Source organism: Pseudomonas sp. UF-293 (assembly GCF_058245595.1).
Genome location: NZ_JBSICA010000013.1, coordinates 1 through 57,671, shown reverse-complemented (window position 1 = coordinate 57,671; position 57,671 = coordinate 1). Strand labels below are relative to the sequence as shown.

At 60.2% G+C, this 57,671-nt stretch carries 43 protein-coding genes, 1 other RNA gene and 1 pseudogene (1 of these 45 running past the window's edge); 22 read left to right on the top strand and 23 right to left on the bottom strand.

Annotated features, from left to right (window positions below; all coding sequences use genetic code 11):
- The 14 genes from AC4IHP_RS15855 to rimJ all read left to right on the top strand — a co-directional run.
- Positions 1 to 1,377, top strand: the 3' portion of a protein-coding gene (locus AC4IHP_RS15855) for a lactate permease LctP family transporter (RefSeq protein ID WP_016771776.1). Its footprint begins 318 nt before the window's first position; only the last 1,377 of its 1,695 coding nucleotides appear in the window; its start codon lies beyond the left edge, outside the window; its stop codon occupies positions 1,375 to 1,377.
- A gap of 149 nt (positions 1,378 to 1,526) precedes the next feature.
- Entirely contained in the window at positions 1,527 to 2,351 is an 825-nt protein-coding gene (locus AC4IHP_RS15850) for a (Fe-S)-binding protein (protein WP_490832136.1), read from the top strand.
- A complete protein-coding gene (locus AC4IHP_RS15845; RefSeq protein WP_490832135.1) occupies positions 2,348 to 3,805 on the top strand; it encodes a LutB/LldF family L-lactate oxidation iron-sulfur protein in 1,458 nt (485 codons plus the stop codon). Before AC4IHP_RS15850 ends, AC4IHP_RS15845 begins: the two co-directional genes overlap by 4 nt.
- Positions 3,802 to 4,473 (top strand): LutC/YkgG family protein, encoded by a 672-nt coding sequence (locus tag AC4IHP_RS15840; RefSeq protein ID WP_490832134.1) that lies wholly within the window; start codon positions 3,802 to 3,804, stop codon positions 4,471 to 4,473. The genes AC4IHP_RS15845 and AC4IHP_RS15840 overlap by 4 nt, the downstream gene beginning before the upstream one ends.
- Positions 4,470 to 7,280 (top strand): FAD-binding and (Fe-S)-binding domain-containing protein, encoded by a 2,811-nt coding sequence (locus AC4IHP_RS15835; protein WP_490832133.1) that lies wholly within the window; start codon positions 4,470 to 4,472, stop codon positions 7,278 to 7,280. Before AC4IHP_RS15840 ends, AC4IHP_RS15835 begins: the two co-directional genes overlap by 4 nt.
- A gap of 129 nt (positions 7,281 to 7,409) precedes the next feature.
- Positions 7,410 to 7,688: a PA2433 domain-containing protein gene (locus AC4IHP_RS15830; protein WP_076565773.1), complete on the top strand. Its 279-nt coding sequence runs from the start codon at positions 7,410 to 7,412 to the stop codon at positions 7,686 to 7,688.
- A gap of 98 nt (positions 7,689 to 7,786) precedes the next feature.
- Positions 7,787 to 8,175: a transfer-messenger RNA gene (gene ssrA / locus AC4IHP_RS15825) on the top strand.
- A gap of 336 nt (positions 8,176 to 8,511) precedes the next feature.
- A complete protein-coding gene (hsdR, locus tag AC4IHP_RS15820; protein WP_490832132.1) occupies positions 8,512 to 11,976 on the top strand; it encodes a type I restriction-modification system endonuclease in 3,465 nt (1,154 codons plus the stop codon).
- A 95-nt stretch (positions 11,977 to 12,071) separates the two neighbouring features.
- Positions 12,072 to 13,574 carry an RNA/DNA-binding domain-containing protein gene (locus tag AC4IHP_RS15815; RefSeq protein WP_490832131.1) on the top strand — a complete coding sequence of 501 codons (1,503 nt, stop codon included), beginning with the start codon at positions 12,072 to 12,074 and terminating at the stop codon, positions 13,572 to 13,574.
- A 75-nt stretch (positions 13,575 to 13,649) separates the two neighbouring features.
- Positions 13,650 to 15,200 carry a class I SAM-dependent DNA methyltransferase gene (locus AC4IHP_RS15810; protein WP_490832130.1) on the top strand — a complete coding sequence of 517 codons (1,551 nt, stop codon included), beginning with the start codon at positions 13,650 to 13,652 and terminating at the stop codon, positions 15,198 to 15,200.
- The gene (locus AC4IHP_RS15805) at positions 15,193 to 16,578 is read left to right on the top strand and encodes a restriction endonuclease subunit S (protein WP_107321836.1); all 1,386 of its coding nucleotides are present in this window, start codon (positions 15,193 to 15,195) and stop codon (positions 16,576 to 16,578) included. The genes AC4IHP_RS15810 and AC4IHP_RS15805 overlap by 8 nt, the downstream gene beginning before the upstream one ends.
- A 26-nt stretch (positions 16,579 to 16,604) precedes the next feature.
- A complete protein-coding gene (locus tag AC4IHP_RS15800; protein WP_107321835.1) occupies positions 16,605 to 17,540 on the top strand; it encodes a restriction endonuclease in 936 nt (311 codons plus the stop codon).
- 574 nt (positions 17,541 to 18,114) lie between these two features.
- Complete coding sequence (locus AC4IHP_RS15795; RefSeq protein WP_490832129.1) at positions 18,115 to 18,963, top strand: hypothetical protein; 849 nt, start codon at positions 18,115 to 18,117, stop codon at positions 18,961 to 18,963.
- A gap of 238 nt (positions 18,964 to 19,201) precedes the next feature.
- On the top strand, positions 19,202 to 19,789 hold the full coding sequence (gene rimJ, locus AC4IHP_RS15790; protein ID WP_137215548.1) for a ribosomal protein S5-alanine N-acetyltransferase: 588 nt from the start codon (positions 19,202 to 19,204) through the stop codon (positions 19,787 to 19,789).
- A gap of 28 nt (positions 19,790 to 19,817) precedes the next feature.
- Here the strand turns inward: rimJ and AC4IHP_RS15785 are convergent, their stop codons facing one another.
- Positions 19,818 to 20,639 (bottom strand): phosphatase PAP2 family protein, encoded by an 822-nt coding sequence (locus AC4IHP_RS15785; protein ID WP_490832128.1) that lies wholly within the window; start codon positions 20,637 to 20,639, stop codon positions 19,818 to 19,820.
- Positions 20,636 to 21,307, bottom strand: a complete 672-nt coding sequence (gene pmrG, locus AC4IHP_RS15780) for a lipopolysaccharide core heptose(II)-phosphate phosphatase PmrG (RefSeq protein ID WP_460123824.1) — start codon at positions 21,305 to 21,307, stop codon at positions 20,636 to 20,638. Before pmrG ends, AC4IHP_RS15785 begins: the two co-directional genes overlap by 4 nt.
- Positions 21,308 to 21,560: 253 nt before the next feature.
- Here pmrG and AC4IHP_RS15775 point away from each other — a divergent pair.
- Both AC4IHP_RS15775 and AC4IHP_RS15770 read left to right on the top strand, forming a co-directional pair.
- A pseudogene (locus tag AC4IHP_RS15775) lies at positions 21,561 to 22,574 on the top strand (methyl-accepting chemotaxis protein); the annotation flags it as partial.
- A gap of 42 nt (positions 22,575 to 22,616) precedes the next feature.
- Positions 22,617 to 23,480, top strand: a complete 864-nt coding sequence (locus AC4IHP_RS15770) for a methyl-accepting chemotaxis protein (RefSeq protein ID WP_370593494.1) — start codon at positions 22,617 to 22,619, stop codon at positions 23,478 to 23,480.
- 686 nt (positions 23,481 to 24,166) lie between these two features.
- Here the strand turns inward: AC4IHP_RS15770 and AC4IHP_RS15765 are convergent.
- The 5 genes from AC4IHP_RS15765 to AC4IHP_RS15745 all read right to left on the bottom strand — a co-directional run bounded on the left by AC4IHP_RS15765 (position 24,167) and on the right by AC4IHP_RS15745 (position 29,792).
- On the bottom strand, positions 24,167 to 24,586 hold the full coding sequence (locus tag AC4IHP_RS15765) for a type II toxin-antitoxin system VapC family toxin (protein WP_329515770.1): 420 nt from the start codon (positions 24,584 to 24,586) through the stop codon (positions 24,167 to 24,169).
- Positions 24,583 to 24,828: a FitA-like ribbon-helix-helix domain-containing protein gene (locus AC4IHP_RS15760; RefSeq protein ID WP_490832127.1), complete on the bottom strand. Its 246-nt coding sequence runs from the start codon at positions 24,826 to 24,828 to the stop codon at positions 24,583 to 24,585. The genes AC4IHP_RS15765 and AC4IHP_RS15760 overlap by 4 nt, the downstream gene beginning before the upstream one ends.
- A 220-nt stretch (positions 24,829 to 25,048) precedes the next feature.
- Positions 25,049 to 26,599, bottom strand: coding sequence for an FGGY-family carbohydrate kinase (locus tag AC4IHP_RS15755; protein WP_490832126.1), 1,551 nt, complete (start codon positions 26,597 to 26,599; stop codon positions 25,049 to 25,051).
- Positions 26,596 to 28,191, bottom strand: coding sequence for a glycerol-3-phosphate dehydrogenase/oxidase (locus tag AC4IHP_RS15750; RefSeq protein WP_490832125.1), 1,596 nt, complete (start codon positions 28,189 to 28,191; stop codon positions 26,596 to 26,598). The genes AC4IHP_RS15755 and AC4IHP_RS15750 overlap by 4 nt, the downstream gene beginning before the upstream one ends.
- Complete coding sequence (locus AC4IHP_RS15745; protein ID WP_490832124.1) at positions 28,188 to 29,792, bottom strand: FAD-binding oxidoreductase; 1,605 nt, start codon at positions 29,790 to 29,792, stop codon at positions 28,188 to 28,190. Before AC4IHP_RS15745 ends, AC4IHP_RS15750 begins: the two co-directional genes overlap by 4 nt.
- A 188-nt stretch (positions 29,793 to 29,980) precedes the next feature.
- On the opposite strand from AC4IHP_RS15745, the gene gliR reads away from it, so the two are divergent.
- Together gliR and AC4IHP_RS15735 are read left to right on the top strand one after the other, a co-directional pair.
- On the top strand, positions 29,981 to 30,997 hold the full coding sequence (gene gliR / locus AC4IHP_RS15740; RefSeq protein WP_490832123.1) for an AraC family transcriptional regulator GliR: 1,017 nt from the start codon (positions 29,981 to 29,983) through the stop codon (positions 30,995 to 30,997).
- 479 nt (positions 30,998 to 31,476) lie between these two features.
- The gene (locus AC4IHP_RS15735; RefSeq protein WP_490832122.1) at positions 31,477 to 31,839 is read left to right on the top strand and encodes a DUF6124 family protein; all 363 of its coding nucleotides are present in this window, start codon (positions 31,477 to 31,479) and stop codon (positions 31,837 to 31,839) included.
- A gap of 69 nt (positions 31,840 to 31,908) precedes the next feature.
- Here AC4IHP_RS15735 and AC4IHP_RS15730 read toward each other — a convergent pair whose 3' ends face one another.
- The 7 genes from AC4IHP_RS15730 to mdaB form a co-directional block, all read right to left on the bottom strand.
- Complete coding sequence (locus AC4IHP_RS15730; protein WP_042608820.1) at positions 31,909 to 32,277, bottom strand: glyoxalase superfamily protein; 369 nt, start codon at positions 32,275 to 32,277, stop codon at positions 31,909 to 31,911.
- Positions 32,278 to 32,474: 197 nt separating this feature from the next.
- Positions 32,475 to 33,932 (bottom strand): N-acyl-D-amino-acid deacylase family protein, encoded by a 1,458-nt coding sequence (locus tag AC4IHP_RS15725; RefSeq protein WP_490832121.1) that lies wholly within the window; start codon positions 33,930 to 33,932, stop codon positions 32,475 to 32,477.
- 1 nt (position 33,933) lies between these two features.
- Positions 33,934 to 34,794: a MurR/RpiR family transcriptional regulator gene (locus AC4IHP_RS15720; protein WP_042608818.1), complete on the bottom strand. Its 861-nt coding sequence runs from the start codon at positions 34,792 to 34,794 to the stop codon at positions 33,934 to 33,936.
- A gap of 16 nt (positions 34,795 to 34,810) precedes the next feature.
- On the bottom strand, positions 34,811 to 36,160 hold the full coding sequence (locus AC4IHP_RS15715; protein WP_490832120.1) for a GntP family permease: 1,350 nt from the start codon (positions 36,158 to 36,160) through the stop codon (positions 34,811 to 34,813).
- Positions 36,161 to 36,657: 497 nt separating this feature from the next.
- Positions 36,658 to 37,551 (bottom strand): NAD-dependent epimerase/dehydratase family protein, encoded by an 894-nt coding sequence (locus AC4IHP_RS15710; protein WP_490832119.1) that lies wholly within the window; start codon positions 37,549 to 37,551, stop codon positions 36,658 to 36,660.
- A gap of 103 nt (positions 37,552 to 37,654) precedes the next feature.
- Positions 37,655 to 38,566 (bottom strand): LysR substrate-binding domain-containing protein, encoded by a 912-nt coding sequence (locus AC4IHP_RS15705; RefSeq protein WP_490832118.1) that lies wholly within the window; start codon positions 38,564 to 38,566, stop codon positions 37,655 to 37,657.
- A gap of 126 nt (positions 38,567 to 38,692) precedes the next feature.
- Positions 38,693 to 39,283 (bottom strand): NADPH:quinone oxidoreductase MdaB, encoded by a 591-nt coding sequence (mdaB, locus tag AC4IHP_RS15700; RefSeq protein WP_490832117.1) that lies wholly within the window; start codon positions 39,281 to 39,283, stop codon positions 38,693 to 38,695.
- A gap of 181 nt (positions 39,284 to 39,464) precedes the next feature.
- Here mdaB and AC4IHP_RS15695 point away from each other — a divergent pair, with 181 nt between their 5' ends.
- Positions 39,465 to 39,779, top strand: coding sequence for a putative quinol monooxygenase (locus tag AC4IHP_RS15695; protein ID WP_490832116.1), 315 nt, complete (start codon positions 39,465 to 39,467; stop codon positions 39,777 to 39,779).
- Here AC4IHP_RS15695 and AC4IHP_RS15690 read toward each other — a convergent pair.
- Positions 39,769 to 40,533 carry a sulfite exporter TauE/SafE family protein gene (locus AC4IHP_RS15690; protein WP_490832115.1) on the bottom strand — a complete coding sequence of 255 codons (765 nt, stop codon included), beginning with the start codon at positions 40,531 to 40,533 and terminating at the stop codon, positions 39,769 to 39,771. The two genes, AC4IHP_RS15695 and AC4IHP_RS15690, sit on opposite strands and share 11 nt — an antisense overlap.
- 216 nt (positions 40,534 to 40,749) lie before the next feature.
- On the opposite strand from AC4IHP_RS15690, the gene AC4IHP_RS15685 reads away from it, so the two are divergent.
- Both AC4IHP_RS15685 and AC4IHP_RS15680 read left to right on the top strand, forming a co-directional pair.
- Positions 40,750 to 41,640 (top strand): LysR family transcriptional regulator, encoded by an 891-nt coding sequence (locus AC4IHP_RS15685; RefSeq protein WP_490832114.1) that lies wholly within the window; start codon positions 40,750 to 40,752, stop codon positions 41,638 to 41,640.
- A gap of 90 nt (positions 41,641 to 41,730) precedes the next feature.
- A complete protein-coding gene (locus tag AC4IHP_RS15680; RefSeq protein WP_490832113.1) occupies positions 41,731 to 42,081 on the top strand; it encodes a cupin domain-containing protein in 351 nt (116 codons plus the stop codon).
- A gap of 178 nt (positions 42,082 to 42,259) precedes the next feature.
- On the opposite strand, the gene mmsB is transcribed toward AC4IHP_RS15680, so the two are convergent.
- A complete protein-coding gene (gene mmsB / locus AC4IHP_RS15675) occupies positions 42,260 to 43,147 on the bottom strand; it encodes a 3-hydroxyisobutyrate dehydrogenase (RefSeq protein WP_490832112.1) in 888 nt (295 codons plus the stop codon).
- Positions 43,148 to 43,157: 10 nt separating this feature from the next.
- On the bottom strand, positions 43,158 to 44,684 hold the full coding sequence (locus AC4IHP_RS15670) for a CoA-acylating methylmalonate-semialdehyde dehydrogenase (protein WP_460123775.1): 1,527 nt from the start codon (positions 44,682 to 44,684) through the stop codon (positions 43,158 to 43,160).
- A 148-nt stretch (positions 44,685 to 44,832) separates the two neighbouring features.
- Between AC4IHP_RS15670 and AC4IHP_RS15665 the strand changes: the two genes are divergently transcribed.
- Positions 44,833 to 45,780, top strand: a complete 948-nt coding sequence (locus AC4IHP_RS15665) for a LysR family transcriptional regulator (protein WP_490832111.1) — start codon at positions 44,833 to 44,835, stop codon at positions 45,778 to 45,780.
- Here AC4IHP_RS15665 and yfiB read toward each other — a convergent pair.
- From yfiB to recC, 6 genes are all read right to left on the bottom strand, one after another.
- Complete coding sequence (gene yfiB, locus AC4IHP_RS15660) at positions 45,777 to 46,277, bottom strand: outer membrane lipoprotein YfiB (RefSeq protein WP_490832110.1); 501 nt, start codon at positions 46,275 to 46,277, stop codon at positions 45,777 to 45,779. The genes AC4IHP_RS15665 and yfiB overlap by 4 nt on opposite strands.
- Positions 46,277 to 47,545: a diguanylate cyclase DgcN/YfiN gene (gene dgcN / locus AC4IHP_RS15655; RefSeq protein WP_460123766.1), complete on the bottom strand. Its 1,269-nt coding sequence runs from the start codon at positions 47,543 to 47,545 to the stop codon at positions 46,277 to 46,279. Before dgcN ends, yfiB begins: the two co-directional genes overlap by 1 nt.
- On the bottom strand, positions 47,542 to 48,111 hold the full coding sequence (yfiR, locus tag AC4IHP_RS15650) for a regulatory sequestration protein YfiR (RefSeq protein ID WP_490832109.1): 570 nt from the start codon (positions 48,109 to 48,111) through the stop codon (positions 47,542 to 47,544). Before yfiR ends, dgcN begins: the two co-directional genes overlap by 4 nt.
- A 119-nt stretch (positions 48,112 to 48,230) precedes the next feature.
- Entirely contained in the window at positions 48,231 to 50,339 is a 2,109-nt protein-coding gene (gene recD / locus AC4IHP_RS15645) for an exodeoxyribonuclease V subunit alpha (RefSeq protein WP_490832108.1), read from the bottom strand.
- Positions 50,336 to 54,022, bottom strand: a complete 3,687-nt coding sequence (gene recB, locus AC4IHP_RS15640; protein ID WP_490832107.1) for an exodeoxyribonuclease V subunit beta — start codon at positions 54,020 to 54,022, stop codon at positions 50,336 to 50,338. The genes recD and recB overlap by 4 nt, the downstream gene beginning before the upstream one ends.
- The gene (gene recC, locus AC4IHP_RS15635) at positions 54,019 to 57,471 is read right to left on the bottom strand and encodes an exodeoxyribonuclease V subunit gamma (protein ID WP_460123753.1); all 3,453 of its coding nucleotides are present in this window, start codon (positions 57,469 to 57,471) and stop codon (positions 54,019 to 54,021) included. The genes recB and recC overlap by 4 nt, the downstream gene beginning before the upstream one ends.
- Positions 57,472 to 57,671: the final 200 nt, after the last annotated feature.

The window sequence follows — 57,671 nt, the reverse complement described above, 5'->3', positions numbered from 1 at the left end:
GTCCTGTCGATCACCGATGACCAACGCTTGCAGGTGTTGCTGATCGGTTTCTGCTTCGGCGCATTTCTGGAAGGTGCCGCCGGTTTCGGCGCGCCGGTAGCGATTACTGCCGCACTCCTTGTAGGACTGGGCTTCAACCCGCTGTACGCCGCCGGCCTGTGCCTGATTGCCAACACTGCGCCGGTAGCGTTCGGCGCGCTGGGGATTCCGATCATCGTGGCGGGCCAGGTCACTGGCATCGACGCCTTCAAGATCGGCGCCATGACCGGTCGCCAGCTGCCACTGCTGTCGCTGTTCGTGCCGTTCTGGCTGGTGTTCATGATGGACGGCCTGCGCGGTGTGCGCGAAACCTGGCCGGCCGCGCTGGTGGCAGGTTTGAGTTTCGCCATCACCCAATACTTCACCTCCAACTTCATCGGCCCGGAACTGCCGGACATCACCTCGGCACTGGCCAGCCTGATTTCCCTGACCCTGTTCCTCAAGGTCTGGCAACCACGTCGCGCCGCCGGCCAGCACATCGTTGGCGCCGTGTCCGCTTCGGTGGTGAGCGCCAGCGTGGGAGGTTTCGGCCAGAAGCGCACCACCGTCGCTTCGCCCTACAGCCTCGGGGAAATTTTCAAGGCGTGGTCGCCGTTCCTTATCCTCACTGTGCTGGTGACGATCTGGACGCTGAAGCCTTTCAAAGCGATGTTCGCTGCCGGCGGTTCGATGTACAGCTGGGTGTTCAACTTCGCGATTCCGCACCTTGATCAACTGGTGATCAAGACTGCGCCAATCGTGGCCAACCCGACCGCCATTCCAGCGGTGTTCAAGCTCGATCCGATTTCCGCCACCGGCACGGCGATTTTCTTCTCCGCGCTGATTTCGATGCTGGTGCTCAAGATCAATTTCAAAACTGGTCTGACCACTTTGAAAGAGACCTTCTACGAACTGCGCTGGCCAATCCTGTCGATCGGCATGGTGCTGGCGTTCGCCTTCGTTACCAACTACTCCGGCATGTCCTCGACCATGGCTCTGGTATTGGCAGGTACCGGCGCGGCGTTCCCGTTCTTCTCGCCGTTCCTCGGTTGGCTGGGCGTGTTCCTCACCGGTTCGGATACCTCGTCGAACGCGCTGTTCAGTTCGTTGCAAGCGACTACCGCACACCAGATCGGCGTCAACGACACCTTGCTGGTGGCGGCCAATACCAGCGGCGGCGTGACCGGTAAAATGATCTCGCCGCAATCGATCGCCGTGGCCTGCGCCGCGACCGGTCTGGTCGGCAAGGAATCGGATCTGTTCCGTTTCACCCTCAAGCACAGCCTATTCTTTGCAACGATCGTCGGTTTGATCACCTTGGCTCAGGCCTACTGGTTCACCGGCATGCTGGTGCACTAAACCTACAAGAAAGACGGAAATAACCGACGCCGGCCCGTGATCCGGCGTCAGCAATTCACCACCGGGTCTGTAAGGCTGCTGAAAGCAATGCGCTTTATATTCGGCAGCCGCAGCAGACGGATAACCGGGCCCACCCGGAGACACGCCTGATGAGCGAGCTTTTTTACAACGCCGTGCCGAACGCGACCCGCGTGGCACCGCCACTGCCCGAACCTCGGCAATACCCCAGCGAGAAACCGTCGCGGGTCTACCTGTTCGGCACGTGTGTGGTCGACCTGTTCTACCCCGAAGCCGGGATGGACGCGATCCATCTGCTGGAGCGTGAAGGGATCCGGGTCGAGTATCCGCAAGGGCAGAGTTGCTGCGGCCAACCGGCCTACACCTCGGGTTACACCGAGCAGGCGCGGACGGTAGCGCGCTCGCAACTGGCGCTGTTTGCCGGGGATTATCCGGTGGTGGTGCCATCGGGTTCCTGCGCCGGCATGCTGCGCGAGCATTACGCCGACTTGTTCAAGGACGAGCCGGAAACGTTGAAACAGGTGCAGGCTCTGGCAGCGCGCACTTATGAACTGGCCGAGTTTCTGCTGTTCGTCTGCAAGGTGCAGCTCAAGGACAGCGGAGAACCGGTGAAAGTCGCGCTGCACACCTCGTGTTCGGCACGCCGCGAAATGAACACCCACCTGCACGGCCGCGAGTTGTTGGCGCAGTTGAGCAACGTGGAGCGGGTCAATCACGACCACGAAAGCGAATGCTGTGGCTTCGGTGGGACATTCAGCGTCCGTATGCCAGATATTTCCGGCGCGATGGTGGCTGACAAGACCCGCGCGCTGAAGGAGTCCGGCGCGCACCAGGTACTGAGTGCCGACTGCGGCTGTTTGATGAACATCAACGGCGCGCTGGAGAAACAGCAGGAAGCGTTGCGCGGGCAACATCTGGCGAGCTTCCTCTGGCAGCGAACCGGAGGTGCGCAATGAGCACCTCGACGATTATTCCTACGGTCGCCGTAGAAGAAGATTTCCGCACCCGGGCACACAACGCCTTGGGTGATCAGCAGCTGCGGAACAACTTCCGCACTGCCATGGATTCACTGATGACCAAGCGGGCAGCGGCTTTCAGCGATGCCCACGAAAGAGAACACTTGCGCGCACTGGGCAATTCGATCAAGGCCCGCGCGCTGTCCAAGTTGCCCGACCTGCTCGAGCAACTGGAACAGAACCTGACCCGCAATGGTGTGACAGTGCACTGGGCGGAAACGGTGGACGAGGCCAATGGCATCGTCTTATCGATCATCCGCGCTCACGAGGCGCGGCAAGTGATCAAGGGCAAATCGATGGTCAGCGAAGAGATGGAGATGAACCATTTCCTCGAGGCTCGGGACATTGAATGTCTGGAGTCCGACATGGGGGAGTACATCGTCCAGCTCGACCACGAGAAGCCTTCACACATCATTATGCCGGCGATCCACAAGAATGCCGGTCAGGTCGCGTCCTTGTTCCACGACAAACTTGGCGTGGAATACACCAAGGACGTTGACCAACTCATTCAGATCGGTCGCAGGGTCCTGCGGCAGAAATTCTTCGAAGCCGACATCGGCGTCTCCGGCGTCAACTTCGCCGTCGCCGAAACCGGCACCCTGCTGCTGGTGGAAAACGAAGGCAACGGGCGCATGACCACCACCGTTCCCCCGGTGCACATCGCCGTCACCGGCATCGAAAAAGTCGTGGAAAACCTGCGCGACGTGGTGCCGCTGCTGTCACTGCTGACGCGCTCGGCACTGGGCATTCCGATCACCACTTACGTCAACATGATCTCCGGCCCGCGCAAGGAACACGAACTCGATGGCCCGCAGGAAGTGCATCTGGTCCTGCTCGACAACGGTCGTAGCCAAGCCTTCGCCGACAGTGAATTGCGCCAGACCCTGAACTGCATCCGCTGCGGCGCCTGCATGAATCATTGCCCGGTGTACACCCGCGTCGGCGGCCACACCTATGGCGAGGTCTACCCAGGCCCGATCGGCAAGATCATCACCCCACACATGGTCGGCCTGGCCAAGGTCCCGGATCACCCGAGCGCGTCCTCACTGTGCGGCGCCTGCGGTGAAGTCTGCCCGGTGAAGATTCCGATCCCGGCGATCCTGCGCCGTCTGCGCGAGGAAAACGTCAAAGCCCCGGACGCGCCGAATCAGGTGATGCGCGGTCAGGGCAGCAAATATTCGCGCAAGGAGCGTTTTATCTGGAACGCCTGGGCCAGACTCAACAGCTCGCCGACGCTGTACCGCTTGTTCGCTTTATTCGCCACGCGCCTGCGCGCCCTCACGCCGAGCAATGTCGGCCCGTGGACGCAAAATCACAGCGCACCAAAACCGGCCGCGCGTTCGTTGCATGACATGGCCCGCGAGCATCTGGGCAAACAGGGAGAGCGTCGATGAGCGCCAAGCAACATATCCTCGGCAAGCTGCGGAAAAGTCTGACCGGCACCACGCCAATTGCCGACAACTTCGATGTCGATCTGGTCACCCAGCCCTACACCTACAGCGCCGAGCAACGCATCCCGCAACTGCGCAAACTGATGGAGGCGGTGCACACCGAAATCCACCTGACCTCGGGCACCGAGTGGCCGGCTTTACTTGCGCAACTGCTGCGCGACCGCCAGTTGCCGAGCCTGCTGATCGCACCGACCACACCGCACGGGCAACGCGTCGCACAGCACTGGGCGAATAATCCCGAGCTGCCGGCACTGAAATCCTACGACCGGCCAATGGAAGAGTGGAAAGCCGAGCTGTTCAACGACACCCCGGCCAGCCTCACTGGCACCCTCGGTGCGATCGCCGCGACCGGCAGCCTGATCATCTGGCCCACCCGCGAGGAACCGCGCTTGATGAGCCTGGTGCCACCGGTGCATTTCGCCCTGCTCAAGGCCAGCGAAATCCGCGACAACTTCTATCAGGTGCAACAGGAATTCGAATGGGCACAAGGCATGCCGACCAATGCGCTGCTGGTCTCCGGTCCATCGAAGACTGCCGATATTGAACAGGTCCTGGCGTATGGCGCGCATGGCCCGAAAGATCTGGTCGTGCTGATTCTGGAGGATCAATGAGTCTTCCTGCCGCTTTCCTGCGTGATGCCGAGCAATTGATTCCAGCAGACCGGCGCTTCGACGACCCGCTGTCGACCTTGGCTTTCGGCACGGACGCCAGTTTCTATCGGCTGATCCCGAAACTGGTGATCCGCGTCGAGTCTGAAGATGAAGTGGTGGCGCTGCTGCAACTGGCCCAGCGCGACAAGGTGCCGGTGACCTTCCGCGCCGCCGGTACCAGCCTGTCCGGGCAGGCGATCAGCGACTCCGTGCTGATCGTGCTTGGGGACAACTGGAACGCCCGCGAGATTCGCGGCCAGGGCACGCAAATCCGCCTGCAACCGGGAGTGATCGGCGCGCAGGCCAATGCCTGGCTGGCACCGTTCGGGCGCAAGATCGGCCCGGATCCGGCGTCGATCAATGCCTGCAAGATCGGCGGCATCGTCGCCAACAACGCCAGCGGCATGTGCTGCGGCACCGCGCAAAACACCTATCACACGCTGGCCGGGATTCGCTTGGTGCTTGCCGATGGCACGCGCCTCGACAGCGAAGACCCTGCGAGCGTCGCGGCATTTCGTTCAAGCCACGGCGACCTGCTCGAAAGACTGGCGACATTAGGCCGCGAGACCCGCGCCAACGCCGAACTGGCCGCAAGAATCCGCCACAAGTACCGTCTGAAAAATACCACCGGCCTGTCGCTCAACGCCCTGGTGGATTTCGACGAACCTGTGGATATCCTGAGCCACCTGCTGGTCGGCTCCGAAGGCACGCTCGGCTTCATCAGCGCGGTGACTTACGACACCGTCATCGATCACCCGAACAAGGCCTCGGCGCTGATCGTGTTCCCCGATGTCGAAACCTGCTGCAACGCGGTCACCGTGCTGAAAAGCCAACCGGTGTCCGCGGTGGAGTTGCTCGACCGACGCAGTCTGCGCTCGGTGCAGAACAAAAAAGGCATGCCGGCTTTCGTACAGCGGCTGTCGGAAAATGCCTGCGCGCTGCTCATCGAATCCCGCGCGGCTTCGTCGACATTGCTGCAGGAACAACTGGGGCAAATCATGGCGTCCCTGCGCGATTTCCCCGTAGAGAAGCAGGTCGACTTCACCGAAGACCCGGTGGAAAACGCCCGCCTCTGGGCCATCCGCAAAGACACCTTCCCCGCCGTCGGCGCCGTGCGCAAAACCGGCACCACGGTGATCATCGAAGACGTGACCTTCCCTGTCGAACAACTGGCCATCGGCGTCAATCGCCTGATCGAGCTGTTCGACAAACATGCCTACGACGAAGCGATCCTTTTCGGACATGCACTGGAAGGCAATCTGCACTTCGTCTTCACCCAAGGCTTCAACAGCCCGGAAGAAATCGCACGCTACCAAGCGTTCATGGACGACGTCGCGCAACTGGTCGCGGTGGAATTCGGCGGTTCGCTGAAGGCCGAACACGGCACCGGACGCAACATGGCGCCGTTCGTGGAACTGGAATGGGGCAGCGACGCCTATCAACTGATGTGGCAGCTCAAACGCCTGCTCGACCCCAACGGCATTCTCAATCCGGACGTGGTGCTCAGCGAAGATCCACAGATCCACCTCAAGCACCTGAAACCGCTGCCGGCGGCAGACGAGATTGTGGATAAGTGCATAGAGTGCGGTTTCTGCGAACCGGTCTGCCCATCGAAAGGCCTGACCCTGAGCCCGCGCCAGCGCATCGTCATCTGGCGCGACATTCAGGCGAAAAAACGCGCCGGCGTCGACACCACCGAACTGGAAAAAGCCTACGACTACCAAGGCATCGACACCTGCGCCGCGACCGGCCTGTGTGCGCAACGCTGCCCTGTAGGCATCAACACTGGCGAATTGGTGAAAAAGCTCCGTGGCCGACACGCCAAGCATCAGAAAACCGCTGACTGGATCGAAGGAAATTTCGCCAAAACCCTGCAAGGCGCACGCTTCACCCTGCACGTCGCCAACGGCGCGCGGATGATGCTCGGCGCACCGCGTCTGGCGAAGTTGTCGGCGACGCTGACGCGCTTGTCCAAAGGCCAGGTGCCGTTGTGGACCAACGCCATGCCACAGCCGGAAAAAGCCATCCGCTTCAGCCCAAGCGTGGCAGACGAGCGCCCGCGCGTGGTCTATCTGGCGGCTTGCGTGTCGCGGGTCATGGGCCCGGCGGCGGGTGACAAAGAGCAGATGTCGCTGTACGACAAAACCCGTGGCCTGCTGGAAAAGGCCGGTTACCAGGTCGTCTTTCCCGACAACCAGGACAACCTCTGCTGCGGCCAGCCGTTCGCCTCCAAAGGCTACACCGAACAGGCCGAGCACAAGCGCCAGGAACTGATCAGCGCCCTGCTCCACGCCAGTCGCGGCGGCCTCGATCCGATCTATTGCGACACCAGCCCGTGTACGCTGAGGCTGGTTCAAGACATCGGCGAAACGCGACTGGATCTGTACGATCCGGTGCGCTTCATCCGTACGCATCTGCTGGATCGTCTGGACTTCACACCCCAGGAAGCACCGATTGCCGTGCACGTGACCTGCAGCACTCAGCACTTGGGCGAAAGCCAGGCGCTGATCGATCTGGCGCGCAAGTGCAGCACCACCGTGGTTATTCCCGAAGGCATACATTGCTGCGGATTTGCCGGCGACAAAGGCTTCACCACGCCGAAGCTGAACAGCCATTCGCTGCGTACGCTCAAGGACGCCGTGCAGCACTGCAGCGAGGGGATTTCCACCAGCCGCACGTGCGAAATCGGCCTGACCCAGCACGGTGGCATCGACTACCACGGGCTGGTTTATCTGGTGGATCGGGTGACACGCGCGAAGGCTGTCTGAAAAAAAATAGAACTCTTGAGCGAGACGGCAATCCACAGAACAGGCCCCGACAAATCGGGGCTTTTCCTCCATTCGGTGGCTCGCCCAGCGGTCAGCGAAGCCTGGATCCCTCAGTTCAAGGAGATACACATGAAGCGTTCTGTACTGTTAGGTCTGTTCGTTACTGCCTCGATGATGGCGTCCACTTCGTTCGCCGCAGACAAGCCTGCCGATCTGTGCGATGCCAACATCCAGACGATCAACAACGCCAAAGGGCAGTTGTCGGCGAATCCGGAATTGAGCCAGCGCGCCGAAACCAGCGTGAGCAAGGCCCAAGCGCTGAAAGCCGAAGGCAAAATCGACGACTGCGTTGCCGAAACTTCGCAAACCATCGTGGAACTGCGTAAATCGACCGGCACCAACAACTGACCCAGGCTGACGGGCCAACCTGCGGGTTGGCCTCGTCGGCAGATTGACGTACACTGTGCACGCTTGTTGCCCGATCAGATTCACCGGGCAATGAGTTCGGGGCCGTTTAGGATTCGACGCCGGTTGCGAAACTCTAGGTGCATGCCGACTTGGTAACAGAAGTCGTAAATCCACTGTTGCAACTACTTATAGTTGCCAATGACGACCAATACGGTGTTGCTCTCGCTGCTTAATTGCAGCTGACAATGCTCCTGGTACCTTCGGGTCCAGCAATCATCAGGGGATGTCTGTAAACCCGAAATGATTGTCATATAGAACAGAATCGCCGTGCAGTACGTTGTGGACGAAGCGGCTAAAACTTACACAACTCGCCCAAAGCACCCTGCCCGTCGGGTCGCTGAGGGTTAACTTAATAGACACGGCTACGCATGTAGTACCGACAGCGGAGTACTGGCGGACGGGGGTTCAAATCCCCCCGGCTCCACCAACTCGATGAAGAAGACGCCTTAGGGCGTCTTTTTTTATGGCTGGGATTTGGTTATTACTAAGCGAGGTCAGCGCTTTCGACGGTTTTGGCCTACATGGCATTTAAGGGCGATTCGCTAACGCCAACGCGCGACCTGGCGAATCAATGAGACGATGACTTCCGGCGTTCGCCTCCAATGGCTTTCGCTCTCCGACCGGCGTCCAATGGCAGCGCCTCTGATTTCAGCGCACTGGACCGACAGCACTCGGGTATACACGCCCCCCGGTTCGTCTGGCATTATGCTCTCATAGCGCCACCACTCTCGGGATGGCTGGTGACGAACTCTAGGGATAGAACATGGCAGAGCACAGCAACTTCGCCTTTTTCAAAGAACACGATCCGGTTTTTTTCCAACTCGCCAATGCGGCTGAGCGAGTATTTTCCAGCGATCCCAACACCACGCTGATCAAACTGCGTCAGTTGGGCGAAGCGCTCGCGCAAGATTTGGCAGTGAGAGCGGGCGTTGAGTTCGGCGCGACTACGTCCCAGGCTGACCTGCTGTTCCGCCTGAGCCGTGAAATTCAGCTCGACGCCAATATCCGCAACCTGTTCCATACGCTACGCGTCGAAGGCAACAAGGCCACCCACGAATTCCGCACTCATCACCGCGAGGCGTTGGACGGGCTAAGAGTCGCTCGCGCATTGGCGATCTGGTATCACCAATCATTCAGCAAGGTTGGCGGCACTTTCAAACCAGGTCCTTTTATGGTTCCTGCCGATCCGAGTGAGCCTTTGCGTGAGCTGCAGGGGCAGATCGAAAAGCTTCGCGCGGAGTTGGGCGACAGTCGCCAGCGATTGGAGAGCAACCAGCAATTAGCGGATCTGTTGGCGAAAGAAAAGCAGGCACATGCCAGCCTTGCAGGACAGATGAGTGAGGAGGCGCGCATCTACGAGCAGATCGCTCTGGAGCGTGAGACTGAGCTTTCCAAAGCGCGAGTCGATTTCGAGTCGCGGCTGAAATTAATCCAGCAGCAGCTTGAGAATAAACCGCAAGCCGCCCAGCAAGTCACTAGCAAAACTCAGCAGGCAAGCAGCCAATTTGACCTCAACGAGGATCTCACCCGTATTCTCATCGATCAGCAATTGAACGATGCCGGCTGGGAGGCTGACTCGCTTGAGCTTACTTACAGCAAGGGCGCTCGGCCCGAGAAGGGGAAGAACAAGGCCATCGCCGAATGGCCAACCAACAAGCCAAAGGAGGATGCTGACTACGTGCTGTTTGCCGGTCTTGTGCCTGTCGCCATCGTTGAAGCCAAGCGCAAGCGTGTCAACATAGCAAACCGCATCCCCCAGGCTGAGCGCTATTCGCGCCAGTTGATTATTACCAACGGCCTGCAACCTGCAGGGCAAGACGAAGGCTGGGTGGATGGCCAAGGTGGCCACTTCAATGTTCCGTTTGCCTATGCCTGCAATGGCCGCCCCTTCATCAAGCAACTCGCAGAGCTGTCCGGCATCTGGTTTCGCGACTTGCGTAGCCCGGCCAACCTGCGCCGGGCGCTGCAAGACTTCCACACACCGAGCGGACTACTCGACTTGCTCAAGCGCAGCCGTGAAGATGCTGAAGCGAATCTGCAAAAGGAAGGTTTCGCCTATCTCAAGCTGCGTAATTATCAGGAAAATGCCATCCGCGCAGTCGAGCTGGCGCTGGCCGACAATCGTCGCAACTGCCTGCTGGCCATGGCCACTGGTACAGGCAAAACGCGCACTATTATTGGTTTGATGTACCGCCTGCTTAAGGCTGAGCGCTTTCGCCGCATCCTTTTCCTGGTCGATCGCAGCGCATTGGGCGAACAGGCCATCGAAGCCTTCAATGAGGCAAAGCTGGAAAAGAACCACACGCTGGCGCAGATCTACAATGTCAAAGAACTGGGCGATATGGCTGCCGAAGCTGCAACGCGAGTCCAAGTCGCCACTGTGCAAGCCATGGTCAAACGTATCTTCCAGTCAGACACTCCACCGCCCATTGATGCCTTCGACTGCATCATTGTCGACGAGGCCCACCGCGGTTATACACTCGATCAGGAAATGACTGAAGGCGAGCTGGCAATGCGCGACTTTAACCAGTATCTGTCGCAGTATCGTCGCGTGCTCGACTACTTCGATGCGTGCCGCATCGGGCTCACCGCGACGCCAGCAAAGCACACCAGCGAAGTCTTCGGTGCTCCGATATTCACATACAGTTACCGTGAAGCCGTGGCTGACGACTGGCTGATTGATCACGAACCGCCAATCCGCTACCAGACTTTGCTGAGCCAGAACGGCATCCACTTTGCCAAGGGCGATAGCGTGAGCGTCATTGATACGAGCACAGGCGAAGTGGATGTCGCCGAGCTTGATGACGAGCTTGATTTCGAAATCGAGTCGTTCAATCGCCGCGTTATTACACCCGGCTTCGACAAGGTCATTTGTGAACAACTGGCGCAGGAACTCGATCCGTCCGGCGACGAAAAAACCATGATCTTCTGCGTTAACCAAGCCCATGCCGAGCGCGTTAAAAACCTCCTCGACGAAGCCTTCAAGGACGTACATGGAGAGGATTACAACCAAGCGGCCGTACAGATCATTACCGGGCAAAGTGACAAGGTCAAACAACTGATTCGCCAGTACAAAAACGAGCGTTACCCGAGCATTGCCATCACTGTTGACCTGTTGACCACCGGTATTGACGTGCCGCGCATCTGTCACTTGGTGTTTATGCGCCGAGTTCGCTCGCGCATCCTCTACGAACAAATGAAAGGCCGTGCGACTCGCCGCAGCGATGAAATCGGTAAGACCGTATTCAAGATCTACGACCCGGTTGACTTGTATGCAGCCCTGGAGCCGGTCGATACAATGAAGCCGTTGGTAAAAGACCCGAACATCAGCCTCGACCAACTGGTCAGCGAGCTAACCAACCCAGCCAGTCTCGACGCTCCAGGTAACCAGCCAGACAGCAGCCACGCGCACGACGTCCTCGACCAGTTGAGCCAGCGGGTCATGCGTATTCTGCGCAAGGCCAGCCATAAGGCCGAGCATAAGCCAGCCCTAAAAGCGAAGCTCGCCGAGCTGGAGAACGCTTGGGGCGTAGCCCCGGACAAACTGCATCAGCACCTGCATCAGCTCGGTCCACAGCAAGCCGCCCAGTTCATTCAGCAGCATGCCCAACTGCTCAATCAGCTCGCTACGGTTAATGCTTTGCTGGGATCGCTGAATTATCCAGTGATCTCTACCCATTCGGACGAATTGATGGTCCGCGAACAAAGCTACGGCGATTACCACAGGCCTGCCGACTATCTGGAAAGCTTCAACGACTTCATCAAGAACCAGTTGAATCAGTCGGTGGCCCTAGGCGTAGTGGTCAACCGTCCGCAAGACCTGACCCGTGAGCAATTGCGCGAGGTGCGCTTGCTGCTTGATGGTCATGGCTACAGCGAGGTAAACCTGCAAAGCGCCTGGCGCAATCAAACCAATCAGGAGATCGCTGCCAGCATCGTCGGATTCATCCGCCGCGCCGCCCTCGGCGAGGCCCTGCTACCATTCGAGCAACGCGTAACCAAGGCAATGGAAACGATTTACACCTTGCAGTCTTGGACCCAAGTCCAGCGCAAGTGGCTGGATCGCTTGGCCAAGCAGTTAGTACATGAGGTTGTAATCGACGAGAAGCAGATTGGCGAAGCGTTCCAGAATGATGGCGGCAGCACGCGGCTGGATAAAATGCTCGGCGGCAACTTGACCGTGGTGCTGGATGCCCTGAATGACAATCTGTGGGCACAGACCGGATAAGTCCGCTCACAAACGCTGGGGTTAGCCACCTACTCGTTCATGAGGGATAATGCCCGGCCACTCGACTTATCGACCGCAAACAGCTGAGAAGCTTAATGACCCTTGCCGAGCTTCACCAGATCCTTGCCTGTGGTGAGGACAGCCGCCACCAATTCAAACGTGACTTCAACAATATCGATGCCTTGGCAGCCGAGTTGGTGGCGTTCGCCAATACGTCCGGTGGCCATCTGCTGATCGGCGTAGACGATGGCGGTACTGTAAGCGGGTTGAATAGCGCCGACGTGGCACGGCTCAATCAGCTCCTATCCAATGCGGCGTCGCAGAGCGTCCGCCCGGCGATCAATCCGCTGTCCAGTAACATTCAGACCGAACATGGGCTGGTCATGGTGGTGACAGTCGAACAAGGGCTGAATAAACCGTATGTCGACAACCAGGGTCGCATCTGGGTAAAGAACGGCGCCGACAAGCGCAGGGTCACGGCGCGTGAAGAACTGCAGCGCATGTTCCAACAAAACGGGCTGGTCTGCGCCGATGCGGTACCGGTTGCCGGTAGCAGCGTGGCGGATATCGACGCCAAGGCGCTTGGCGACTACTTCCAAAGACGCTTTCGGCAAAGCCCTGAACAGACGGGTCTTGAAACCATCCGCGTACTTGAAAACCTGGGCCTCGCCAGCGGCAGTACACCCAACTTGGCTGGTCTGCTGCTCTTTTGCCAAACGCCACAACGCCTGTGCCCCGCGTTCGATATCAAGGCAGTGGCGTTCCCGGGCACGGTGTTGCATGACCGCCACTACCTCGACAGCGAAGACATCGACGGCAATCTGCAGGAACAGTACCGGCGCAGCATGGCCTTCATCAAACGCAACCTGCGACATGTGCAGCGCCAGCAGGGTTTCAATACCCTCGGCCAGTTGGAGGTGCCGGAGGAAGTATTCGAAGAACTGCTGGTCAATGCCCTGATCCACCGCGACTACTTCGTCAGCGCCTCGATCCGGATCATGATCTTCGCTGATCGCATCGAATTGATCAGCCCCGGGCACCTGCCTGACGTACTCGACACTGAGAAAATTCGATTCGGCCTGTCTAATCGTCGTAACCCGACGCTCACCTCCCATGCTGTGCACATCCTGCCCTATCGCGGTTTAGGCACAGGCATCCCGCGCGCAATCGACGCTTGGCCAATGATCACTCTTGACGATGATCGGCAAAGTAACCAATTCAGGGTGGTGATTAGCCGGACCGTTGAGGAAGGGCCTCTTTCGGGCCCAAGCGGGGACCAAGTCGGGACCAAGTCGGGGCCAAGTCGGGACCAAGTCGGGACTGAGTCCGTTGTCGACGGAGAACAAGTCGAAACTCGCCAGTCTTTGCAGCCAGAGCAGGTAGCGCTGCTAAGCAGGATGACAGGTGAGCACACTGTGCTCGAGCTGATGACCTTCGTCGGACGCAGCAACCGCAGCAAATTCCGCGAGCAGGTTTTGGCCCCACTACTGGCGCTTGGCGTGGTCGAGATGACCGTTCCAGACAAGCCCAACAGCAGCAAGCAACGCTATCGCCTGACGGCGGTGGGCCGAGCGCTAAACGCTGAAGATCGCCACTAAGACAACCGACCCCTTACAACAAAATTTATGCGCCAGCGCAATCTGGTGCTTTGCACTCTTCGCCACAGGTACCTCATGACCAACTCCGATATCGTCCAGAAACTCTGGAACCTCTGCGACGTCTTGCGCGACGATGGCATCAACTACAGCGACTACGTCACCGAGCTCGTCCTTCTGCTGTTCATCAAGATGGAATACGAACAGGTGCAGAACAACGAAAACTTCGGCCACAAGCTGCCTGAAGGCGCGCGCTGGCCAGACCTGGCTGGCAAGTCCGGCGTTAACCTGCTCGATCACTACCGGCAGATGCTGCTGGACCTTGGCAAAAACCCGGACCCGCTGATTGCTGCCATCTACGCCGACGCTCAGACTCGCCTCAAGGAACCGCGCCACCTCGAGCAGTTGATCAAGAGCCTCGACGGTATCGACTGGTTCAGCGCCCGCCAAGACGGCCTCGGCGATCTTTATGAAGGCCTGCTGGAAAAAAACGCCAGCGAGACCAAATCCGGGGCCGGTCAGTACTTCACCCCTCGGCCGCTGATCGACAGTATCATCCGCTGCATCAGGCCGCAGTCGGGCGAAACCATACAAGACCCGGCCGCCGGTACTGCGGGCTTTTTGATCGCTGCTGACGCCTATATCAAAAGTCAAACCGACGATTACTACGACCTCGACGCCAAAGCCCAGGCATTCCAGCGCAATCGCGCCTTTGTTGGCGTAGAACTGGTGCCCGGCACTCGCCGCCTGGCGCTAATGAACACACTGCTGCATGGCATGGAAGGCGACGAAGAAGGCGTGGTGCACCTGGGCAACGCCCTAGGTCAGACCGGGGCCAACTTACCCAAGGTCGACGTCATCCTCTCCAACCCACCGTTCGGCACTGCCAAGGGTGGCGGTGGCCCGACTCGTGATGATCTCACCTACCGCACCAGTAACAAGCAGTTGGCCTTTCTCCAACACATCTACCGTGGCCTCAAGCCGGGCGGCCGCGCCGCCGTGGTGCTGCCGGACAACGTGCTGTTCGAGGCCGGCGTCGGCACCGAGGTGCGTCGCGACCTGATGGAGAAGTGCAACCTGCACACCATCCTACGTCTGCCAACCGGTATCTTCTACGCTCAGGGCGTGAAGACCAACGTGCTGTTCTTCCAGAAGGGCACCGTAGAAAGCCCGCGCCAGGAGGAAGGTTGCACCAAGCGCGTTTGGATCTATGACCTGCGCAGTAATATGCCCAGCTTCGGCAAGCGCACCCCCTTTGGCCCTACTTACCTCAAGCCGTTTGAAGATGCCTATGGCGATGATCTCAACGGCGGAAGCCTTCGCGCAGAGAACGTCGAGGGTATTGGTGAAGCCAGCCGCTTCCGCAGTTTTACCCGAGATTACATCCGCAACGAACGTGGCGACTCGCTAGACATCAGTTGGCTGAAAAACGAAAGCACCCTAGATGCCGCCGATCTGCCCGCTCCGGAAGTATTAGCGGGTGAGGCCATGGCTGAACTGACCGAGGCGCTGCATGAGTTGGAAGAGCTGATGAAGGCGCTGGGGGCGGGGGATGAGGTGGTGGCACAGAAGCAGTTAATCGCGGAGGTGATGGGGTTGGCGGTGGCTCAGGAGAATGGGGATGAGTGAGTTGCCAAACGGGTGGACCAAAGCGTGCATTGGTGACTTGGCCGACCTGAACCCAAAGCAAGCATTCGATGATGAAACCGTCGCTGGTTTTGTACCTATGTCCCACGCACCCACCAGCTTTCGCGACAAACTGCGTTTCGATGAGCGTCCGTGGGGCGAGATTAAAAAGGCTTACACAAACTTTAAAGACGGAGACGTAATTTTCGCCAAGGTCACTCCCTGCTTTGAGAACGGCAAGGCGGCCTTTGTTGAAGGTTTGCCTAACGGCGTGGGTGCTGGAAGCAGCGAGTTTTTCGTGCTCCGCCCCAGCTGCGATGGGGTATCGGCTAAGTATCTGCTGGCCTTGGTCAAGAGCTACGACTTCCTACTCGGGGGGGCGGAAAACATGACAGGCGCTGTTGGTCTGCGTCGGGTGCCCAAGCAATTTGTAGAGCGTTATTTAGTGCCGGTACCGCCGGCGGCTGAACAAACCCGCATCGCCGCCAAGCTCGACGAACTGCTGGCTCAAGTCGATACCCTGAAAGCCCGTATCGACGGCATCCCCGAGCTGCTCAAACGCTTTCGTCAATCCGTGCTCGCTGCCGCAGTTTCCGGGCGGTTAACGGAGGAATGGCGCGCGAAGAACGGCGCCAAAATAGAAGTAGAAGGCTCGGCGGCGGAGACTTCAGAAGAGTTTGCATGGCCTATGGTTCGCCTCGGAGATGTAGCTTTAGACTTTTCATATGGCAGCTCTGCCAAATCTCAACGTGCCGGAGATATTCCTGTCCTTCGAATGGGGAATATCCAAGGCGGCCGTTTGGTTTGGGATGACTTGGTCTTTTCTTCCAACCCGGAGGAACTCAAGAAGTACTCTCTGCAGGTGGGGGACGTGCTATTCAACAGAACAAACAGCCCTGAGCTGGTCGGCAAAACTGCGACGTACAAGGGAGAACAACCTGCCATTTATGCGGGGTATCTGATTCGAGTCAGGTGCTCCGAGCACCTTATCTCTGACTTCCTAAACTACTGCCTGAACAGCCCTCAAGGGAAAGATTACTGTTGGCAAGTCAAAACCGATGGGGTCAGCCAGTCAAATATCAACGCAAAAAAACTGGCTGATTTCCGGTTTGGTCTGCCCTCCACTGAGGAGCAAACTGAAATAGTCCGTTGCGTCGACCAACTGTTCTCTTTCGCTGAACGGTTGGAAGCCAGAATCAGTGACGCCAGAATACGTATTGACCGCCTGACCCAAAGCATTCTCGCCAAAGCACTCAGAGGCGATCTCGTGCCGCAAGACCCGAACGACGAACCAGCCGACCTGCTGCTGGATCGCATCAAGGCCCAACGCGCCGCCGCCCCTAAAAACAAGCGCGGTCGCCGATCCACCACGGAAGACTAAGCCTGACATCAGGAAGAAAACAAACCATGTCCGTTCCGACCTACGATCAGTTCATCGAGCCCGTCCTGCGTTTTCTCGCCGCCCATCCGGAGGGTGCCACTGCGGGCGAGGCTCACGAAGCAGCTGCCCTGACGCTTGGCCTGAGCGAAGCGCAGCGGCAGGAGACCATCGCCAGCGGCCAGGCCACCTATAAAAACCGCTCAGGCTGGGCGCATGATCGGCTGAAGCGCGCCGGCTATTCCAGCAGCGCAAAGCGTGGCTACTGGCAGCTGACCGACACCGGGCGCGCATTCGCTCAGGCCAACCCTGCCCCATTGAGCGCAGAACTGGTCGAGCATCTAGCTGTGAACTTCATGAGCGTGAAGCTGAAGACAGCGCCGGACGCCGCCTCGCTGGATGAAAGCAACGACACGTCAACGCCGATTGCCCAGACCGACCTCGCCACTAGCAGCCCGCAGGAACGGCTGAACCAAGCCATACTCGAACTGCGTACTAGCGTTGCGGGCGACCTGCTGGACAGCCTGCTGCAAGCGAGCCCGACGCGCTTCGAGCACATCGTACTCGACGTGCTGCACAGCCTTGGCTACGGCGCGAACCGTCAGGCGCTGCAACAAGTCGGCGGCAGTGGCGACGGCGGCATTGACGGCGTGATCTCGCTGGACGCGCTGGGGCTGGAGAAGGTCTACGTGCAGGCCAAGCGCTGGCAGAGCACCGTCGGCCGCCCCGACCTGCAAGCGTTTTATGGCGCCCTGGCCGGGCAGAAAGCCACACGCGGTGTGTTCATCACCACTTCCGGCTACACCGTCCAGGCCGTTGACTTCGCTCGCTCGGTCGAGGGGCTGGTGCTGGTCGACGGCAAACGCCTGGTCAATTTGATGCTCGACCACGAGGTGGGCATCAGCTCGCAGCTTTACAAGGTGCCCAGGCTCGACAGCGATTACTTTGACGAATCACTCGGCTGAGCCGAAGTTGCAGCCCAAATACCTGAGCGCAACTGGGTGTCGCTCCTAAGCACCTTAAATTTAGGGATGAAAGTAGTTATCAAACGCCGTCGGCTACACTTCGACCTAGAATCCTTATAGAGGCTGAGCTCAACAAGCATCATCCACGGGAAGCCAGATTACGCAGCATTCCAAGTGGTATTCCAAGCAATTGGACTCATCAACTATTAGTCAATAAAATCAGCTTTCTACAGGCTTATTTCAGATTACCCCGGCCCACCAACTCTCAACGACAAAGCCCGCCCAGTGCGGGCTTTGTCGCATCAGGGGTTTGGCAATGTGCGCCATTCGCTCTCCATTGGCTCAAGCCTGCCGTCGCTGTTCGTATTCGACGCTACAGGTTTTTGGAGGTGAACGGCCCAGCTTCGGCTCCTTCTCCAATTTGATAAAACTCACTTGGCTGTGAAGCAAATACGCTTGCGGAAATAGCCAAACCACACCCATCCCCTTACCATTCCGCAGCTGGCTGGATGCCTCGCAGAGAAACCCGATCGGCACGTGAAACACTCAATCTGCACAAGGAAGGCAATAAAACATGAGCTTCATCGAAACAATCCAATCCAAGGAAGTCGATATCTACATATCGACGTTCTTCACCATCCTCGGCCTGATTCTGGGAGCCATTCTGGATCGGGTACTGAAAGGCGATTCTCCACAATCCGCCAATCAGCCGGGCCATTCGGTAAACCTGACCTTCAACACGGTGGTCAATCCACCGCCGGGCGTGAACGCCGCCAGCACAAGCCAGGATATGACTCCAGTCATCTGCATGATGATGGTGATTGCCGGGCTGATTTATGTGTTTTTCCGGGCTGAGATACTCAACCTGCTTTCCTGGATCACGCTATTCACCATTTCCCTGTGGGCTGGCGGAACCTTGCATAGCCTTTACCGGGGCTTCTTCGCGGGCATTAAGTGGGTCGTTGCGCTGTTGTTTTGCTTGGCATTTTGCGTGGCCGCGACGTATGTCACCGACGAAGCTTTTATGCCTACCCTGGCGCCGCAAAACTTTCAGTACATCCAGCAGATCATCAATGAGCAGGGCCTGACGGGAATAAAGAAATATTTCGTCCTGCTAGACATGCACTGGTTCCTGCTGCACCTGACAGGCGTAATGCTGTTTATCTATACCAGCATTCGGATGATGTTTTTTTCAACCTACTTCATCGTTGCGGGCGCACATGCCAATAACAACGGCACTCACGAACCATGGCTTTCCAGAAAAACCCGCAAGTACGCCAATCTGCGCAAAAACATCATCTTCATGCCTATCCTGCTGGTTCTCGCGTATCTGCTTACCTCGGGTCTTGCTTTCGACTGGTTCATCCACACGATGCCAAATCAGGTCAATGCGTTGATGAATACGGTGCTGTATGGGCGCTGATATTTTCATCGTGCGTTGAAGATCGACTGTCGGGACATAGACCCGGTCGGCGGAAGCGAGATGAACTTTTCTTCACTACGTCCACCCGACCGATCCCATAAAATCCCCCTGCTCATTCAAGAAACTACGGTTCGCCCGCGCTCCTAGCGGGCTTTTTTTCGCCTCGGCTTCTCCATATCTTGCCGCTCCCCACCATATGCGCGACTCTGCCAGCAGATCCCTCGCCAAGGAGCGCTCGATGCCACTGTTATCCCTGCCCTGCCCGCGCCTGACCCTGGCGATCCTCTCCCCCGATCAGGCCGAGCTCGAAAGCGCTTTTTACCAGCGCAACCTCCGCCACCTGGCGCCGTGGTCGCCCATCCGCACCACCGACTACTTCTCCACCGCCAACATCCGCCGTCGCCTCGAGATCCAGGCCAGTGCTTTCGAAGCCGGGTTAGCCATGCATTTCGCGCTGCTGTCGCCGGACGGTCAGCAGATGATCGGCGCGTGTAATTTCAGCGGGATTATTCGTGGGGCGTTTCAGGCGTGTTATCTGGGTTATCACATCGATGAGGCGCATCAGGGACGGGGTTTGATGCAGGAGGGGCTGCAAGCGGGGATTGGCTATATGTTCGATACGCAGAATCTGCATCGGATCATGGCCAATTACATTCCCGGCAATGAGCGCAGTGCGCGTTTGCTTGAGCGGTTGGGTTTTGAGCGTGAGGGGTATGCGAAGGCGTATCTGAACATTGCCGGGCGTTGGCAGGATCATGTGCTGACGGCGCTGGTCAATCCGGGGTTCGAGGCGCCGGATCAGCGCTGGTCGCGGCGCCTGGGTTGACGTTCAATCCAGGTTTTTCTGAACGCGTTCAGAGCGATACCTCAGGCTGTGCGTTGAAAGCTTTCTGCGTGCTTTTGGCCCGCACCGGTAAATCCAATCGTGCGCGTCCGTAGAAGGCCAATGCCGTCAGTAAACAGGTCAGCCAGACGAAGATGCCGGCCCAGAACGTGTGGGACATGTAGTGCCAGCCCTGCAGGACGCGGGTGGTGCCGTAGACCAAGCCCAGCAGCAGCGAGCCCCACAAGATCGCATTGGAAAAACGCCACTGATGCCGTCGCGCCACGAAATACAGCGCCAGCATGGTGAAGCCACCCGACGCATGGCCGCCCGGCCAGCAACGGCCACTCCCGGCTTCGTGGAACAGTTGGAAATTGCTGTACCACTCGATGTGCGGCATTTTCCCGCCGTACAACGTGGTCTCGATCGGGCAGTAGACGCTGGTGTGGGATTTGAGGAAGTGGATCACGCCCGTGCAGAGCGCAAACGCGATCACGACAAAGAAAAAATCCCTACGGTGATCTGCGGCAAATCGCAGCACTGGTGCGACTCTGCTGCGCTCCAGAAAGGCGCCGAGTCGTGGCCGTTCGTGCGGATTGATCCCTGGCCAGATCAGCGACAGCAGTGCGCCGATCAGCGCGATCTCCGCCGTCCAGTTCGGAATGATCCGCGCCCATTTGTGGGTAAGTTTCTCGAAGAAGTGGATTTTGTCGATCGGGAAGGTTTGGCTCAGTGGGTCGAATAGCAGATTGCTGAAGGCGATGTCGATGTTGTTCATGTCGAACATCAGGAACACCACTGCCGCACAAACCAGCGGAATGCCGAGGTTGTAAGCGTAGAAACGGGATTTCATCGGGTAGTCACCGTGCGCCAGTCGGAGGCTTCAATGAAGCCGAGCATCTTCGGTGCAGCCGGGCTGGCAACGGATATGAACAAGGACGCGCCGTACCCCATGTTCGAGGCTGGCACTTTCAGGTCTTTTTCGATCTGCGCCATGCACTCGCTGTGGGTCACCAGAACCAGGTTACGCCCGGGGACCTTGTGCGCCAGGGCATCCTGCAACATGCGGCCTCTGCAGTTGATCAACCAGTCATCGCCACTGGCGGCATGGTTGAACATATAGCCGGCCGTCTGCACGGTGCGCATTGACGGGCTGTTATAGATGTCGGCGTCGGTCAGGCCCAGTTGTTCGAACCGAGCACCGACTGCCACTGCGACACTGCGCGAGCGGTCGGTGATGCCGTCACTGCCGCTCAGGCACGCAGCTTTGGAATGATCGCAACGTTCGACGTGGCGCACCAGCACGATCATGTCGCCCTTGGCCCACCCCGCCGCCAAAGCTTGTGCACCCGCCTGATTACCGTGGGCCAGGTCCGGCACGGCATTTGGCGCCAGCAACCACAGGGTCAGCGGGATCACTAAAATCGATGCCGCCAGCACCACCCATGCATCGCGAAAACGCGCCAGACCGCTCAGATCGATCGAGCGTTTGACGCCGAACAGACTCAGTCTCAATTCCACAAAAACCGCCTCGCCACTCTGCATCACAGGTCATTCGATGCGGCGAAACTACAGAGGCGCGCGTGGGCAGTCAGTGAAACCCATGTGAAAAAGTCCTTGGGATTCGTTGCTTCGTGGACTGTCAGACAAAAATCCTTTCAGCTCTCGGGTTTGCGGCCGATACAGACCTGCTAACACCCCTGCTGGCTCAAAAGAACAACAATCTTCCAGCTTAACTGACGACCAAGAAACCCAACGTTTCTGGAGGATTTGCATGAATAGCTGGTTCGGTAACATCAGCGTGAACATGAAACTCGGCCTGGGCTTCGGCCTGGTGCTGGCCCTGACCTGCATTCTGGCGCTGACCGGCTGGACCAGCCTCGGTGGCCTGATCGACCGCAGCAACTGGATGAGCGACATCACCCAGCTCAACGCGGGCCTGACCAAACTGCGCGTGGTGCGCTTGCAATACATGCTGACCAATGGCGACGAAACCGCTGCGCAGAATGTGCAGACCACCCTGGAAAGCTTCGCCGCGCAGCAGCAGGCGCTGATCAGCAAATTCAAGAGTCCGGAGAACGTCAAACTGCTCAAGCAGCAGGCCGCGACCATCGCTGAATACCAGACCTCGCTGAACAAAATGCGCAACGCCTATCGCACCGGCAACAGCGCGCGCGACACCATGAGCGTCAATGCCCAGACTGCGTACAACCTGATCGAATCGATCAGCCAGCGCGTGCAGCAGATGGAGATGAGCGATCAGCGTTTCGAGCAGTTCCAGGCGGTTACTGCGGCCAAGGAAGCGTTCATCCTCGCGCGCTATGAAGTGCGTGGTTACACCGCGACCAGCAACGCCGAGACCGAGCAGAAAGCAGTCGGCCAGATCGACGCGGCCATCGCCAGTCTCAAGCCACTGAACACACAATTTGCCGCGACTCAGCAGGATGCCCTGCGCCAATTGGAAACTGCGCTGAGCAGCTATCGCAGCGCGTTGATGGCGTACAAGAACGCCAACACCGATGCGGTGCAGGCGCGTAAGGAAATGACTGATCAGGGCACCACTATCGTCGCCCTGAGCGAGCAGCTGTACCAGATCCAGCTTGATCGCCGTGATGCTGAAAGTGCCCAGGCGCGCACCTTCCAGTTGATCAGCACGTTGCTGGCGCTGCTGGTTGGCGTGATTGCTGCGGTAATCATCACCCGTCAGATTACCCGCCCGTTGCAGGAAACCCTGGCCGTGGTCGAGCGTATTGCCAGCGGCGACCTGACTCAGAACGTCACCGTTACCCGTCGCGACGAACTCGGCGTGTTGCAGCAAGGCATCGCGCGCATGGGCGTGACCCTGCGTGATTTGATCAGTGGCATCCGCGACGGCGTCACTCAGATCGCCAGCGCCGCCGAAGAGTTGTCAGCTGTAACCGAACAGACCAGCGCCGGCGTGAACAGCCAGAAAGTCGAGACCGATCAGGTCGCCACGGCCATGCACGAAATGACTGCCACGGTGCAGGAAGTTGCGCGCAATGCTGAGGAAGCGTCGCAAGCCGCTGCCGCTGCGGATGGTGAGGCCCGTGAAGGCGACAAGGTTGTGAATGAGGCCATCGCGCAGATCGAGCGTCTGGCCAGCGAAGTGGTGCGCTCGACCGAAGCGATGAGCGTGCTGCAACAGGAAAGCGACAAGATTGGTAGCGTCATGGACGTGATCAAGGCAGTTGCCGAACAGACCAACCTGCTCGCACTCAACGCCGCGATTGAAGCGGCACGTGCCGGTGAAGCCGGGCGTGGGTTTGCCGTGGTTGCGGATGAGGTGCGCGGTTTGGCTCAACGCACGCAGAAATCCACCGAGGAAATCGAAGGTCTGGTCGCCGGGCTGCAGAACGGCACCCAGCAGGTTTCGGCGGTGATGAACAACAGCCGCGCGCTGACCGACAGCAGCGTCGCCCTGACGCGCAAGGCCGGCGCCTCGCTGGAAAACATCACCCGCACGGTGTCGAACATCCAGTCGATGAACCAGCAGATCGCCGCCGCTGCTGAGCAGCAAAGCGCCGTGGCAGAAGAGATCAGTCGCAGCATCATCAACGTCCGCGACGTGTCCGAGCAGACCGCAGCGGCGAGTGATGAGACGGCAGCGTCGAGTGTTGAGCTTGCGCGGTTGGGTGGTCAGTTGCAGCAGATGGTCAGCCACTTCCGCGTTTGATTTTGGTTTTGCGCTGAGGCTGAAATCGAATCGCGGGCAAGCCCGCTCCCACAGGTTTTCGTGGTCGACCACTGTTGATGTGTTCACCCCGATAACTGTGGGAGCGGGCTTGCCCGCGATGGCGGTGGGTCAGTCAAATCAACAGTGTCTGACACTCCGTATTCGCGAGCAGGCTCGCTCCCACATTTGGATGTGTGTGGGTCACAGGATTTGAGCACACCGCGGATCCCTTGTGGGAGCGGGCTTGCCCGCGAAGGCGGTGGATCAGCCAAATCAACAGTGCCTGACACTCCGTCTTCGCGAGCAGGCTCGCTCCCACATTTGGATTTGTGTGGGTCACAGGATTTGAGCACACCGCAGATCCCTTGTGGGAGCGGGCTTGCCCGCGATGGCGGTGGGTCAATCAAATCAAAGTTGCCTGACACTGCGCCTTCGCGAGCAGGCTCGCTCCCACATTGGATTTGTGTGGCTCACTGGATTTTGAGCACACCGCAATACCCCTGTGGGAGCGGGCTTGCCCGCGATGGCGGTGGGTCAGTCAAATCAACATTGCCTGACGCTGCGCCTTCGCGAGCAGGCTCGCTCCCACATTGGATTTGTGTGCCACGCTGGATTTTGATCCCGTCGCATAATTCCTGTGGGAGCGAGCCTGCTCGCGAATGCGGTTTAAATGACAGAGCAGATTTTCAGACCTGCCACGGATTGATCACTTCAATCCCGGAAAACTCGAAATCCCGGACATTGCGCGTAGCAATCGCGGCTCCACGACCTCGGCAGATCGCTGCGATTTGCGCATCGGCCATTGCAATCCCCCGCCCCTTCGCCTCTGCATCGGCTACCAGCGTCGCGTACTCGACGGCTGCGTGGGCATCGAATGGCAAAATCCGCCCGGCAAAATCCTCTTCAAACATTGCCAAAGCGTGGGCCTGGAGTTTTTGTTTGCGCTTGCCGGAAGGTAATCGAGCGATGCCGTGCAGTATCTCCGCCACGGTGATTGCGCTGATGGCGAGGTCCATGGCCGGTTGCGCATCCACCCAAGCCAACACTTGAGCCTCGGGTTCGATACGCATGAATTCGGATAGAACGTTGGTATCGAGCACTATCATTCAGAAAAGTCCACCCCGGGCGGTTTTTCTGCACGCGCAGGCAGATCGAGCTCGGCTCCGCCCTCGGCGCTGAAACGCTGGTGGATCCGACTGCCGAGCCCTCCGGCACGATCAACCCTGGTGAGCGCTCGGCCCAGAATCAGCCGAGCCTCTTCTTCCATGGAATGTCCATTGTGTGCAGCGGTAATGCGCAACTGCTCCTTGAGCTTCTCGTCAAGGTTTCGAATGGTGATGCTGGCCATGTCGCCCTCCTGCAATCAATGAAATCATTGATTGCAGGCTAGCATATTCAGGTCTGAAAGGAGTGAGGCTTAGCCGAACGGCACCGTCGGCACCGGCACTCCGCAATACCCCCGTGGGAGCGGGCTTGCTCGCGAAAGCGGTGGACCATTCAAACGATCATTGACTGCCACTCCGCCTTCGCGAGCAGGCTCGCTCCCACGGGGGTCTTGGGTGTCAGTACTATTCGGGATACCCGGTGATTTTGCGGATGCTTTGATACAGCGGTTTGAGCTGCCGGTACATGCGCAAATACACCTCTCTGTACAACTGCTCATAAACCTTCTGCGCCTCAGGCTGCGGTGTAAAAACCGCTCCAACCCGAGTCATCGCCGCTATGGCCGATGGAAAATCCCTGTGCATTCCCAACCCCACCGCACAGCAAATCGCCGCCCCCAATCCCGACGCTTCATACACATGCGGGCGCTCTGCCGGTAGGCCGAAGATGTTGGCGGTCAGTTGCATGGCGGCGTCACTTTGTGAGCCGCCGCCGGCGACGCGCAGGCGTTTGATCGAGACTTTTGAGCGTCGCTCGATGCTCTCCATGCCCTGGCGCAGCGCGTAGGCCAGGCCTTCGAGAATCGCCCGGTAGATGTGCGCGCGGGTGTGTACGTCGCCGAAGCCGATCATCGCGCCCTTGGCTTCCACGCCCGGTTCGCGGATGCCCGGTGACCAGTAGGGTTGCAGCATCAAACCCATCGAGCCCGGCGGCACCGCGTCGACCAGTGCGTCGAACAGTTGCTCCGGTTCAATGCCCTGCTCTTTTGCCTGCTGCATTTCGCGCAGGCCGAATTCGTTCTTGAACCAGCTGACCATCCAGTAGCCGCGATAGATCATCACTTCGCAGTTGTACTGATCGGGCACGGCCGAGGGGTATGGCGGGATCAGCGGGACGATTTCCAGGTAGCGCGAGCGGGTGCTGGTGATGGTCGCGGTGGTGCCGTAGGACAGGCACACGGTGCGCGCATCGACCACGCCGGAACCGATCACTTCGCACGCCTTGTCGGCGCCAGCGGCAATCAGCGGCAGGCCTTCGGGAATGCCGGTGTGGCGCGCGGCTTCGGCCGTGATGCAGCCGAGGGTTTCGCCCGGTTTGTGCAGGGTCGGCAACTGCTGCGGACGTACCGCCAGTGCCTGCCATTTCCAGTCGCGCGGTGCCGCCCATTTCAGCCGTTTGAAGTCGAAGGGCAGATAGCCGACGCAACAGCCGATGGAGTCGACGAAGCGCCCGCACAAGCGATGGGTGAGGAAGCCTGAAAGCAGTAAATACTTGTCGGTCGCCGCCCACACTCCGGGCTGATGCCGAGCGATCCAGTTGGCCTCGGCCTGGGCGCGGAAATAATCCACCGTGGCTTGGGCACCGACCATTTTGAACAGCCAGCCCCACCGCCCTTTGATGCCGCCCTCGACCTCAGCCTGACGTTGATCGAGCCAGACAATCGCTGCGCGCAGCGGTTTGCCCTCGGCGTCCACGTTGATCACGGTGCCGCGCTGGGTGGTCAGGGACACGCCGGCAATCTGCGCACGGTCGATGCCAGTCTGCTGCCAGAGTTGCTGACACGCCTCGCCAAGCTTCGCCCAGTAATACTCCGGATCCTGCTCGGCCCAACCGGGTTGCGTCGAGTAGTACGCCTGCAGATCGACTTTGCCTTTGCCGAGCAGATTGCCCTGCAGATCGAAGAGCAATGCGCGCACGCTCTGGGTGCCGTTGTCGATCGCCAATAGGTATTTCATGGCGTGATCTCCGGCAAGCCGTGATCGCGCAGCCACAGCAAACGGTAGCGCTGGATTTCCGCTTGCCAGCGTTCATCGCCCCAGGCCAATCGTGGCTGGCAGAGCGTGCGAATCGCGGGCAGATAGTCCTCGCCACCGCGCGGCAGCAACAGGCCCAAACGGCTGCGGCGCAGCAGCAAATCATCCAGGTGCAGAATCATTTCCGCCTCGCAGGCGAACGCCAATTCTGCCCACAACGTATCGCTGGCGCCAACCGTTTCCAGACCGAGTTCGCCGAGCAATTGCGCCAGCCTCGGCAGGTCTCGACCGTGACGTCCGGCCAAGCGTTGCCACTGACTGCCGCTCAGTCCCGCGATTGTCAGCGGCGGCACAGCGGCGAACACCGGCGCGCCGTCATCGACAAAAGAACGCCCGAGCATCACCGCACACGCCTTGAGCACTTCGATCGCTTGCGGGCGAAATGTGGTCAGTTTGCCGCCGGCCAACGTCACACAACCGGGCTCCTGCCACAGCACATGTTCGCGGGTTTCGTTCGATGGTTTGCCCTGCTGCGCACCCGCCGCGCTGCCGACCACCGGACGCACGCCTGACCAGGTCGACAGCACGTCGTCGACGCCCACTTCGGCACGGGGAAATTGCTGCTGGCACGCGGCGAGCAGATAGTCGAGTTCGTCGCTGGAAATGCGCGCGCTGTGGTCGAGGTCTTCGCGGTGATCGAGGTCCGTGGTGCCGACCACCGTCGCGCCTTCCCACGGAAACACGAACACCGGGCGCCGGTCGCGCTGATGCAGAAAAGTGAACGCCTGCGCCACTGGCAAACGCCAGCCCGGCAGCAACAGATGACTACCGCGCAACGGGCGCAATTGCTTCGCAGCGTCAGCGGGACGGAGACGCTCAGCCCATGCGCCCGTGGCCACGGCCAACACAGCGGAGCGCAATTGCAGCGTCGCGCCCCCCTCGCCATCTTCGATCTGAACCCCGCACACGCGCCCGCCTTCACGCAGCAGTTGCGTGACCCGCACACCGCTGACAATCACCGCGCCGTCAGCCCGGGCCTCGCGCAGTACGCGCATCACCAGTCGCGCGTCATCGGTCAGCGCATCGACAAAACAGCTGCCGCCGAGCAGGCCGTTTTCCTTCACCCCCGGCGCGAGAAAACGCAGTTGCTGGGCGTCATGAAAACGATGGTTGCGCCGCCCCGCCAGCGCGTCGTAAACCGAGAGCAAGCCGCCCATCACGCGCGGCCCGGGAAAGCCGCCGCGATAGTGCGGCATCATGAAACTCATCGGCTCGACCAGCCCCGGCGCCTCGTCGAGCAGGCGCTGGCGCTCGCGCACCGAATCGCGGGTCAGGCGCCACTGGCCCTTGGCGATGTAACGCAAACCGCCGTGGACCATTTTCGATGATCGGCTGGAGGTACCCCAGGCAAAATCGCGCTGCTCCAGCAGCAGACAGCGCCAGCCCCGGCGCGCGGCTTCGCGGACGATCCCGGCGCCGCTGATGCCGCCGCCGATGACGATCAGGTCCCAGGTGTCATCCGCCAGCGTCGGCAGAATCTGCTCGCGCCACTGCGCGTTCCATTCCGCCGTCATGGCCGCGACTCTGGCAAAAGCGTGCCCGGGTTGAGGCGCCCTTCCGGGTCGAAATGTTCGCTCAGCGCCTGCAACGTCTGCATCGCCAGCGGGCCTTTTTCGCGCAGCAGATACGGTGCGTGATCCTTGCCGACGCCATGCTGATGGCTGATGGTGCCGTGGTTGTCGACGATGGTCTGGCTGGCCGCGTGTTTGAGCATCCGCCAGCGCGCCAGCGTCGCCGCATAGTCCGCTGCCGGGCGAAACACGTAAGTGGTGTAAATGCTCGAGCCTTCGCCGTAAACGTGCGAGAGATGAGTGAAGACATGCACGCGTTCGCCCTCGGCGGCCAACGCGTCGCGCAGGCTGTTTTCGATCAGGCTGAGCAAGTGGTCGACGTTGCTCCAGTCGGTGGCCGTTTCGAGGGTGTCGACCACGTAACCAGCGTTCCACAGGTTCTCGCGCAGGTAGGGAAAACGGAAGCGGTTCTGCGCCCACTTCTTCCCCAGCAGGGTGCCGGTGAACACGCCGCCGAAGGCTTTCAGATGTTGGCGCGCGTGTTTCAGTGACAGTGCGTTTTGCTGGCGATTGCCGGTCACACCGAAGGTCAACAGACATTTGCCGTCGCCGGCACCGCGCAGCTTGAGGTACTTTTCCAGCCAGGCGATCTGTTGCGGATGGCCGGCCAGCGCCAGTTGCGTTTCGGTTTCCACCGCGTTGGACAGACGCAGCATCGACAGCGGTACACGCGCCTGCGCCAGTTGGCGGATCGCTTGCAACGCCTGCGGACAGTCGGGCAGGAACACACCGTAGAAACGTTCGTCCGCCGGCAACGCACTGACCCGCACCTTGACCTCGGAAATGATCCCGAAACGGCCCTCGCAACCGAGCACCATTTCACGCAGATCCGGTCCAGCCGCCGACGCCGGAAACGTCGGAATCTGCAGAGGCCCGGCGAAGGTTTCCAGGGTGCCACCGGCAAACAATTGCTCGATCCGCCCGTAGCGCAACGACTGCTGGCCGCTGGAGCGACTGGCCACCCAACCGCCCAGCGTCGACAGCTCCCACGACTGCGGAAAATGCCCCAGCGTGTAGCCGCGCGCGCGCAATTGGCTTTCCACTTGCGGCCCGCTGGCGCCGGGGCCGAATGTCGCCAGCAGGCTGTGTTCGTCGAGGTCGGTCAGGCGATTCATCCGCGCCAGCGACACCGTCAGCACCGGGCGTGCGGAGTTTGGCGGGTTGATGTGCCCCGCCACCGATGTGCCGCCGCCGTAGGGAATCAGGCACAGGTCCTGATCATGGGCGAGCGCCAGCAATTGGCGGATCTGCTCGGCGCTTTCGGGAAACGCCACAGCATCGGGATACGTACCCAACGCGCCTTCGCGCAACGCCAACCAATCCGGCAGGCTCTGGCCGCGCGCGTGCAGCAGGCGATCGTGAGTGTCGACGCTGTACAAGCGGTGCGGCACCAAGCGCGAGGTCGGCACTTGCGCCAACGCTGCCGCCAAGGTCGCATCGGGCAATGCCCGGCCAGCGCCCAAGCGTTCGTGGAGAAATGTCGTGCCCTGGGCCGGCAGTTCGACCACCGTGCCTGCCTCTCCCCAACCGTTCCAGCGTCGCATGCGTGTGTCCTTTTTCTGCCGTCGGATCAAGCTTGCATACTAGTCAGCGCTGGAGATCTGTCACGGTCGCATCCGGCCAGATCCTGTAGCCAATGGCGCCAAACGTCCGGGCATTTACTTTCGCCGGGCAATCCACTTACCTTGCGGCATTCATTCGCTCACGCGCCGTCGATCAAAGGACCGCGACCATGCCATCGCTCGGCTTCACCTCCGTTCCGCCGTTGCTCAAATACCTGCGTCATGCCGAACAGTTGGGCATGGCCATCGAGCCTGCGTTGGCGGCGGCCGGGTTGCAGGCGCAGCAGTTGAGCGACAACACCTTGCGCCTGCCGGGTGAGGTTCACGAGCGCTTGCTGGATTATTTCTGCGAGCACTCGGGCGATGGGTTGTTCGGGCTGCATGCAGCGAATTTCGTCCTGCCCAACTCGTGGAGCGTGCTCGGTTACATCACCATGAATTGCGCTACGTTGGGCGATGCGATGAGCCGGATCATGCCGTTTGAAAAACTCGTCGGCGATATGGGCGTCAGCCGCGCCGAGGTGCAGGGCGAGCACGTGCATCTGATCTGGGCCTGCCGTTACCAGCGGCCACGGATTCGTCGACATCTGGTGGAAAACGTGCTCGGTTCGTGGCTGCACTACGCGCGCTGGATCGCCGACACGCAGCTGTCGCCGGCCTGCGTATGGCTGGAGCATGCGCGGCCGGACGAGGTGACGCAGGCCGAGTACGAGGCGTTTTTCGGTTGCCCGGTGCGGTTCGATCAGGCGTATTCGGCGCTAGTGGTGCCGCTGGCTTATTTGCAGCTGCCGCTGCGCCAGGCCGATGCGCAATTGCTGCGAACGCTGGAAGAACACGCGATGGGTTTGCTGGCGACGCTGGAAGATGCGTCGCTGGCGCAACAGGTGAAGAACATCCTGCGCGGTTTGCTCAAGGAGGGCTTGCCGCGCAAGGAGCAAGTGGCCGAACAGCTCAGCGTCTCGGTGCGCACGTTGCAGCGGCAGTTGCAGCAGGCTGGGACGTCGTATCAGCAGATTCTCGATGAGCTGCGTCAGGAGTTGGCGGAGCACTATTTGCTCAACAGCACGTTGCCGATTCAGGACATTGCGCAGTATCTGGGCTTCACCGAACCGCGCTCGTTTCATCGCACCTTCAAGAGCTGGCGCGGGATGCCACCGGGGGAGTTTCGGTTGCGGAATCGGCGGTGATGCTGATGGCCTCTTCGCGAGCAGGCTCGCTCCCACAGTAGTTCTCGGTTGTCTGCATTTCCGAGTTCACCGCAGACCCCTTGTGGGAGCGAGCCTGCTCGCGAAGGCGTCATTCGCCACACCGATTAAACACGTCTTGGCACAACTGTTTAAAGCGACACGGCATTCAGCGAAACCACCCACAATTCCTTGCGCCGCTGCCTACGCCTGCGCCAGAATCCGCCGGCTTGTGCGCCTTGGGGCCTGCCGGTAACTTGATTCGGTCACTGATTTCTCAGTGATCGAGCTTAGCGGCTCGGACAGCATTCCGGTTGTACAAGTCCAATCCAGTCAGGCTCACGCCTGCACTCGATGGTGGCTGTGCGCATGGCATCTTCGGATGCACCGGGTTGAATGCTTACCGGTCCGCTAACTTGCGCACAGCTGCCTCCCTTTGCTTAGCGGCGAAACGGATGCAGCTTCATAAGAGGCAAGCATTCATGTTCAAAGTAACCCCAAACCCGCCAACCACCGACCCGGCATCTCCCTACGAATCCGCCGATTCGAAATTCCACGAAGCCGCCGACCGCGCCCTCGACCATTACCTCGGCCCATCCAGCGCCGAATTCATGGCCCCGCCCTACAAACCCAACACGCTGTACATGGCCAATCCCGAGGCCGACAACGAATCGCTGCTGGCCGACGCCTGCGAAACTTTGGGGTCGGCGACGGTGATGCTCAACGATCAGGCGGGGCTGGTGAACGGCTCGCAGCGCAAGACGTTGCAGGGCATTGCGCAGATTGTGATGGTCGCGGAGATGGCAGTGAATCGGGTGCTGGATCGGTTGGTGCCGACGGAGTGAGGTGAGCGCCCGCAAGTTACTGATGCCTGCGGGCAACCCCAGGAGGTCAGGTCGCGCTAGGCGTTCAAGTCAAAGACTGATCGCATTGGTAAACACCAACCGATTGCCAAACGGATCAGCAATGGTCATGTCCTGACTGCCCCACGGCATTGCCTGAATCTGCGGATGCGAGAACGTGTAGTCCTTGGCCATCAGTTGCTGCTGAAATGCCTCCAGCTCATCAGTCTCGATACGCAACGCCGAACCGGGGCAGGCATCGCCGTGATGCTCGGACAGATGCAGCACACACTCGCCCCGCGACACCTGCAGATACAGCGGAAAATTCGCCTCGAAGCGATGCTGCCAGTCGATCTTGAAACCGAGAAAATCCACGTAAAACTCGACAGCCTTGGCCTCATCGAAGATCCGCAGGATCGGGGTGGTTTTGCCGAAGCTCATGGGGTGCTCCCTGACTGAATGGCCCCGCAGTGTAGACGGGGTGGATGTCAGGAGTTCGGCTCATTGATCGCTTTCTTTAATCGCACAGTGCCACTACGAGACCTAGATCAAAAGATCGCAGCCTTCGGCAGCTCCTACATTGGAATGCGATCTCTGTAGGAGCTGCCGAAGGCTGCGATCTTTTGGCGTCATTCGAATCAACGAAACCCATCGCGCAAATCACCTTCACGTGCCAGAAACCGCCCAGCCCTGCCCCCATTCGCCTGCCCGTCGCGATAACTCAACACGCCGTTGACCCAAACCCCGTCGATCCCCTGCGCCGCCCGCTGCGGATCGTTGAAATCGGCTACGTCGCGCACGGTCGCCGGATCGAACAACACCAGATCCGCCCAATGTCCTTCACGAATCTCGCCCCTTTCCTGCAAGCCAAAACGCGCCGCCGACAGGCCGGTCATCTTGTGCACGGCGGTGTGCAGGGGAAACAGGCCGACGTCGCGACTGAAATGGCCCAGTACCCGTGGGAAAGCGCCCCACAGGCGCGGATGCGGGAACGGGTCTTCGGGCAGTCCGTCAGAGCCGACCATCGAAAGCGGATGGGCGAGGATTCTTCTGACATCGGCCTCGTCCATGCCGTAGTACACCGCGCCGGCCGGTTGCAGACGTTTCGCGGTTTCTTCCAGCGACAGGTTCCATTCGCCAGCGATGTCGATCAGGTCGCGCCCGCTGACTTCCGGATGCGGCGTCGACCAGGTGATGGTGATGCGGTGGGCATCGGTGACCTGCTTCAAATCCAGCGTCGAGGAACTCGCCGCGTACGGGTAGCAATCGCAGCCGACCGGATGGGTTTTCGCTGCCTCTTCCAGCGCTGCGAGCAATTGCGGACTGCGTCCCCAATTACCCACGCCGGCGCATTTGAGGTGGGAAATGATCACCGGCGATTGCGCGTGGAGGCCGATCTGAAAGGCTTCGTTCATCGCCTCCAACACCGGGGCGAATTCGCTGCGCAAATGGGTGGTGTACACCGCGCCGAACGCCGTCAGTTCTTCGGTCAGTTGCATGACTTCATCAGTGGACGCGTTGAAGGCGCTGGCGTAGGCCAGACCTGTGGATAAACCCAACGCGCCAGCCTTCAGGCTGTCGCGCAACTGCTCACGCATGGCGGTGATTTCGTCGGGCGTCGCGGTGCGGAACAAGTCGTCGAGGTGATTGCTGCGCAGCGCCGTGTGGCCGACCAGTGCGGCGACGTTCAACGTGGGGTTGGCCGCTTCGACGGCGGCGCGGTAGTCACTGAAACGCGGATAAACGAACGCCGCTGCGCTGCCGAGCAGGTTCATCGGATCGGGTGGATTGCCCTTCAAAGTGACCGGCGAAGCGCTGATGCCGCAATTGCCGACAATCACCGTGGTCACGCCTTGGCTGAGCTTGGGCAGCATCTCGGGTTGGCGGATGACCACGGTGTCGTCGTGGGTGTGCACGTCGATGAAACCCGGTGCCAGCACCCGGCCGGCCGCATCGATTTCTTCGGCGGCGCGGGCGTCAGGCAGTTCGCCGATGCGCTCGATGCGGCCATTAAGAATCGCCACGTCTGCGCGGTAGCCCGGCGTGTTGCTGCCGTCGATGAGCAAAGCGTTGCGGATCAGGGTGTCGTACTGCATGTCAGTCTCCCAGCGGCAGGTGATCGTCGCCGCCACGGTATTCGTCGAGGGCGAGTTTGATTCGCCGCAGACGTTCTTGATTGTCTTCAGGGCTGGCCAGCGCCAGCTCGGTGGCGAGCACGTCGATGGCCAACAGCATGCCGTAGCGCGCCGCCGTCGGTTTGTAGATGAACGAGGTTTCCGCGCCTTGCAGCGGCAGCACGACGTCGGCCAGTTCGGCCAGCGGTGAATCGCCGCGAGTGATGGCGAGAATGCGTGCGCCGTAGTTGCGCGCCAGCTCCACGGTTTCCAGAAGCTCCGGGGTGATGCCGGTCAGCGAGCAGACGATCAGCACTTGCTCGGCGTTCAAACTGGCGGCGGTGACGCGCATCATCACCGCGTCATGACACACCGCAATCGGGTAGCCGAGGCGCACCAGGCGCACCTGCAATTCATCGCTGCACAGGGTCGAGCAACCGCCCATGCCGAACGCGTGAATCATTCGCGCCTGGCTGAGCAATTTCACTGCGTCGGCGAAGCGCGATTCGTCGAAACCGGCCAGATGCTGGCGCAGCGTGGTTTCGATGTCGCCGACAATCTGCCCGTAAAACGCCGACTGCTCAGGCGTGCCCGCCGGATCGAGAAACCGGCTGCCAACGCCGCTGGCCTGGGCCAGTTGCAGACGCAGATCACGCAGGTCACGGCAGCCGACCGTGCGGGCAAAACGCGACAGCGTGGCGGTGCTGACTTCGGCGCGTTGCGCGAGGTCTTCGAGGCTGGCGCTGGCGGCAAAGCCGACATCGTCGAGCATCAACCGCGCAATGCGCCCCTCGCCGGCGCTGAAGGAATCCTGGCGGGCGCGGATCTGGTAGAGGATGTCCATGGGCGGCGGGCTCCGGTTACAGCAGGTAGGAAAGGCCAACGGTCAGCGCGAAAGCGACCAGCGAAATCAGCGTCTCGAGCACGGTCCAGGTCTTGAACGTCTGCGCGACCGTCATGTTGAAGTATTCCTTGATCAACCAGAAGCCGCCGTCGTTGACGTGGGAAAAGATAACCGAGCCCGCGCCGGTCGCCAGCACTAAAAGCTCAGGATGTGAATAACCCAGACCGATGGCCACCGGCGCGACAACGCCTGATGCGGTGGTCATCGCCACCGTCGCCGAGCCAGTGGCAACGCGCATCAGCGCGGCGAACAACCAGCCCATGATCAGCGGCGACAGATGAAATTCATGGGCGAGGCCGACGATCTGATCGGTGACGCCGGCATCCACCAGAATCCGGTTCAAGCCGCCGCCCGCGCCGACCAGCAAGGTAATGCTGGCGGTGGGCGCGAGGCATTCGTTGGTGAACTTGAGGATCGATTCGCGGTTGAAACCTTGGGCAATCCCTAGCGTCCAGAAGCTCAGCAAGGTCGCCAGCAACAGCGCGATCACCGAATTGCCGATGAACAGGAGGAACTGGTTGAACGCGCTGCCGGGAGTGGAAATCAGGTTGGCCCAGCCGCCGATCAGCATCAGCACCACCGGCAGCAGAATGGTCGCCATGGTGATGGCGAAACCCGGCAGTTTGTCGCGCGGTTCACGCTCGAGAAATTGCTTTTCCAGCGGGTTGTCCGCCGGCAATTGAATGCGCGGCACGATGAATTTTGCGTACAGCGGGCCGGCGATGATTGCGGTCGGAATGCCGATCGCGATGGCGTACAGCAACGTCTGCCCGACCGACGCCTGATAGGCCTGCACCGCGAGCATCGCCGCCGGGTGCGGCGGAACCAGTGCGTGCACTACCGAGAGGCCGGCCACCATAGGCAGACCGACCATCAGAATCGACACGCCAACCCGGCGCGCGACGGTGAAAGCGATTGGCACCAGCAAGACGAAACCGACTTCAAAGAACAGCGGCAAACCGACCAGAAATGCGATGCAGACCATCGCCCAATGCGCGTTCTTCTCGCCGAACCTTTCGATCAGCGTGCGCGCCATCTGCTCGGCCCCACCAGACTCGGCCATCATCTTGCCGAGCATCGTCCCCAACGCCACCACCAGCGCAATATGCCCCAGCGTCTTGCCGACACCCGCCTCATACGCGCCGACCACAGCCGACGGCGGCATCCCGGCCACCAGCGCCAGGCCCAGGGAAATCAGAGTGATGACAATGAACGGATTGAGCCGGTAACGGGCGATCAACACGATCAGCGCAATGATGGCAACGGCGGCATAGACCAGCAGCCAATAGCCGAAGGAAGGCGTCATGCGGTACTCCTCGAAAGGGTCACGTTCGAATGGGTTGTGAAACTCATAAATCATTTCGAGATATAGATTTCAAACCGCATGAAAGTAATTTTCGTGGAGAGACAAGAGGTGTCGCTGGTGGGTATGCCGTGTCGTGATTAATGAAAATCGGAGGGCGGGATTTTCATGGCTTTCTCCCCCACAAAATCCATGTGGGAGCTGGCTTGCCAGCGATCACGGCGCCACGTTCAACATGGGTGGCGACTGATCCACCGCTATCGCTGGCAAGCCAGCTCCCACAGTTTTTTGATCGAGTTTCTCCAGGCAGAACGCCGTCGACCTGTGGGAGCGAGCCTGCTCGCGAAGGCGGCTTCGCAGTCAACATCTTCATTGCCTGACCCACCGCTATCGCTGGCAAGCCAGCTCCCACAGTTTTGATCGCATGCCTTCAGCTACATCGCAACCAACCTGTGGGAGCGAGCCTGCTCGCGAATGGCTTCACTCGGTGCGCGCTGGACTCACACCATTTCGTTACGAATCCATTCAACCACCGACGTGCGCTTCGGCGTCCAGCCCAGCAGGTCGCGGGCGTGTTTGCCGCGTACGCGGCTGTTGGAGCCGAGGCCGTAGTTGGCCATTTCATAGCCCCATTCGGCTTCGGCGTCTTGCAATGGCCAGTCTTGCGGTTTGCCCAGGTCGAGGGCTTCAGCCATGGCGGTGGTCATGTCGATGAACGAGGCTTCACCGCTCTCGACAAAGTAGAAAGTGCCCGGCACATTTCTGGTCAGCGCCAGCTGATACAGGGCGACGACATCTTCGATGTGCACGTTGGACCAGATGTTCTGCCCTGTTCCGACGTGGCGAACGACGCCGCTTTTGCGCGCCTGTTTCAGCAGTCGCGGCAGTTGCACGCTGTCGCGTTTGACGCCCAGGCTGTGACCGTAGATCAGCGTGTTGCAGATCACCGCCGAATTCACGCCATCCTTGGCCGCCGCAAGCACCCGATCGTCGATGGCCACGCGCGCCGCCTTATCGACGGTCGGTTCAGGCAAATTGTCTTCGTAATAGATGACATCACTGGATTTGCCGCCGGAGGCATCGCCGACGATGCTCGAACCGCTGGTGTGCAAAAAGACCTTGTTCGAGCCACGCAAAGCACCGAGCAACGCGTCCACTGCGCCGCGATGATCGCTGCTGGCAGCGTTGATCACCGCATCGGCAGCACGCGCCTGTTCCGCCAGCAACTGGCTGTCATCAAGAGTGCCGATCACCGCATGCATGCCCAATGCTTTCAACTCATCAGCCTGCTCCGCGCTGCGCACCAGACCCGTAACTTTATGCCCGGCCTGCACCAGGCCGGTGGCGATGGAACCGCCGATAAAACCGGCAGCGCCGGTAACGAATACGTTCATGGAGTAACTCCCTGCGTGAATAAGTAATGCAGCGAGTATCGGCCGATGAACCTCAGCGAAAAACCCGCCCTTGGCCAATTCACTCTTGCGCAGGGATCACGAATCAGCCCTTGAATTCGGCGCTGGCGTAGGCGGCGAGTTTGCTCTGGATGAAGTCGAGGAAGCACTGGATGCGCAACGCCAGTTGCGAGTTACGGTAGTACACGGCGTTGATCGGCTGACGGTAGCCGCTGTTGAATTCACCAAGCAGGACTTTCAGGCGTCCGGTGCGGATGTCGTCGATGGTCATGAAGTGCGACAGACAGGCAATGCCCTGCCCTTCCAGCGCCAGATGGCGAACGGTCTCGCCGCTGGAAGCGCTGATCGCCGGGTTGATCGGCCAGCGATCGCCGTGCACATAGCGCAGCGGCCATTGGTTAAGGCCTTCGTTGTGGGTGAAGCCGAGCAGCGTGTGTTCACTCAGGTCTGCGACCTGCCGGGGCGCACCGTGCTTCTTCAAATAGGCGGGGCTGGCGACGATCATCAACGGACTGCAACCGAGCGAACGCGCATGCAGCGTCGAATCGGCGAGGGTGCCGATGCGGATGGCGACGTCGGTGCTTTGTTCCAACAGGTCAATGATCAGGTCATTGCTGTTGAGTTCGAGTTGGATGTCCGGGTACAGCTGCCGGAATTCGTCGATGTAGGGAACGATGGCGTGGAGCATGAACGGCGAGGCGGCGTTGATGCGCAGGCGCCCGGACGGGGTTTGCTGGCGCGAGGACAGGCGCTCTTCGAGTTGATCCATCTGGTCGAGAATCAGTTTGGCCTGTTCGAAGAAATACTTGCCCTCCTCGGTCAGGTCCATGCGCCGCGTGGTGCGGTTGATCAGCGTGGTGTCGAGCTTGGCTTCAAGCTTCGACAGCGTGCGACTGACGGCCGATGGCGTCTGCCCAACCTGTTCGGCGGCGGCGGAAATCGAACCGCATTCGATCACGCAGACGAAAATCTGCAACTCATCGGATCTGGCTTTCACGGGTTCCCTCTTTGAAATCGCCAAGATCGCAGCCTTCGGCAGCTCCTACATTGGAATGCATTCCCCCTGTAGGAGCTGCCGAAGGCTGCGATCTTTTGCTGTGACCCCGATATTAGCCTGAAAGCCTCAAGCCTTGAGGCCAAACACCTCGGTCAGATGCTGCTCATAACGCGCCACATCATTGTCGATGTTCGGACGCTTCATCACGTCGACACAGAGGAAGGTCGGCAACGCGGTCATGCCAAGGAATTCGTTGGCCTTGTGGAACGGGAAGTACACCGCGTCCACGCCTTTGGCTTCGAAGAAATCCGTCGGGTCATCGAAGGCTTGTTGCGGCGCATTCCAGGTCAGCGACAGCATGTATTGCTTGCCCTGAATCAGACCGCCACTGCCGTACTTCTGCGAAGCATCGGAACGGGTGCGGCCGTCACTGGCGTAGAGGCTGCCGTGGCCTTCGGTGAACACTTCGTCGATGTACTTTTTCACCGTCCACGGCGCGCCCATCCACCAGCCCGGCATCTGATAAATGATCACGTCGGCCCAGAGGAATTTCGCCACTTCTTCGGCAATGTCGTAGCCCTCATCAATGAAAGTGGTTTTGACGTCGACACCGCCGCGATCGAGCACGCTCAGCGCCGTTTCGTGCAGGGTGGTGTTGTAGCGGCCATCGGAGTGGGCGAATTTTTTACCGCCATTGAGCAGCAGGACTTTTTTCATCGAAAAACCTCGGCGCAGCCTTTGAGGCTGGATTGAAACAGGAATTGGAATGGCGGCAGATTAACCATCGATCTCGCGCGGAAACAGCCACATCGGCGCAAAATACATTTGATCAAAACGCACGAATCAACAACCAATTGTTGCCGTAGCATTCAGCACTTTCTGTTTCGAGGAAGTTGTGATGAGTGAACGCCAGGGTTTTATCCTGCACGCCAAGACCCGCCCGGAAAAATCCGCCGAGTTCGAAGCGCTGTTTCGCGCCTATGTCGAGCCGAGTCGCGCCGAACCCGGTTGCATCGAGTACCACATGCTGCGCGACCAGCAGGACCCGACGCTGTTTATCTTCTACGAGATCTGGGCCAGCCAGGCGCATCTGGATGAGCACTCGGCGTTGCCGCACATGAAAGAGTTTTTCGCCAAACGCATGGAATACCTGGAACGCGATTTCGATATTCGCCCGATCGACATGCTCAGCGAATCGTCGGCTAGCCGCTGATCAGTAAATGGGCGCCGAGCGCGCCCAGTCCGATAAAGAACACGCGCTTGAACAGCGCCGCACTGATGCGCTGACGCAACCATTGGCCAAGCCACATGCCGAGCATCGCCGGGATCAGCGCCAGCAGCGACGCGCTCAATTCGCCACCGCCGAGTGCGCCGTGCCAGAGCAGCCCGAGCGCCAGCGCGAAGGTCGAAACGCTGAACGATAGGCCGAGGGCCTGCACCAGTTCATCGCGGCTCAGCCCCAGCGCTTGCAGATACGGCACCGCTGGAATCACGAAGACGCCGGTGCCGGAGGTGATGACGCCGGTGATCAGGCCACACAGCGGGCCGAGCCAGCGTTCATGACGCGGGTTGACGTGCAAAGTCGGCAGAAACAGTCCGCTCAATGCATACAGCAACAGTGCCGCGCCAAGTCCGCGCACCACCCAATGGCCGCCGGACATGCCGATCCAGAGGGTGCCAATGCCAGTGCCAAGGAAGATCATCAGCAGCATCGGCCAGAGGCGTTTGAGCAATCCTCGCAGATGACCGCCGAAGGCCAGTTGCCAGAGATTGGTCAGGGTAGCGGGGATGATCAACAGCGCGGCTGCCTGCGTCGGCGCCATAGCCAGACCGAGCAGGCCCATGGCGACGGTGGGCAGACCAAGGCCGATCACACCTTTGGCCGTACCGGCGAGGAGGAAGGTGGCGATGACCAGTAGGGACAAGGTCGGGCCGAGGGTTTGGTAGAAGTCGGTTAGCGTGTGCATTGGGGTAATGTGCACTGATCCGGGCTAGGGGGAAATCTGCCATATACTGAGGCAGCCTCTTCCTTTGTAAGAGGCTGACATCGGCGTTGAGGCATCTGACCTCTTCGCGAGCAGGCTCGCTCCCACACGGGATCTGCGCTGTACATAAGTCCCTGTGGGAGCGAGCCTGCTCGCGAAAGGGCCAGCCCAGCCACCGCGAAACCACAGGCAAACCCCATGCACTTCGACCTCACAGACCTGCGCCTCTACCTGCACATCCTCGACACCGGCAACATCACCGCCGGCGCCGCCCGCAGCCACTTGTCCCTCGCCGCCGCCAGCGCCCGAATCCGCGCGATGGAAGCCTCGCTGGGCGCCGAATTCCTCGAGCGCGGCCGGCGCGGCGTCACGCCAACGCCTGCCGGCAAGGCCCTCGCTCACCATGCGCGGATCCTTTTGCAACAGGCCGATCGCATGCAGCAGGATTTGGCCGATTACGCGAAAGGCGTGAAAGGCCAGGTGCGGCTGTTGTGCAACACCACGGCGATCACCGAGTACCTGCCGGAAGTGCTCGCCGATTTCCTGCGCAGCCATCCCAATCTCGACATCGATCTACAGGAACTGCCCAGCGCGCGGATTACCCATGCCTTGCGGGAAGGCGCGGCGGATCTGGGGATTGTGTCCGACGCGGTCGACACCAACGGCCTACAGACTCAGGCGTTTCGCGACGATCCGCTGGTGCTGATTCTGCCGCTCGATCACCCGTTATCTGACGCCGCCGAGGTCAGTTTCAGCGACGCGTTGCAGCACGACTTTGTCGGACTCAGCGCTGACAGCGCACTGGCGATTTATCTGGAAGAACAGGCGCTGCACAGCGGCGCGCGAATGCAGGTGCGCATTCGCGCCGATGGTTTTGATGGCGCGATGCGCATGGTCGCCCGTGGCGCCGGACTGGCCATCGTGCCCTTGGCCGCTGTCGAACGCGCGACGCTCGAACGGTTCAAGTGCATCACTCTGAATGAGCCGTGGGCGCGCCGCAGGTTATTGCTCTGCGCGAGAGACTTCGCCGCGCTGCCGGGTTATGCCAACGCGTTGTTACAAGCGCTCAGCGTTTGCGCGCGTTTCTGAGCACTCCGATGTCGACCCCAGACAACTGAGCGGCAACCGGGCGCTATAGGGTGCGACTTCAATTCTCAAGTCCACTTGACCGGAGTCCCCATGACCGCGACCGCCCCTATCACCGTTCTGCGCGACACCCACCCGCTGCCGGTACTCGACGCCTGCAAATGGGAAAAACTCGAAGGCGACCCGCACACCGTCAACCTCAACGCCTACAACAGCGAAGACGGCAGCAAGATCATGGGCACCTGGATCTGCACGCCGGGCAAGTGGCGCGTCGATTATGTGAAGTGGGAGTACTGCCATTTCCAGGAAGGCTACTGCGTGATCACCCCGGACGGCATGGCGCCGATCCACCTGCGCGCTGGCGATATCTTCGTGGTTGAGCCGGGCATGAAGGGCACGTGGGAAGTGGTCGAGACCGTGCGCAAATATTTCGTCTTCGCCTGATGCAAAAAAGCCGGGAAACCACCCGACGTGATTTCCCGGCAAATAATTTGATAGCGCCGCGATCCCCCCGTGGGAGCGAGCCTGCTCGCGAAAGCGGTCTGCCAGTCACTCCATGTTCGAGGCTGATGCCGTCTTCGCGAGCAGGCTCGCTCCCACAGGTGTTTTCACCACGGGCCTTCTATTGCGGCTTGCGATAGCTATTGATGATCGCCGAGAAATCCTTCCCACCGTCACCACGCTGGCTCATCGCCTGATACAACTGCTGCGCCACCGCACCGAGCACCACCGGCTGGTGCGCCTGCCGCGCCGCTTCCGTCGCCAGGCCGAGATCCTTGAGCATCAGTTCCGCACCGAACCCGCCGGTATACCCGCGCGAGGCTGGCGCCGTTTCGACGATCCCCGGCCACGGGTTGTACATCTCCGAACTCCAGCAACGCCCGGTCGAACTGTTGATGATCCCGGCCAGCACGCCGGTGTCGATCCCCAGCGCATCGCCCAACGCCATCGCCTCACTGACGCCGACCATCGAAATCGCCAGCAGCAGGTTGTTGCAGATCTTGGCGATCTGGCCGGTACCGACTTCACCGCAATGCACGATGTTGCGGCCCATCTGCGCCAGCACCGGTTGCAGGGTGGCGAACAGTTCCGGCGTTGCGCCGACCATGAATGTCAGCGTCCCGGCGGTCGCGCCGCCAGTGCCGCCAGAGACTGGCGCATCGGCCATGGCCACACCGTGTTTGGCGGCGGCCGATGCGACATCGCGGGCGGTCTGCGGATCAATGGTGCTGCAATCCACCGCCGGCACACCTTGGCGAATGCCGGCGAGCACGCCCTCCTCACCCAGCCAGACGCTGCGCACGTGCACAGCGGCCGGGAGCATGGTGATCACCAGTTCGGCATCCTCCGCCGCCTCCCGCGCCGAAGCGCGAATGCTGCCGCCCAGTTGTTCCAGTTCCGCCAGCACGGTTTTGTTCAGGTCGACCAGGTTCAGCGAGTGGCCGGCCTTGATCAGGTTGCGCGCCATCGGCGCGCCCATGTTGCCCAGCCCGATAAATGCGATTTTCATGATCGAATCCTCAGCGCAGGTTGATGGTGGTGTTCACGCCGTCGTTGACGCTGTCGTCGTCGAACCAGCGCGCCGTGACCGTTTTGGTCTGCGTGTAGAACTGCACCACTTGCTTGCCGTACGGGCCGAGGTCGCCGAGTTTCGAGCCGCGCGAACCGGTGAAGCTGAAGAACGGCACCGGCACCGGAATCGGGATGTTGATGCCGACCTGACCGACGTCGATTTCAGTCTGGAATTTACGCGCCGCCGCGCCGCTCTGGGTGAACAGGCCGGTGCCGTTGCCGAACGGATTGGCGTTGACCAGCGCGATCGCCTGATCGAGGGTGTCGACTTCCAGCACCACCAGCACCGGGCCGAAGATTTCCTGGGTGTAGATCTGCATGTCGGTGGTCACCCCGGAGAACAGGGTCGGGCCGACAAAGTTGCCTTGCTCGTAGCCCGGCACGCTGATGTCGCGACCGTCCAGTTCAAGCTTGGCGCCTTCCTTGATGCCGCTTTCGATCAGTTCAAGGATCCGCGCCTTGGCTTTCCTCGAAATTACGGGACCGACATCGGTGCCCGGCTCGCTCCCAGCGTTGACCTTGAGCTTCTGCGCCAGCGCTTTCAGATCCGGCAGCCACTGTTTCGCAGCGCCCACCAGCACCACCACCGAGGTGGCCATGCAGCGTTGCCCGGCGGCGCCGAAACCGGCGCCGACCAAGGCATTCAGCGCTTGCTCGCGATTGGCATCGGGCAGCACCACGGCGTGGTTTTTCGCGCCCATCATCGACTGTACGCGTTTGCCATGTTTGCCGGCCAGGTCATAAACGTGGGTGCCAACAGCGGTCGAACCGACGAACGATACGGCTTTGATGTCCTTGTGCGTGCACAGGCCATCGACCACATCCTTGCCGCCGTGAACGACGTTGAGCACGCCCGCAGGGACGCCCGCTTCGATCGCCAGCTCCACCAGCAGCATGGTCGACAGCGGATCCTGTTCCGACGGTTTGAGCACGAAGGTGTTGCCGCAGGCGATCGCCATCGGGAACATCCACAGCGGAATCATCGCCGGGAAGTTGAACGGCGTGATGCCGGCGCACACGCCGATCGGCTGGCGCAGGGTGTACGTGTCGACGCCGCCAGCGACGTTTTCGGCGAACTCGCCCATTTGCAGAGTGCCGATCGAGCACGCGTGCTCGACCACTTCCAGGCCACGGAAAATATCGCCCTCGGCGTCAGCAATGGTCTTGCCCTGCTCGGCGCTGAGGACCACGGCGATGCGTTTGGAGTGCTCGCGGATCAGTGCCTGCAATTTGAGCATGATGCGCATCCGCGCGCCGATCGGGGTCAGTTTCCAGGTCTGGAAAGCACGCTGGGCGGCGCTGACAGCGGCATCGACCTCAGCGGCGGTGGCGAACGGAACCTTGGCCAGCACTTGCTGGGTGGCCGGGTTGACGATGTCGTGCCACTCGGTGGTCTGCGACTCGACCCATTCGCCGTCGATCAGCAGTTTGACCTTTTGCAGGGTGGTGTCGTTGGGCGTAAGCGATGCGTTCATGCTGGTCTCCAGAACTTGTTTTTATCGTAGGAGCCAAGGCGAAAGGTTCGCCTTGAGATGAGGCGTGTGTCCAGAATGGTTGTCGGACGGTTTTTGGAGTATAGATGTGCAAACTTCTAATAAGAACGCACATATAAGCCCGTCCATCATGCAAAAAAACATCACCTCCCTAGGCTCGCTGAACTGGGACGATCTGAAGTTTTTCCTCGAAGTCGCCCGCACCCGCAAGGCCAGCACCGCCGCGAAACGCCTGGCTGTCGACTACACCACGGTATCGCGACGGATCAGTTCGCTGGAAGCGGCGCTCGGCACATTGCTGTTCGAAAAATCCCGCACCAGCGGCTTCGTCCTGACCACTGAAGGCCAGCGCTTGCTCGGTTATGCCGAGTCGATCGAAAGCACGCTGCACATGGCCTGCGAACAGGTTTCCGGCTCGGGCGTGGCCCTGTCAGGCCATGTGCGCATGGGCTGCACTGAAGGCTTCGGCAGTTTCTTCATCACCCCGCAGTTGAGCCACTTCGTCGACGCCTACCCGGCAATCTCGGTGGACATCCTGCCGCTGCCGCACTTCATCAGCCTGTCCAAGCGCGAGGCCGACATTGTCATTGCCCTCGAGCGGCCGGAGCACGGGCCGTACGTCTGCTGCAAACTCTGCGACTACCGCTTGCAGTTGTACGCAACCCAGGACTATCTGGACAAACACCCACCGATCCGCCGCCCGGCGGACTTGAGCAAGCATCAATTCATCAGTTATGTGGACGACCTGGCGTTCAGCTCGGAGCTGCTTTACCTGGCCAACGTGCTGCCCGGCGCCAGCGCACATTTGCGCAGCACCAGCGTGATCGCGCAATACGTCGCCGCGCAGCAGGGGCGCTCGCTGGCGATCCTGCCGTGCTTCCTCGCCGCGCAGGACCCGCAATTGCTGCCGGTGTTGCCGGAGGAAATCGACATCACCCGGCAGTTCTGGATGTACTGCCGCGAGGATTTGCGCAAGTTGAAGCGGATTACGTTGTTGTGGGATTACATTCGCGAAGTGACTGAACGCAATCAGGCATTGTTGATGGGGGAAACGCGGGAGATGCGCTTTGCCGATTAATCGGCGCTGACCACAATCGACACCCGGCGATTCTCCGTGCGCCCTGCTGCGGTGTCGTTGGAGGCTACCGGTTCGCTGCTGCCGAGGCCTTGCAGCTGGATGTTCTCCTGCTTCATGCCGACCGTGCCGAGGACGTTGGCGACGCTCTTGGCCCGGCGCAGCGACAGTTGCTGATTGTAGGTTTCCTTGCCCGACGCATCGGTGTGGCCATCGACGCGCACCCGCTCGATCCCGACGCCGAGCAGCGCCTTGCCGATGCGTTCGACGATTTCCGTGCTGGCTGCGTTCAGGCTTTCGACGTCACTGCCAAACAGCACTTTGCCCGACAGGCCGAATTCCCAGCCGTCGTCGGTCAATTCGAAACCTTGCTGTTTGAGCACGGCAACCTGCGCCGGTGTCAGGCCTTTCTGCGGGGCGGTCTGGCAACCGCTCAGAGTCAGTGCGGCGATCAACAACAATGCGGAAAACAGTCGAAAGGGAAGTGTGAACACGGGCATCAGCTCCTGGTGTGAACGGAATCGACCGGGCGCTCCGACCCGGCGGTGAATTGCGCGCCGCGCGACAGGCGCTTGGCCTGATACATCGCCGCGTCGGCTGCGTTGAGCAAGGCGCCCGGCGTGGCGCCATGATCGGGATAGACGGCGATACCGATACTGAGCGAGGTCACCACACTGGTGTCGCCGGGCAGACTGATCGGCATGTCCATACTGGCGAGGATCTTGTCAGCAATGTGCTCAGCGTCTTCGACCGTATGCAGCGGCGCCAGCAGCACGGCGAACTCGTCGCCGCCCAGCCGCGCGACCAGATCATCCTCGCGCAATTGCGCTCGCACACGGTTGGCGATCGCCACCAGCACTGCGTCGCCCGAGGCGTGGCCAAAGTTGTCGTTGATGCCTTTGAAGCGGTCGCTGTCGAGAAACAGCACGGCAACCCGCTCATCGTGTTTTTTGCCGCTGCGCAAGGCGCGGATCAAGCGGCCTTCGAAAAACGCGCGGTTGGGCAACCCGGTGAGGCTGTCGTGGGACGCTTGATGGGCGAGGGTTTCGTTTTCGTTCTGCAGATGGGTTTGCCAGGACTCGAGTTCGCCGAGCAAGGCATTGAAGTCGTTGCCCAGATTATCCAGCTCAGCGATCTGCGCCGGCGGCACGCGCCGGTCCAGCGCTCGCTCACTGCGCGCGGCGTGGGCGACCGAGGCGAGGCTGTGCAACGGGCCGATGATCGCGCGCAACTGCCGCCGCGCCAGATAAAGCGCGACCCAGGCGCTGATCGCGGTGCACAGCACAATACCGGCCAGGCCGCTGAGCAGGAAGCGCATCAGGCTGCCACCGTGACCGATGAGCAGGACACGACCGATTTCGCGGTCCTGATGCTCGATCGGCAGGCTGACCGGCTTTTCCAGAATGGCGCGGGTGATCTGCATTTCCAGCTCGGAGAACAAGCCGGTCTCGGCACGCTGCCATTGCGCGATCAATTGGCCTTGCGCGTCCAGCACCCGGGCATCTGCCACTTCCTCGGTGGAAGCAATGATTGCCAGCGCCTCGGTCGCCGCCGCCTTGTCGTTGAAAACAACGGCCGCCTCGACGGTGTAGCTGATAGAACGAGCGATCAAATGCAGGTTGTGGTCGGCATACACCCGCAGCGCCAGTACGCCCAGCAGGGTCAGCGAAACACTGGCCATCGCCACCGCCACCAGCGCGACGATCAAATGCCCACGGCCGATGACCGAGCCCAGGGTCGGGCGAGCCTTCCAGCTGAACAGTTTCATGGCGCCGCCGCTTTGCGACGGGACAACTGCAACACGCTGGGGTGAATGCGCACACCACTGCGAGCCACGGAGTCCAGATTGACCTCGAACGACACTTGTTCATCGCCAACGCGCAGGCAGAACAGACTGCCGACAGTGCATTGATCATCCGCTTCGCTGATGCTCAGCACCGGATGCCCGATCAATGATGCGAACAAGCGACTGCGTTCATCAGCAGTCAGCTTGCCGATGTACACCGCGTCGCATTCGCTGACGATGGCCGGATTGTCTGCCAGCAGCCGCCGCACAGCCACCGGCCGGCCCGTGGCTTGCGTAGTTCCTTTGACCAGGTCATCGGTATATTCGGTAGGGCCGACGATGCACAGGCGCAACTGCGCCGGTTCCACCGGCCAGCGTGCATAGCTGAGGATGCCAAGAACCACCTGCGTGACCGCTTTGGCCCGTTGCTCGGCCGGCCCGGCTTGCGCCTGTGCGATGGCGCTGCCCGTGAACAACCAGAGCAAAACGATCAGCAATGCGTGCTGGCAGGCCACCACACGCTGTGTCGCCCAGACGGCCACCTTCATGGAGGGATTCTCTTGGAGCGTAACGAAATGATGCCGCAACGATAGCACAGCGCCAGAACGCCAGCGAGGCGCCGGCCTCTGACCGGTTGGTCAGTATTCGTTGTCGGTCATTCAGCGCTTCATCCCTGAGGCACGGTGCCCTCCTCCAGTTCCAGCATCAGCCCACTCAGACGCTTGACCTTGCGCTGCACCGCTTCCTCAAACACTCCGACGCGCGGCTCGATCAAGGTGAACCAGTGCCGGGCGCGAGTGATGCCGGTGTAGATAAGCTCTTTGGTCAGTACCGGGTTCAGCGCATCAGGCAGGATCAGCGCCGTGTGCGCGAACTCCGAGCCCTGGGATTTATGCACCGTCATGGCGTACACGGTTTCGACATCATTGAGCCGACTCGGCAACACAAAGCGCACGCCGCCCTGACCATCGTTACGCGGGAAGGCCACGCGCAGAACGGTTCTGCCGATCTCTGCGCCTTCACGCTCGGGCAGTTTCAGGGCGATGCCGATGTCGCCGTTCATCAGGCCCAGACCATAGTCGTTGCGAGTCATCAGCACCGGCCGACCTTCATACCACTGCTGGTCACTCTCGATCAGACGCGCCTTGAGCAACGCAGCAGTAATGCGCTGATTCAGACCTTCAACGCCCCACGGCCCTTTGCGCACGGCGCACAACAACTGGAACGTATCGAACGCCTGCAAGACTTCCCGCGCCCAATCGGTCCAGGCCGAATGCTCAAGTGGCTGCGTCGACGGTGGACGCTGATCGCGCAGTACGCTCAGGTAATGGCGGTAACCCTGCGGGCCGTTGCCGTGACCTTCAAGCAGAAGGCGTTCGAGTTTCTGATCATGTTCGCCTTTAAGCGGCAGCGAATACACGTCGGCGTAACTGCCGGCCGCGAGCAAATGTCGCGCCTCGTTGGCCAATTGCTGGTTGACTCGGCGCGCGAGCTGACCGATGCCGCTGCCCTCGCCGAAACGGCGCGAGTGACGCAGCATCACCACTTGTTGCGCCAGCGGATGGGTGCCGTGGCGGTCTTCATGCAAACCGCTGCCCTGCAACGACTCGCCGCTGACTGATTCCAGCCATTGCCTCGTTTGCGGGCTGTACCAACCGCCCTCGGCGTCACGGCACAGATCGCCCAATACCGCACCGGCCTCGACCGAGGCCAACTGATCCTTGTCGCCCAACAGTACCAGCCGCGCATGGGCCGGCATGGCGTCGAGAAGGTTGGCCATCATTTCCAGGTCGATCATCGAAGCTTCGTCGACCACCAGCACATCCAGCGGCAAGCGGTTACGGGCATGGTGACGGAAGTGGCGGGTGCCCGGTCGACTGCCGAGCAAACGGTGCACGGTGGTCACATCGCTGGGGATCGCCGCGCGCACCGTTTCGGCGACTTGCAGCGATTGCACTTGCTGACTGATCGACTCGGTCAAGCGTGCAGCGGCCTTGCCGGTCGGTGCCGCCAGACGAATGCGCAGCGGATGGCCAGCCTCGACAGCCGGTGCCTGCAGCAACGCAAGCAAGCGCACCACCGTAGTGGTTTTGCCGGTACCCGGGCCGCCGGTGATGATGCTGAAGGCGCTTCGCGTCGCGATGGCGCAAGCGAGTTTTTGCCAATCGATGACAGCTGCAGATTCCGCGCCGCCGAACAATTCATTGAGGCGCTGCGGCAGATCATCTGGCGTCGGCTCCTGTTGCAAAAAGCGTTGGCGCAAAGCTGCATCGATGCGGCGTTCGTAGCTCCAGTAACGGCGCAGGTACAGGCGTTTCGAGGACAGCACCAACGGACGTGTCTGCGCTGTTTCACTCGCATCAGTGGCCAGAGCGACCAGCGAGCTGCTTGCCAGCACTTTGCACCAATGAGCTCCATCGAGCGTTTCGAGCAGTTGTGAGGGCAGCAGCAACACACCGCCCTGCACGTCGCCTTCGGGCGGCAATGACAGTGCAAAATCCGGCGCTTTGAGGGTTTCGAACAGGTCCAGACACACATGACCATGGCCGAGTTGATGGCTGGTCAGCGCAGCCGCGAGCAGCACCAACGGATCGGTCTCGGGCTCGAGTTCATGCAGGAAAGCGACGAAGGCCCGGTCCAGCGCGCGCAACCAGCCGCGCTCGACCCAACGGCTCAGCAACAACAGCAAATCATCGGCGCGGGTCAGCGGCGAGAGTTTCGACAGGCTGTCCGCTTCCAGTGGTGTCGGCAGCAGATCGGCGAATGTGCGGCTCATAGCAGGACTCCCTGTTCCCAGGCGGGTTCGGACTTGGGTTCGGGTTTGCCCTGGAACATCCGGTCGAGGCGTTCGATCAATTCCCGTGGCGGACGCACGAAGTACACGCCACGACTTTCGGCACGCGTACCGCGCAGAAACAGATACAGCGCCCCGCCGACATGGCGGTCGTAATCGTAATCCGCCAGCCGCGCCTTCAACTGGCGATGCAGTGCCAGCAGATACAGTACGTATTGCAGGTCATAACGGTTGTCGAGGATCGACTGCTCCATCGCCTGCACGGTGTAGGCCTGATCATCCACGCCGAGCCAGTTGGATTTGTAATCGGCGACGTAATAGCGACCCGCGTGCTCGAAGGTCAGGTCGATAAACCCCTTGAACATGCCGTTGAGTTGAACCGGTTCTGCCGCAACACGGGCGACGCCATTATGGGTGTGCTGGCGCACCTGTTCGTCGAGTTTGAGCACGTCGACCTTGTGGCTGGCGAACCAGAATTCCATCTCGACGCGGTATTGCTTCAGTTGCTCAAGAATCACCGGCGGTTGCCCGCCCGCGATCGGCAACGGCGACTTGAGCAGATGCTGCAGCCAGTCCGTCAGCGTGATGATCCAGCCTTGCCAGCCGCGCAGGTTGCAGCGCCGGGCAATCGCATCCTCCAGCGCCTCGCGGGTTACCGCAAAACCCTCAGCACCTGCCCATTCGAGCAAACCATGCAAAAACGTGCCGGGATTCGGTCCGCGAGGAAAACGATGAATATCGGCGCCACCACTGATAATTTCCCGGGGTGCGTCGGGGTCGAGGCGTTCGTCGTCAAAGAGCTTTTGCGCCTGCGGACTGTCCGGTGCTTCATCGCTGCCGACGCTCAATACGTCGCTGATACGCAACGCGCTGTAGGAAGCGATCCACCAGTTTTCACTGGCTTTGCGCTTGGGCCGTAGTGTGGCTCGTAGCACTGCTTCATTGCGCGGCGGCTGGTAATGCTCGTCAGTGGGCTGAGGCATTTCGCCGATACCGATGGCCGGGCAATCTTGCTGCAGATCCCGTAGCCAACGGTTCAATTCACTGGACTCGCCCAAAGCGGCATCGCCACCGAGCAAATAACCCAACGCCGACAGGTGCAGCACCGAGCTGTTGTTATTGCCGCGCTTGAGATCAGTGACGCCCAGCCAACAGGCATGCTGCGCGCGCGTTAATGCGACATACAGAAGACGCAAATCTTCGGCCAGACGCTCATCATCAGCCTGGGCGATCAACTCGAGGGTAGGCTTGAGGCTGATCTGCGCCTTGCCCGCAGCGTCGTGGTAATGCAGCGGCAAACGGCTGCCATCCACCGGTTTCGCCGAGCAAATGAATGGCAGGAATACCAATGGATATTCGAGGCCCTTGGATTTGTGGATGGTCACCACCTTGACCAGTTGCTCGTCGCTTTCCAGACGAAGGATCTGCTCTTCGCCGGCCTGACCGGACAGTGCCAGCAGCTCGGCCAGATGGCGGATCAACGCTTGCTCCCCGTCCAGTTCAGCGGCGGCTTGCTGCATCAGTTCCGAGAGGTGCAAAAGGTTGGTCAGCACGCGTTCACCGTCACTGCGCTGCATCAGGGTTTGCGGTAGGTGGAAGTCGTGAAGCAGGCGGCGCAACATCGGCAACACGCCCTGTTTGCGCCAAAGTTCGCGATAGCCGCGGAACTGCATGACCCGGGCTTCCCAGACCATTTCGTCCTGGTTCAGACGCTCCAGTTCGATCAGCGGCAGGTTAAGTGTGGTGCAGGCCAGCGCAGCCTTCAGCGAGCGCTCGACATCAGGCTCGGCACAAGCCTTCAGCCAGGCCAGCAGGTCATGCGCCTCTTGCGCGGCGAACACCGAATCCTTGTCCGAGAGATAAACACTGCGCACACCTCTGGCGCCGAGCTCGGAACGGACGGCTTGGGCTTCCTTACCGTCGCGAACGAGGATCGCGATGTCAGAAGGACGCAAACCTCTCAAATCATTTGCCTGAACGAAACCAGCGCTGCCGGTTTGTCCGCCATTGAGCAGCCTGGTGATTTCACTGGCGCAGGCGGCGGCCATTTGCTGGCGATAGACCGCGCCGGACAGCGGCTGCTCGCTGGGCAGTAGCCAGACATTCAGCGCCGCGACATCTTGTCCGTTTATCCGCAGCGTTTCCTTGCGTCCCTGAGACTCGACTGGCAGAAACGGCACCGGGTTCGAGCCGTCTTTCTCGCGAAACAAAAACGCGCCGCGTCCCTGTTCTCGGGACTCGGCGCGTTCGAATACATGATTGACCGCTGTGACCATGCCGTGGCTGGAGCGAAAGTTGGTCCCCAAGGTGTGCAAGCGGCCAGTGGTCGCCTGACGTGCACGCAGGTAGGTGTAGATGTCAGCACCGCGAAAGGCGTAGATCGCCTGCTTGGGGTCGCCGATCAGGAACAGGCCGGTGTCAGGGTGATTATCTTCGATGCGGTAGATGCTTTCGAAGATGCGGTATTGCACCGGATCGGTGTCCTGGAATTCATCAATCAGTGCCACCGGAAACTGCTCGCGGATCAACGTCGCCAGACGCTCGCCGCCCTCCGATTGCAACGCTGCATCCAGACGCAGCAGCATGTCGTCGAAACCCATTTCTGCGCGACGGCGCTTCTCTTCTTCAAAGCGCTCACCGACCCACTTGGCGGCGTGTTGCAGAACGGCGGCATCGGGCGTTGGTAAAGCGTCAAGGCTCGACTTGAGCCAGGACATGGCGTCCAGTCCCGGATGACTGGGGGCCTGGCCTTTCCAGGCTTCGGCCATACCATCAGGTGTTAGCCGAGTGAAGCCGGTGCCGATGTCCAGTTGTTCAAGCGCCTCGTCTTCAGCCCAGGTCTTTAGTTTCTCGAACCAGGGCTCGAAATAACGCGCCTGCATCTTGCGGCCATCGACGGTTTTGCTGGCCACGCCTTCGTGGCAGAGAGCAAGCAGTTCGTCTGCCCAGTCACGCCAAGGCGCTTTCAGTTCGACCAATGCTGCTCGCCGCTCCAGCAAACATTCTGCGATCAGTTCACCCGGCTCCTTGCCGCCATCGGTGTCACGCTCGCTGGCAAACAAGCCGCGGACCCGAGGCAGCAACGCTGCGGGGCCACCCCAATTGCTGCGCACCCAATTCAGCGCATCGCCCTGCATCGGGTAGCAGAACAGCCGCCAGTAATCGCGCAGCACCTCACCGAGCAAATCGCTGTGATCGGTTTCCAGCGATTGCGTGAACAGGCTGCCGCTATCGAACGCATGCTCGCGCAACATGCGCTGACACCAGCTGTGAATGGTCGAAACCGCGGCTTCGTCCATCCACTGCGCGGCGATATCGAGGCGGTTGGCGCAGCCGGACCATTGCAGCGGATCAAACTGATCGCGCAGTTCGGCGATCAGTCCGTCAGGAGCGGGAATCTCGTCGCGGAAGAAACGCGCCGCCTCGGCCAAGCGGGTTCGAATGCGCTCACGCAGTTCTTTGGTGGCGGCGTCGGTAAACGTCACTACGAGTATTTGCGGCGGCAGCAATTCGCGTGTGAAACCGCTTGTTTCGCCGCCATGGCCAAGAATCAGCCGCAGATAAAGCGCTGAGATGGTGAAAGTTTTGCCGGTGCCGGCGCTCGCCTCGATCAGTTGGCTGCCGCGCAACGGGAAGGCCAGAGCTAACGGTGTCTTGGTACTCATGAGCGTGCGCCTTCGCTGGACAAGGAACGCCAGGTCGCTTCGAATAATGGGCGGTACAAGGCATCGCACCAGCCAGTGAAGGTTTCGTCTGCCGATAAAGCATCGAAGTCGGGGTATTGTCGGAGCAGTGCCGGGCTTTCACGCCGCTCGCCGTCGCTGGTCTGGCCGTCACCTTCATAGGCTTTTCGCGCAGCGGCTTCGGCTTTGACCGGGTCGGATTGCGACAGCCAGGCGAACGCGGTTTTTATCGCAATCGGCAAAGGTTGGCGCATGCCGGTTTGCCAGGCGAGCAGCAAGTCACCGAGCAATCGCAGCGCTCGGTCCCGCTCCATTGGCTCAAGCAACAGTGTGTCGTCACTGGCGACCAATGCCGTCGTCAACGCATGTTCGCTGGCGCAGGCGACCAGATGGGTGACCCACGGTTTGGTCAGCCGGTGCCACTTGCGCGTTTTGATCGAGCCGATGCTGTTGGGAATGGTGGTGACTGACAGTAGTCCGCCATCGGCGCGTTGATGCAGGCTTGCGAGCCAGCCCTCCAGCCGCATACCTTGCAAGTCGAGACTGACCGGGATCGCACTGGTCAACGGCGTCGGCCATAACGTCAGCAACTGTTGATAACGCTGCAGAAGATCCGGCAGCGGTTCGATCAGTTCACGCTGCAGGCATTCGCCAAAACCGGCCATAGGCAGCAGGCCACTGTTTTGCAGGCGTAGCGCACGGGCTTGCAGCGCCTGATCGATATTGTCCGGCTGGCTGAGCGCGGCTTCCAGCAAGCTGTCGCTGAGCGTGTAGCGCTGCAGCGCGTCCAGCACGAAAGGTTCTTCATCGGCCAGCGGTGCTTGCGCGGCCTCGAAATACACCTTTAGGCGTTGAGTGAAAAAATGCCGAACCGGGTTACGCAGAAAGTCCTGGAGCAATGCCAGCGTCAGCGGTTCCTCTTGAACATATGGCGCGAGTAAGGGTGCTTCACTTTGCTGCGCTTTCTCTTGATGCAACACCTGCCACTCGCTGGCGTAGCTGAACAGTTGCTCGTCTTCGTGGAAATAGCGGGCGCTGAAAGGTTGCAGAGGATGTTCTTCGGTCAGCGCGTCCAACAGATCCTGGCTTGGGTCGATTGAACGCCAGCCGCTGGCGAGGTGATCGCGCAACTGACCGATCAGCACCGAAGCTGGTCGCTCGCTGTTGTCGCGAATGCTGCGACCGACCCAACTGATGTAGAGCTGATTACGTGCAGACAACAGCGCTTCGAGTAGCAGGTAGCGGTCATCTTCACGCCGTGAGCGGTCGCCAGGCCGGTAATCGCTGCCCATCAGGTCGAAATCCAGAGGCGGTTGGGCGCGCGGATAGTCGCCGTCGTTCATACCCAGCAGACAGACCAGTTTGAATGGAATCGCGCGCATCGGCATCAAGGTGCAGAAGTTCACCGCACCGGCCAGGAATCGTTGCGATAAACGCCCTTGATCCAGCCCGGCGAGCCAGGCTTCGCGTACGACAGTCAGCGGCAACTCGTCAGTCAGCCCCACTGCCTCGCAGGTCTCGAGCCAGGTTTCGCGAAGCTCCTCCAACTGGGTCAGCAGATAATCGTCATGCTCGTTGCTGGCCTGGAAGAACACCTGCATCAGCGCCTGCAAGCGCAGACCCCACTCTTTCGGTTGAGCCGGTTGCGTGAGTTGCTGATGAGCGATTTCCAACGCATCCAGCAGAGCAACCAATGGCCCGATCAGAGCGGCATCAAGCCCACCAATTTCATCATAAGGTTCGATACCTGCACACGCCTCAGCGCTGCCGACGGCGTAACCCAGCAGCATTCTGCGTAGACCGAAATGCCAGCTGTTCTGCTCCAGTTCCTCCGGCAGGCCGAGACCGGCACGTTGTTCAGCGCTCATGCCCCAACGCACGCCGGCGCCTTCGATCCAGCGATGCAGGGTTGGCAGGTCACGCTCTTCTACGCCAAAACGAGCGCGCAGCGCTGGGACGTCGAGCAGGTCGAGGATCTCACTGACTGGGAAACGGCTGTCCGGAAGCTTGAGCAGATGCTCGACCGCGATCAATAACGGATCGCGTCCACGCTGGCCCTGATCCGCCAAAGTGAACGGAATGAAGCGCGGGTCAAATCGATCGAGCTGACCGAAAACCGCGCGGATATGCGGCGCATAGCTGTCGATATCCGGGACCATGACGATCACATCTCGCGGGCGCAGATCCGGGTCGGCACTGAAACGCGCCAGGAGTTGATCGTGCAGGATTTCGACTTCGCGCTGAGCGCTGTGGGCGATATGAAAACGTATTGAATGGTCTTGGGCCAGGTCGACCGCAGGCCAGAGCTCACGAGTCTCGTTGAGGGGGCGCAATTCGAGGATGTCGTCCTGAAGCTGGTTAAGCATGCTGTGCGGCTGGGCTTCGCTGAACAGGTCGATGCGGCCGTCACGAAAGGCTGCGCGGTAGCTGTTGGGATCGTCGTAGCTGTCGAGCAGGTTGATATAGTCGCGACCTTGTTTACCCCATGCGGCCAGCAACGGATGTGCGTGCTGATGCAGGGTCTCGGCATCAAGTACAACTGGCATCCCGCTTTTGCGTTGTTGGCGCTTGTATTGATGTCGCAGCAGATCCTTGTCGGCGACGATATCGGCCCAGTGGTGACGACAAGGGTTGTGTACGCAAAGCAGCACCTGGCTGAAACGTGCCAAACCGGCGAGCGCTTCAAGAACTTGTGCGGGCAATGAAGAAATGCCAAAGACGATCACGCGCGGCGGCAACGCAGCCGGGGCCTCATCAAGAGTGTTGATGCGTTCCATGAAGCGTTGATGCACACCTGCGCGACTCTGCGCCATGCCTTGTTCGCCGACGTCATCCAGCAGCGCGCGCCATAACTCCGCCTGCCAGCAACTGGTCGGCGGCAGCGGTTTTACTTCACCTCTGACATTGCGCAATTGATGCCGACCTTCAGCCCAATCTTCCAGCCAATCGGCCCGATAAACCTGATATTGATCGAACAGATCAGCCAGACGCTCTGACAATTGATAGCGCTTGCGCAAATCGCTGTCGTGAGTGAGGAAGCGTTGCAGCGGTTCGAAATGTGGAAGGTCGATTACCTGTGGCAAGAGGCGCATCAGGCGCCAGGTCAACGGCGCTTTATCGAGCAGGGATTTCGCTGGAATTTCATCTCTTCCCAGCACCATGCGATAGAGCTGCCACATGAAACTGCCGGGTAATTGCACGTCAATCGCCGCAGCGATCCCGCAACCGCCAAGGTCGTCGTCTTCGGGATCCTCGGCCAATGCCAGTTTGAGCCATTGGGCGATGCCGTTGCTTTGCACTAAAGCGATTTCATTCTCCAGGGGTGCCAGTGGGTAACGCCGCATGATGCTGACCACAAGGCTGCGCAGCTCATCGAGACTATTGCTCTGAACCACCATGAATGCAGCGTTGAGGGACTGGGCGTCCGACATATGGATTCCTTGAAAGATCGCTTAAGCCGAGGCAGAACCTTAGCATTGTCGGCCGGATGTGACAGCCGGACGAGGTCTGCAAAGGCTGTAAGAACTTTCTCGCAGGCAAAACAAAACCCCAATTGCTTTCGCAATTGGGGTTTCGGAATTTAATCTTGACGATGACCTACTCTCACATGGGGAAACCCCACACTACCATC

Bases quoted from the DNA above. Each gene is read 5' to 3' on its own strand.
- AC4IHP_RS15850 (WP_490832136.1), top strand. From the start codon at position 1,527: ATGAGCGAGCTTTTTTACAACGCCGTGCCGAACGCGACCCGCGTGGCA.
- AC4IHP_RS15845 (WP_490832135.1), top strand. From the start codon at position 2,348: ATGAGCACCTCGACGATTATTCCTACGGTCGCCGTAGAAGAAGATTTC.
- AC4IHP_RS15840 (WP_490832134.1), top strand. From the start codon at position 3,802: ATGAGCGCCAAGCAACATATCCTCGGCAAGCTGCGGAAAAGTCTGACC.
- AC4IHP_RS15835 (WP_490832133.1), top strand. From the start codon at position 4,470: ATGAGTCTTCCTGCCGCTTTCCTGCGTGATGCCGAGCAATTGATTCCA.
- AC4IHP_RS15830 (WP_076565773.1), top strand. From the start codon at position 7,410: ATGAAGCGTTCTGTACTGTTAGGTCTGTTCGTTACTGCCTCGATGATG.
- hsdR (WP_490832132.1), top strand. From the start codon at position 8,512: ATGGCAGAGCACAGCAACTTCGCCTTTTTCAAAGAACACGATCCGGTT.
- AC4IHP_RS15815 (WP_490832131.1), top strand. From the start codon at position 12,072: ATGACCCTTGCCGAGCTTCACCAGATCCTTGCCTGTGGTGAGGACAGC.
- AC4IHP_RS15810 (WP_490832130.1), top strand. From the start codon at position 13,650: ATGACCAACTCCGATATCGTCCAGAAACTCTGGAACCTCTGCGACGTC.
- AC4IHP_RS15805 (WP_107321836.1), top strand. From the start codon at position 15,193: ATGAGTGAGTTGCCAAACGGGTGGACCAAAGCGTGCATTGGTGACTTG.
- AC4IHP_RS15800 (WP_107321835.1), top strand. From the start codon at position 16,605: ATGTCCGTTCCGACCTACGATCAGTTCATCGAGCCCGTCCTGCGTTTT.
- AC4IHP_RS15795 (WP_490832129.1), top strand. From the start codon at position 18,115: ATGAGCTTCATCGAAACAATCCAATCCAAGGAAGTCGATATCTACATA.
- rimJ (WP_137215548.1), top strand. From the start codon at position 19,202: ATGCCACTGTTATCCCTGCCCTGCCCGCGCCTGACCCTGGCGATCCTC.
- AC4IHP_RS15785 (WP_490832128.1), bottom strand. From the start codon at position 20,639: ATGAAATCCCGTTTCTACGCTTACAACCTCGGCATTCCGCTGGTTTGT.
- AC4IHP_RS15770 (WP_370593494.1), top strand. From the start codon at position 22,617: ATGGGCGTGACCCTGCGTGATTTGATCAGTGGCATCCGCGACGGCGTC.
- AC4IHP_RS15765 (WP_329515770.1), bottom strand. From the start codon at position 24,586: ATGATAGTGCTCGATACCAACGTTCTATCCGAATTCATGCGTATCGAA.
- AC4IHP_RS15760 (WP_490832127.1), bottom strand. From the start codon at position 24,828: ATGGCCAGCATCACCATTCGAAACCTTGACGAGAAGCTCAAGGAGCAG.
- AC4IHP_RS15755 (WP_490832126.1), bottom strand. From the start codon at position 26,599: ATGAAATACCTATTGGCGATCGACAACGGCACCCAGAGCGTGCGCGCA.
- AC4IHP_RS15750 (WP_490832125.1), bottom strand. From the start codon at position 28,191: ATGACGGCGGAATGGAACGCGCAGTGGCGCGAGCAGATTCTGCCGACG.
- AC4IHP_RS15745 (WP_490832124.1), bottom strand. From the start codon at position 29,792: ATGCGACGCTGGAACGGTTGGGGAGAGGCAGGCACGGTGGTCGAACTG.
- gliR (WP_490832123.1), top strand. From the start codon at position 29,981: ATGCCATCGCTCGGCTTCACCTCCGTTCCGCCGTTGCTCAAATACCTG.
- AC4IHP_RS15735 (WP_490832122.1), top strand. From the start codon at position 31,477: ATGTTCAAAGTAACCCCAAACCCGCCAACCACCGACCCGGCATCTCCC.
- AC4IHP_RS15730 (WP_042608820.1), bottom strand. From the start codon at position 32,277: ATGAGCTTCGGCAAAACCACCCCGATCCTGCGGATCTTCGATGAGGCC.
- AC4IHP_RS15725 (WP_490832121.1), bottom strand. From the start codon at position 33,932: ATGCAGTACGACACCCTGATCCGCAACGCTTTGCTCATCGACGGCAGC.
- AC4IHP_RS15720 (WP_042608818.1), bottom strand. From the start codon at position 34,794: ATGGACATCCTCTACCAGATCCGCGCCCGCCAGGATTCCTTCAGCGCC.
- AC4IHP_RS15715 (WP_490832120.1), bottom strand. From the start codon at position 36,160: ATGACGCCTTCCTTCGGCTATTGGCTGCTGGTCTATGCCGCCGTTGCC.
- AC4IHP_RS15710 (WP_490832119.1), bottom strand. From the start codon at position 37,551: ATGAACGTATTCGTTACCGGCGCTGCCGGTTTTATCGGCGGTTCCATC.
- mdaB (WP_490832117.1), bottom strand. From the start codon at position 39,283: ATGAAAAAAGTCCTGCTGCTCAATGGCGGTAAAAAATTCGCCCACTCC.
- AC4IHP_RS15695 (WP_490832116.1), top strand. From the start codon at position 39,465: ATGAGTGAACGCCAGGGTTTTATCCTGCACGCCAAGACCCGCCCGGAA.
- AC4IHP_RS15690 (WP_490832115.1), bottom strand. From the start codon at position 40,533: ATGCACACGCTAACCGACTTCTACCAAACCCTCGGCCCGACCTTGTCC.
- AC4IHP_RS15685 (WP_490832114.1), top strand. From the start codon at position 40,750: ATGCACTTCGACCTCACAGACCTGCGCCTCTACCTGCACATCCTCGAC.
- AC4IHP_RS15680 (WP_490832113.1), top strand. From the start codon at position 41,731: ATGACCGCGACCGCCCCTATCACCGTTCTGCGCGACACCCACCCGCTG.
- mmsB (WP_490832112.1), bottom strand. From the start codon at position 43,147: ATGAAAATCGCATTTATCGGGCTGGGCAACATGGGCGCGCCGATGGCG.
- AC4IHP_RS15670 (WP_460123775.1), bottom strand. From the start codon at position 44,684: ATGAACGCATCGCTTACGCCCAACGACACCACCCTGCAAAAGGTCAAA.
- AC4IHP_RS15665 (WP_490832111.1), top strand. From the start codon at position 44,833: ATGCAAAAAAACATCACCTCCCTAGGCTCGCTGAACTGGGACGATCTG.
- yfiB (WP_490832110.1), bottom strand. From the start codon at position 46,277: ATGCCCGTGTTCACACTTCCCTTTCGACTGTTTTCCGCATTGTTGTTG.
- dgcN (WP_460123766.1), bottom strand. From the start codon at position 47,545: ATGAAACTGTTCAGCTGGAAGGCTCGCCCGACCCTGGGCTCGGTCATC.
- yfiR (WP_490832109.1), bottom strand. From the start codon at position 48,111: ATGAAGGTGGCCGTCTGGGCGACACAGCGTGTGGTGGCCTGCCAGCAC.
- recD (WP_490832108.1), bottom strand. From the start codon at position 50,339: ATGAGCCGCACATTCGCCGATCTGCTGCCGACACCACTGGAAGCGGAC.
- recB (WP_490832107.1), bottom strand. From the start codon at position 54,022: ATGAGTACCAAGACACCGTTAGCTCTGGCCTTCCCGTTGCGCGGCAGC.
- recC (WP_460123753.1), bottom strand. From the start codon at position 57,471: ATGTCGGACGCCCAGTCCCTCAACGCTGCATTCATGGTGGTTCAGAGC.